The organism is Herbaspirillum sp. YR522 (genome assembly GCF_000282575.1).
GTDB lineage: Bacteria > Pseudomonadota > Gammaproteobacteria > Burkholderiales > Burkholderiaceae_D > Herbaspirillum.
In genome coordinates, this window is sequence record NZ_AKJA01000105.1 from 1 (window position 1) to 56,205 (window position 56,205).

Here is a 56,205-nt window from a genome sequence, read left to right on the forward strand (position 1 = left end):
ACATGGCGGCGGCCGCCGCCATCAGCCCCAGTCGCCTGCACGAATGGTTCCAGGCCGAGACAAGCACCTCGCCCCGGGCGTGGCTGGCCGAAGTGCGGGTCCGTCATGCCTGCGACCTGCTGCGCCAGAGCACGCTGCCGCTGGCCGAGCTGGCCATGCGTTGCGGCTACACCGACCAGAGTGCGTTGACCCATGCCATGCGTCGGCTGCGCGCGACCACTCCCGGCGCCTATCGCCGCCAGCACGCGCAGGATGAACGACCAAAACAACCGTAGTCCGGCCCAAGATCGCTGCGCCCAACTGCGGCATACTTCGGGTCTCACTGATTCCTGAAGCCAACCATGCGTTCGACCACCCTGGTTCGCGGCGTGCTGTTCGGGGCCCTCGCCGGCGCCGCCTGGGGCCTGGTCTTCCTGGCCCCGGAACTGACCCGTGAATTCTCCCCCTGGCAATTGTCTGCCGGACGTTACCTTGCCTACGGGGTGTTTGCCGCAGTGCTGGTCGCGCCTCGCCTGGGCACGTTGGTGCGCCAGTTGCGCTGGCCCGAATGGCGTGCCCTGGTGTGGCTGAGCCTGCTTGGCAATGTGGTCTATTACGTGTTCCTGGCCAGCGCGGTGCAACTGGGGGGCATGGCGATGACCTCGCTGGTGATCGGCTTCCTGCCGGTGGCGGTGACCATCATCGGCAGCCGCGGCAGCGGTGCGGTACGGTTGTCGACGTTGTTGCCTTCGCTGCTGCTGGGACTGGGCGGCATCGGCTGCGTGGCCTGGCAGTCGCTGTCGGGTGCGCACGCCGGCGGCAGCCACCAGCTGACCGGCTTTGCCTGTGCACTGGGCGCGCTGGTGTCGTGGACCACCTATGCGGTCGGCAACAGCCGCTGGCTGGCGCGATTGCACGCCATCTCGGCGCACGACTGGAGCCTGTTGACCGGGCTGGTGACGGGGCTGCTGTCGCTGTTCATCGCCGTGCCTGCCTTCACGATCCTGCTGCAGCCGCACGACGGCGGCCAATGGACACGGTTCATCGCCGTGTCGGCCGGCGTGGCGCTCATCGCCTCGCTGTTCGGCAATGCCTGCTGGAACAACGCCAGCCGCCTGCTGCCGCTGACCATGATCGGCCAGATGATTTTGTTCGAGACACTGTTCGCGCTGCTATACGGCTTCCTGTGGGAGCAACGCCTGCCCACCTGGCTGGAAACCATCGCCATGGTGCTGGTGACGGCCAGCGTGTTGCTGTGCGTGTCGGCCCATCGGGTGGTCGATGAGGGCGGCGGGCATTGAGTCAGTCGCGCTGCGCGAGCTTCCTGAGCACATGCGCGGCGGCCACCAGGCCGAACGAGGCCGTCACCACCATGGCCGAACCGTAGCCGGCGCAATTGAGGCCGGTGACCCCGGCTGGCGCGGCCTCGTCGGTCACGTCGTTGCCGATATCCAGGTCGTCGGCGGCAGGCAGGTCGCAGGCCTCGGCCTCGGGCGCGCTGACCGGCTCGGTCGAGAACACCGCATCGATGTGGAACTTGTTACGGGTTCCGCGCGGAAAACCGTGCTGCGCGCGCAGTCGCTTGCGCACCTTGGCCAGCAGCGGCTCCTGTTCGGTGCGGCACAGGTCGCGCACTTCGATCATGGTGGGATCGACCTGGCCGCCGGCGCTGCCGATGGTCACCAACGGTACGCCATGCTGGCGGCACCAGGCAATCAAGGCGACCTTGGCCGGCACGTTGTCGATGGCGTCGACCACGTAGTCGAAACGACCGCCGCCGATCATCTGCTCGACATTGTCGGGTGTGATGAAGTCTTCCACTTCGCTCACCTGGCAGGTCGGGTTGATCTGCATGATGCGTTCGTGCAGCGCCGTGACCTTGGCTTTTCCCAGCGTGTCGCTGAGCGCATGGATCTGGCGGTTGACGTTGGACTCGGCCAGGTTGTCCAGGTCGATCATGGTGATATGGCCGATGGCGCTGCGTACCAGCGCCTCGACGATCCACGAACCGACGCCGCCGACCCCGACCACGCAGACCCGGGCGCTGGCAAAGCGCTGCAATGCCGCCGCGCCATACAGGCGGGCAACGCCGCCGAAGCGGCGTTCGTAGTCGATGTCGTGGGTGCTGGCGGGATTGGCGGATGAATTAGTCATGATGATGGCAAGCGATAACGATGATGCGCGATGTCAAACGCAACGGGCCGCAACAATGACGTTGCGGCCCGTTGCCGACGAACGATGGCGTCCCGGATCAGACCACGGCGCCGCCGTTCTCGTCCTTGGCCTTGACCGGCTTGATCAGGTCTTCGCGCTTCACGCCCAGCCACATGGCCAGCGCGGCGGCGACGAACACCGACGAATAGATACCGAACAGGATACCGATGGTCAGCGCCAGCGCGAAGTAGTGCAGCGTGGGACCGCCGAAGAAGAACATCGCCAGCACCATCATTTCGGTGCTGGCGTGGGTGATGATGGTGCGCGACATGGTGCTGGTGATGGCGTGGTTCAGCACTTCCGGCGGCGACATCTTGCCGAAGCGGCGATCACGGAAGGCTTCGCGCACGCGGTCGAACACCACCACCGATTCGTTGACCGAGTAACCCAGCACGGCCAGGATCGCGGCCAGCACCGTGAGCGAGAATTCCCACTGGAAGAACGCGAAGAAACCGAGAATGATCACCACGTCGTGCAGGTTGGCGATCACCGCCGCCACCGCGAACTTCCACTCGAAGCGGAACGCCAGGTAGACGATGATGCCCAGCACCACCATGGCCAGCGCCATCAGGCCGTCATGCGCCAGCTCGTCGCCGACCTGGGGGCCGACGAATTCGACGCGCTGCAGGCGCACCTCGGGGTCGTCGACCTTCAATGCGGCAGTCACCTTCTCGCTTTGCTGGCTGGCGTTCACACCCGGTTGCGCCGGCAGGCGGATCATCACGTCCTGGGCGGTACCGAAGCTTTGCACCAGCGTGTCGCGGTAACCCAGGCCTTCGATCGACTTGCGGATCTTCTCCAGGTCGGCCGGCTTGCTGTAGGCCATTTCCATGACCGTGCCGCCGGTGAATTCGATCGAGAAGTGCAATCCCTTGCTCAGCAGGAAGAACACCGCAGCGACGAAGGTCAGCGCCGAGACCACGTTGAAGATCAACGCATGGCGCATGAAGGGAATGTCTTTTTTGATGCGGAAAAATTCCATCACTATCCTTTCGGTGCAGGCCGCCGCGACTGGTCGGGCGGCCTGCTATATCACTGGCTGAAGGTTGGACTCACTTGGCGTCGCGCTTGGCAGCGGCGCGGCCGGAGGTGCCGAGGGCCTCGCCTTCGGGCTTCCAGATCTGGCCGATGGCCAGGCTGGAGAGCTTCTTCTTGCGACCGTACCAGAGGTTGACCACGCCGCGCGAGAAGAACACGGCCGAGAACATCGACGTCAGGATACCCAGGCAGTGCACCACCGCGAAGCCGCGAATGGCGCCCGAACCGAAGATCAACAGCGCCAGGCCGGCGATCAGGGTGGTGACGTTGGAGTCGAGGATGGTGGCCCAGGCACGGTCGAAACCGGTGGCAATCGCCGCTTGCGGCGAGTTGCCCGCGCGCAGCTCTTCACGGATACGTTCGTTGATCAGCACGTTGGAGTCGATCGCCATGCCCAGCGCCAGCGCAATGGCGGCGATACCCGGCAGGGTCAGCGTGATCTGCAGCGTCGACAGCAGCGCCACCAGCAGCAGCACGTTGACCGACAGCGCCAGGGCGCTGAAGAAACCGAACAGCTGGTAATAGATCACCATGAATACGGTCATCGCCAGGAAACCGTACAGTACCGAGTCGAAACCCTTCTTGATGTTGTCGGCGCCCAGTTGCGGTCCGATGGTGCGCTCTTCGATGATTTCCATCGGTGCCGCCAGCGAGCCGGCGCGCAGCAGCAGTGCCAGGTCACCCGAGGCCTCGGGCGAACCCATGCCGGTGATCTGGAAGCGCGAACCCAGTTCGGAGCGGATGGTGGCCACCGTCAGGACTTCCCCCTTGCCCTTCTCGAACAGCACGATGGCCATGTTCTTGCCCACGCGCTCGCGGGTGGCTTCGCGCATCTTGCGACCACCGTCGCCGTTGAGATCGATGCTCACGGCCGGCTGGTGGTTCTCGTCGAAGCTGGCCGAGGCGTTCGAGATGTAGTCGCCGGTCAGCACCGGTTCCTTGTTCAGGACCACGGGCGCACCCTTGCCGATCTTGAACAGCTCGGAACCAAACGGGATGGCGGCGGTTTCCTCGGTGCCGCGCACCACGCTCTCGTCGACCATGCGCACTTCCAGCGTGGCGGTGCGGCCGATGATGTCCTTGGCACGCGAGACGTCCTGCACGCCCGGCAGCTCGACCACGATGCGGTCGGCGCCCTGGCGCTGGATCAGCGGCTCGGCCACGCCCAGCTCGTTGACCCGCTTGGACAGGGTGCTGATGTTCTGCTTGACGCCTTCTTCCTGGGTCTGCTTGAGCGCTTCGGCACGCAAGGTCGCCACCAGCTTGAGGTCGTCACCGCTGCCGGCGTCGGCCAGCGCCAGCTCTTGCAGCTCGCCCAGCGCCGAGCGCGCCTTGTCGCGGGTATCGGCGTCACGGAACGAGATCTGGATGGCGTCGCCGGCACGGTTGATGCCGTTGTGACGGATGTTCTTGTCGCGCAACAGGCTGCGCACGCTGGACTGCAAGCCCTGGATGCGCTTGTTGAGCACGGCCTTGATGTCGACCTGCATCAAAAAGTGCACCCCGCCGCGCAAGTCCAGGCCCAGGTACATCGGGAACGCATGCAGGCTTTGCAGCCATTGCGGTGTATTGGGCAGCAAGTTGAAGGCGACCAGGTAGGTGGGGTCGGAAGGATCGCTGTTGAGCTCCTTCTCGAGCAGTGCCTTGGCCTTGAACTGGATGTCGGTGGTGGCAAAGCGCGCCCGCACCGACGGCTGTGCGCCGCTGTTGTCGAATGCCACGCTCTCTGCGGCCAGGTTGCCCCGGGTCAGGATCTGGTCGACACGACCTGCCACCACCGACTCGACCTTCATGGTCGACTTGGCGCTGCTGATCTGCACGGCCGGCGATTCGCCGAAGAAGTTCGGCACCGTATATATCGCGCCAAACAACAGGGCCACGACGATTAATACGTATTTCCAGAGAGAGTAACGATTCATGGTGTTGTGCTTCTAGCTGCGGACGGCGTGCCCCCGGGTGGCGCACAAACCATCACATTCATAACAACATGGGCGCATCAGCGATGCGCCCATCGAGACCGTTGCCGGAACTTACAGGCCCTTGATGGTGCCCTTTGGCAGCAGCGTGGTGACGGCGCCCTTTTGCACGATGATTTCGTTGCCTTCGGAGACTTCGATGGTGATGTAGCCATCGGCAACCTTGGTGATGCGGCCCAGCACGCCACCCGAGGTGACCACTTCGTCGCCCTTGGCCAGTGCATCCATCATGGCCTTCTGTTCTTTTTGACGCTTCATTTGCGGGCGGATCATCAGGAAGTACAGCACCACGAACATCAGGATGATCGGCAGGAAGCTGGTCAGGTTGCCCAGCATGCCGCCGGGTGCTGCAGCTGCCGTTTGTGCGAATGCGTCGGAAATAAACACGTAAGGCTCCAAAGGTTGATTAAAAAATAGCCCTGCATTCTAGCACTCTGCAGGCACCACTCCCCCAAATCGGGACGTCTTGCCGAAGATCAAGTCCGGTTTGCCGAGCTTGCAGGGAATTAGCCGGGGGTTGGCGGCGGTGGGCTGGGAGCGCTGGCCGGGGCCGGTTGTTGCCGGGCGGCACCGGCGATCGGGAGGGCGACCGGCGAACGGGTCGCGGTGAGGACGGGCGCCGGCCGGCTGGCGGCCGGACCGGCACGCCGTCCCCCTGCGCCCCGGGGTCCGGCGTACGGCAGGTGGTCAGTCGACCACGACCTTGCGCGGGCGTGCCGGGTCCGGCAGGCCGCAGGCCAGGAACTGCCCGCGACCGACGGCACCGCAGGCCTGCCCATCGCTGCAGACGATCTCGCCCCGCGAGAGCGTGATCACGGGCCAGCCGGTGACCTGCATGCCCTCGTAGGGGGTGTAGTCGACGTCGTGGTGCAGCATGTCGTTGCGGATGGTGACCTGCTTGTGCGGGTCCCAGATCGCGATGTCGGCATCGCTGCCGATGGCAATGGTGCCCTTGCGCGGATACAGCCCGTACATCTTGGCCGGATCGGTGGCGGTGAGCGCCACGAAACGGTTCAGGTCGATCCGCCCGCGCCCCACCCCTTCCGAGAACAGCAGCGGCAGGCGCGTCTCCAGCCCCGGCGTGCCGTTGGGGATATAACGGAACGGCACTTCCTGGCCGCCCGGCTTCTTGCCCTCGGGGTCGTCGTAGCGGAACGGCGCATGGTCCGACGAGAAGACGGTAAACAAGCCGCTGGCCAGCCCGTCCCATACATATTGCTGGTTGGCCTTGTCCCGCGGCGGCGGGCTGCACACGCACTTGGCGCCGTGGTAGCCCGGCTGGTCCAGGTCATCGGCGCTCAGCACCAGGTATTGCGGGCAGGTCTCGGCATAGATACGCAGGCCCTGTCCATGGGCCCAGCGAATCTGCTCGATGGCTTCCTTGCCCGAGACATGCACGATCAGGATCGGCACGTCCACCAGCTCGGACAAGGCGATGGCGCGGTGCGTGGCTTCGCGCTCGACCAGCATCGGGCGCGAGCTGGCGTGGTACTTGGGGGCGGTCAGCCCGGCCTGCTCCAGCTGCTCGGTCAGCCAGCCGATGCAGTCGGCGTTCTCGGCATGCACCATCACCATTGCCCCCTCGCGCCGCGCCACGGCCAGCAGCTCCAGTATCTGGCGGTCGTTGAGCTTGAGGTCGTCGTAGGTCATGTAGATCTTGAACGAGGTATAGCCTTCGCGCACCAGTTGCGGCAGCTCATGCTTCAAGACCTGTTCGGTGGGGTCGCTGACGATCATGTGGAAGGCATAGTCGATCACCGCCTTGCCTGCCGCGCGGCGATGATAATCGTCGACCGCCGCGCGCAGCGACTGCCCCTTGGCCTGCGCGGCGAACGGAATCACGGTGGTGGTGCCGCCGCAGGCGGCCGAGACGGTGCCGCTGCGGAAGTCGTCGGCCATGCGCAGGCCCTCTTCCATCGGCTGGTCGAGATGGCAATGCGCATCCACCCCGCCCGGCAGCACCAGCTTGCCGGCGGCGTCGATCTCGGTGCGCCCGGGTCCCAGGTCGCACCCCAGCATGGCCACCTTGCCGTCCCGGATGCCGACATCGCATTGCATGATGTCGGCCGCGGTGGCCACGGTGCCGTTGCGGATGACCAAGTCGAATTGTTCCATGATGGCCACTCAGTTGACGTCGCGAAACAGCGAGCCCCAACCGCGGATGCGCGATGGATCGGCGCCGGCTTGCCTGAGCGACTTCCAGACCACGGTCGAGATGGTGTCGTAGATCGGGATGCCCACTTCCCTCTCCAGCTCTTCGACCAGCGGCGCGCCGCGCAGGTTGGTGCAGAAGATGGTGATGGCCTGCGGCTTGTCGCGCGCGACCTCGCGCACCATGGCCCGCAACTGGTCGGCCCCGACTTCGGAAAACGAGAAATTATCCTGCTGGCGCAGATGGCGTTCGGACACGCATTCGTAGCCGGCGCCGCCGTAGTTCTTGATGATGGCGGCCTGCACCTCGTCCAGGTAGGGCGTGACCAGGCCGAAGCGCTTGACGCCGGTGATGTCGAAGATTTCGTTGAGGGCCAGCACCGAGGTGCAGGCGGCGATGCCGGTGGCATCGGTGATACGGCGGCACAGGCGTTCGTCGGCATCGAAGCCGAGCCAGCCCGAGGAGGTGCCGTTCCAGCCGATGCTGCCGACCTTGGCGTGCGACAGCAATTCGGCCGCGCGCAGGATCTCGCTATCGTCGAACTGCGACAGGGCCTGGTTCGACAGCGCGATCTCGGTCACCCGGAAGCGCCCGAAATGCGCGCTGGCCTCGGCGATATCGGCGATCATCGCCGTCGTTACCGGCTCCAGCGTGGTATTGGAGGATGGCGTGAGCATGCCCAGCAGGGTACGTCGTGTCATGGTTTTCCTTTCAGGCGGCCAGCTTGGCGGCGTCGGCGTGGGCCAGCGCCGATTCTTCGCGGATCAGGCCCAGCACATGGCGCTTGGCCTGGTTGAATTCGTGGGTGGTGGTGTCGCGCGGGCGCGGCAAGTCGATATCGATCAGCTCACGCATGCGGCCCGGGCGATGCGTCATCACCGCTACCTTGGTGGCCAGGATCAGCGCCTCGTCGACGCTGTGGGTGACGAACACGATGGTGCCTTCGTAGCGCTGCCACAATGCCACCAGTTCTTCCTGCATTTCCATCTTGGTCTGGGCGTCCAGGGCCGCGAAGGGCTCATCCATCAGGATCACCGACGGATTCTGCAACAAGGCCCGGGCGATCCCGACCCGTTGCGCCATGCCGCCCGAGAGCTCGCCGGGGAAATGGTTCTCGAAGCCCTTGAGCTTGACGGTCTCGATGAAGGGCTGGGCCGCCGCCCGGCGCTCGGCCGCGCTCTTGCCCTGCAGCTTGAGCGAGAAAGCCACGTTGTCCCATACCGGCAGCCAGGGCATCAGGTTGGCCTGCTGGAACACCATGCCGCGATCGGCGCCGGGGCCGGCGATAGGCCGGCCGTCGACCTTGACCTGGCCGCTGGTGGGAAACTCGAAGCCGGCGATCATGTTGAGCAGCGTCGACTTGCCGCAGCCCGAAGGGCCCAGCAGGCACAGGAATTCCTTCTTCTCCAGTTTCAGGCTGACGTGGTCGATGGCCAGCATGTCGGCGCCACCCTTGCGGTCCTTGAACACCTTGACGATATTGTCGAGTTCGATGAATGCCATGGTCGTTTCCTTTTTCAAGCCCTGCCCTGCACGGTCGATACCTGCTGCCAGCGCAGCATCGAATTCATGATGCGCTTCAAGATCCAGTCCGCCAGGAAACCCAGCAGGCCGATGCTGATCATGGCCGCGATGACCAGGTCATAGCGCAGGAAGTAATAAGAATCCCATAAGGCATACCCGAGACCACTCTTGACCGCCACCATCTCGGCCGTGACGGTGAGCATCCAGGCGCTGCCGATACCGATGCGCAAGCCGGCGAAGATGCTCGGCATGGCCGCCGGCAGGATCACGAAGCGCAGCAGCTGGCCCTGCCTGGCGCCGGCCATGGCCGCTGCCCGCAGCAGGTTGCGATCGGCATTCTTGACGCCATGCACGGTGTTCATCAGGATCGGGAAGAAGGCGCCCAGGAACACCAGGAAGATGGCCGGCTTGTTGGCAATGCCGAACCAGATGATGGCCAGCGGGATCCACGACACCGGCGGGATCGGTCGCAGCATCTGCACCGTGGGTTCGATCGCCCGTTCGACCCAGCGCCACCAGCCGATGGCCACGCCCAGCGCAATGCCCGAGATGGCCGCGATCAGGTAGCCGGCAGTGACCCGCATGCTGCTGGCCATGGCGTCGAAGATCCATTTTCCGCTGCTGTCCTGGGCTGCTTCGTTGATGCCGAATATCCAGTCCATCCAGGTCACCAGCACCCGCGACGGCGCCGGCAGCAGCGCCGCCGGAATCACGCCGGACCGGGAGAAGACCTCCCAGCACAGCAACAGCAGACCCGGCACCGCAAAGCGCCACTTCGCTTGCGACAGGGAACGCATCAATCCATTCATGGCAACTCCTTGGTCGGGTTCAATAGCCCAGTTCGGACTTGGGCTTGCCGGTGACGCTGATCAGGAAGCTATAGTCCAGGTTCTTCTCCGCCTGCGGTGCGACATCGCCCGAGACGTACTTGAGGTCTTTCATCATGCCGGCGATGGCGCGGGTCTGGGTGCGGTACATGCGATAGTCGGGATAGGCGTTCTTGAGCGCTTCATTGGCGACCTTCGGGTCCAGCCCGGTGGCCTTGACGATGCTGCCCACCCAGGCCTGCTTGTCCTTCTGCAGGTTGTCGACCAGGCGCACCACCGCGGCCACGGTCTCCTTGACCTCGGCCGGATGCTCCTTGATCACGTCCGAGCGGGTCACGATCAGGTTGGTCAGGCGCCCGGCGGCCTGGTCATACGGGTAGGCGAAGTGCTGGCCCACGCCGCTCATGCGGATCTGCGAGGCAAACGGCTCGACCGAGCAGATCAGCTCGACCTCGCCACGCGACAGCGCTGCGGCGTGGTCGGACGGGTTGGGAATGTTGACGAACTGCACGTCCCTGGATGGATCGATGCCGTGTCCGGCCAGCTCGCCCCGCATGTGCAGGTCCTGCGCGTTGCCGCGCGAGGCCGCGATGCGGAAAGGCTTGCCCTGCGCCTTGTATTGCGCAACCAGGTTCTTCAGGCCGGCCCAGTCGTCGGCGGCCAGCTTGATATCGCGCCCCAGCAGCATCTCCGAGCCACCATTGACCTGCCCCGACACGGCCACCAGGTCGAAGCCCTTGTCCAGGCCGCTGACGTAGGCCAGGTAGGTCACCTGGGCAATATCGACGCTTTTCGATACCAGCGCGGTCAGCGCATCGCTGCCGGCGGTGAAGTTGATGCCCTCGATGTCGACGTTCTGGGCCAGCGCCGGCACCAGCGACATCGACAGGCAGTGCGCACACTTGGCATAGGCCAGCTTGATGCGGGGCTTGGACTGCGCTGCGGCAGGACCGGCCGCCAGCACGCTACCGAACAGCACGGCGGCCAGCGCGACGCGGGTCAAGGAAAGACCGAAGGGGGACTTGCGCACTTGCTTTTGCATCATTTTTCTCCCGAGATGAACAAATCGAAAAACGGATTGTGACAATTTAGATTTTTATTGCCACGATTAATGCAATAGCTGTGCCAGGTTGTGGATGCCGATGGCTGTCACGGCGGATTCCCTGAATGACAGGCTTTTCCAGCGCCATGCGGATGGAGGACGGTGCCCGGTTGCGTGCGGGAACAAGAGGAAGATGCACCAGCATGAGACGAATATGAGGTGCACCGCGCCAAATGGCCCCACATGAGTGCAACATTTTTATTTCTAATTGCGAATACTTCGTTGACATATTGTGACAATCAATCGTCACAATTTTCGGCTATGATGCGCAGTGATTGCATGCCGCCCTCTATAACCAGTGATTCTCGCCAAGACATGACCACCTCTACCGCCCCCGACGCCGCCGCCCGCAGGAAACGCAGCGTCAAGCCGGACAACAGCCCCTTGCCCGGCCAGGCGATCAATACCCGCCCGATGGCCGGCGACGCTATCTACGAGCGCATCCTGAGCGCGATCATGGAGCACCGGCTCACGCCCGGCACCAAGCTGGTGGAAGAAAAGCTGGCCAGCATCTTCGGCGTGAACCGCACGCGGGTGCGTGAAGTGCTGGCGCGCTTGTCGCACGAAGGCCTGCTGACCACCATTCCCAATCGCGGCGCCTTTGTCGCCAGCCCGACCCCGGACGAAGCGCGCGCCATCTTCGCGGCGCGCCGCATCCTGGAGCCGGCGCTGCTGCGCCACCTGTGCGAGCACACCAGCCCGGCGCACATCGAGCAGTTGCGCGCTCATGTGGCACAGGAAGCCGAGGCCCGCGAGCGGGGCGAGCGGCGTGCCATCATCCGGCTGTCGGGCGAATTCCACATCCGCATCGCCGACCTGGTCGAGAACCCCGTGATGAGCAAGATGATGCGCGAGCTGGCTTCGTTGACGTGCCTGATCATCGTGCTGTACGACTCGCCCACGGTGCCGGCCTGCACCCATGACGACCACGGCACCATCATCGACGCCATCGAGCAGGGCCGCACCGAAGAGGCGGTGGCAGCCATGATCGGCCACCTGCATCACATCGAGCAGGTGCTCGACATGAGCACGCCGCCGGGCGAAGAAGAAGACCTGGAAGAAATGCTGGGCATGGACTGACCCGGGGCTGACCGGTTTGCCGTGCTGCGGATGGCGGCAAAATGTGCCACAGTGCAAAGCGCGCGTATCGCAACGACGCGCCTATAAAAGCACAGGAGACCATGCATGCTGCCGACCACGCCGCAGGGCTATGAAGAGATCGTGTCCGCATTTCGCTGGGACATTCCCGCACACTACAACATCGGCGTCGATGTCTGCGACAAGTGGGCCGCGCAGCAGCCCGGGCGATTGGCCCTGGTCCATGTTGACCAGCACGGCTGCGCGCAGCACTACAGCTTTGGACGGATCAAGACCCTGTCGGACCGCATGGCCAACCTGCTGCGCGCGCATGGCGCCGGCGTGGGCGCGCGGGTGGCGGTGTTGCTGCCGCAATCGCCCGAAGCGGCGTTCTCGCATGTGGCCGCCTACAAGGCCGGATGCATTGCCATCCCGCTGTTTTCGCTGTTCGGTACCGAGGCGCTGCAGTACCGCCTGCAGGACAGCGCCACCACAGTGGTGGTCACCAATGCGGATGGCGCGGCCAAGCTGGCGCAGATCCGCCATACGCTGCCGCAATTGCGCGCGGTGCTGTGCAGCGATGGCGCAGCGCCCGGCGCGCTCGACCTGCATGCCGAGCTGGCGCTCCACAGCGACCGCTTTACTGCCGTCGACACCCGCGCCGACGACCCGGCACTGATCATCTATACCTCCGGCACCACCGGCCAACCCAAGGGTGCGCTGCATGCGCACCGGGTACTGCTGGGTCACCTGCCAGGCGTGGAAATGTCGCACAACCTGTTTCCGATGGCCGGCGACCGCATCTGGACCCCGGCCGACTGGGCCTGGATCGGCGGCTTGCTGGACGTCTTGCTGCCGGCATGGCATCACGGCGTGGCGGTGGTGGCGCATCGCTTTGCCAAGTTCAGCGGCGAGGCCGCCTTCCAGTTGCTGCAGGACCAGCAGGTACGCAATTGCTTTTTGCCGCCCACGGCATTGAAGATGATGCGTACCGTCCCCGCGCCGCGGGAGCGCTGGCAGCTGGCGCTGCGATCGGTGGCCAGCGGCGGCGAATCACTGGGTGCGGAGCTGCTGGAGTGGGGCCGCCAGACCTTCGGCCTGACCATCAACGAGTTCTACGGGCAGACCGAGTGCAACATGACGGTGTCGTCCAATGGGGCGATCATGCCGGTGCGACCGGGCAGCATCGGGCGCGCAGCACCCGGCCATCGGGTCGAGATCGTCGACGACGGCGGCCAGTTGCTGCCGGTCGGCGCGCACGGCAACATCGCCGTGCTGCGCCCGGATCCGGTAATGTTCCTGCAGTACTGGAACAAACCCGAGGCCACCGCCGGCAAGTTTGCCGGCGACTGGCTGCTGACCGGCGACACCGGCAGCAAGGACGCCGACGGCTACATCCGCTTCGTCGGTCGCGATGACGATGTGATCACCTCGGCCGGCTACCGCATCGGCCCCGGTGAAATCGAGGACAACCTGTTGCAGCATCCGGCGGTGAAGATGGCCGCCGTGATCGGCGCGCCGGATGCCGAACGCACCGAGATCGTGGTGGCCATCGTGGTGCTCAACGCCGGCCGGGTCGGCAGCGACGACCTCAAGCGCGAGATCCAGCAGCACGTCAGGACGCGGCTGGCAGCGCATGAATACCCGCGCGAGGTCTATTTCGTGGAGGAACTGCCGATGACCACCACCGGCAAGGTGATCCGGCGCGAATTGCGCGCCATGGTGCAGCAATGGCGCCAGGACGCCGGCCCGGGCAGCAACTGAGGTCGCCGCTTCGAGGCAGGATCAGGCGCCGCGTGCCCGGTCCTGCTTGAACCTGGCCACGAAGGCCTGGAACTGCCCGGCGTCGATGGCGTCGCGCATTTCCTGCATCAGTTCGAGGTAATAGTGCAGGTTGTGCACCGTGTTCATGCGCGCGCCGAGGATTTCGCCGGCGCGATGCAGGTGATGCAGGTAGGCCCGCGAGAAGTTCTTGCAGGCGTAGCACGAACAGCTCTCGTCATAGGGCTTGTCATCGTCCTTGTAGCGGGCGTTCTTGATCTTGATGTCGCCGTAGCGGGTGAAGATCCAGCCGTTGCGCGCATTGCGGGTGGGCATGACGCAATCGAACATGTCGACGCCGTTGGCGACGCCGGCGACCAGGTCTTCCGGCGTGCCCACGCCCATCAGGTAATGCGGCTTGTCGGCCGGCAGCCGCGGGCCGACGTGTTCCAGCACCCGCATCATGTCTTCCTTGGGCTCGCCCACCGACAGGCCGCCGATGGCGATGCCGTCGAAGCCCAGTTGCTCCAGCCCGGCCAGCGATTCGTCGCGCAAGCTCTCGAACATGCCGCCCTGGACGATGCCGAACAGGGCATTCGGATTTTCGCCGCCGTCGAATTCGTCCTTGGAGCGCTTGGCCCAGCGCAGCGACATGCGCATCGACTTGCCGGCTTCTTCACGGGTGGCCGGACGGCCATCGATCTCGTAGGGGGTGCATTCGTCGAACTGCATCACGATGTCCGAATCGAGCACGCGCTGTATCTGCATCGAGATCTCGGGCGACAGGAACAGGCGGTCGCCGTTGATGGGCGACGCAAACTTCACGCCCTCCTCGGTGATCTTGCGCATCTCGCCCAGCGAAAACACCTGGAAGCCGCCGGAGTCGGTCAGGATCGGCTTGTCCCAGCCGATGAACTTGTGCAGGCCACCGAATTTCCTGACCACTTCCAGGCCCGGCCGCAGCCACAGGTGGAAGGTGTTGCCGAGGATGATCTGGGCCTCGATCTCGTTCAACTCGAGCGGCGACATGGCCTTGACCGAACCGTAGGTGCCGACCGGCATGAAGATGGGCGTCTCGACGGTGCCGTGATTGAGTTTGACGCGACCGCGACGAGCCAGGCCGTCGGTCTTGAGCAGGGTGAATTCAAGCATGATTGGTGCAGGTGAGCAGCATGGCGTCGCCGTAGCTGAAGAAACGATAATGCTGGGCGATCGCGTGCGCATAGGCGGCGCGAATGTTGTCGTAGCCGGCGAAGGCCGACACCAGCATCAACAGGGTGGATTTAGGCAAATGGAAATTGGTCACCAGGCGGTCGACCGTCCTGAAACGGTAGCCGGGCGTGATGAACAGGCGGGTGTCGGCGCTGCCGGCTTCGAGCTGGGCGCCCTGGGAAGCCGATTCCAGCGCCCGCATGCTGGTGGTGCCGACCGCTACCACCCGTGCGCCGGCGGCCTTGGTGGCGCGCACCGCGTCCACCGTGGCTTGGCCGATGGTGTACCACTCGCTGTGCATGTTGTGCTGCGACAGGTCTTCCACGCGCACCGGCTGGAAGGTGCCGGCGCCGACATGCAGGGTGACGAAGGCATGGCGCACGCCACGCGCGGCCAGCGCCGCCAGCAGCGCCTGGTCGAAATGCAGGCCGGCGGTAGGCGCGGCCACCGCCCCGGGCGTCTTGGCGTAGACGGTCTGGTAACGCGTCTCGTCGAACGAATCGGCTTCGTGTTCGATATAGGGCGGCAGCGGCAGGCTGCCGTACTGTTCCAGTAGTGCGAATACATCGGACGGGAAGTGCAGCGTGAAGAATTCGCCGCAGCGCTCGCCGACGGTGACATCGAAGGCATCGGCCAGGCGGATGCGGGTGCCGGCCGGGGGCGACTTGGAAGCGCGGACCTGGGCATGCACCGTACGCGTGTCGAGCACCCGCTCGACCAGCGCCTCGATCTTGCCGCCGGTTTCCTTGACGCCGAAGAAGCGCGCCTTGAGCACGCGCGTGTCATTGAATACCAGCAGGTCGCCCGGCGCCAGCAGGGAGACGATATCGCCGAAGTGGCGGTCGGTCAGTTGCGCGCCAGCGACTTCCAGCAGGCGCGAGCCGCTGCGCTCGGGCAGCGGGGTCTGCGCGATCAGCTCGGGGGGGAGGACAAAGTCGAAATCGGAAAGGGAATACATGAAGAAAACCTGCAAGAACCACACGTAAGCGGCCGGCATCGGGGTGCCTCATGGGCATGGCCAGCCGACCAAACCCGCTATTTTACGCTGTCCTGCACGCTGCCTGCGGTTTTGCGATGGCTGGCCGTCCTTGCCCGTGGCCATCGTCGGCGGCGCACCAGGCCGGACTGGCGGCCGGCACGCTGCGCTTGCACCGGGCGCCGTCGGCAAGCGAGCGGCGCCGCCCCAGAAAGTCGCGATACACTGTAATTAATCACAGTACAATAGCGACATCCTGTTGACCTGCCCACAGGCGCCGCGGCGCGCCTGCTTTCCGCCCTCACATGCCCGTCACCGCAAAACAGCCTCCCGGCAAGACGCCGACCAAGAAAAAAAGCGCCAAGGGGACGGCAGCCCAGCCCGAGAACAAGCTGGTCAAGCTGGGCCTGCACAACGACATGGACCTGGCGCTGCATCTGCCGCTGCGCTACGAAGACGAAACCACCTTGATGAGCATCGCCGAGGCTTCGCTGCATGGCCTGCAGACGGTCCAGGTCGAAGGCGTGGTGACGGCCTGCGATGTGCAGTTTCGCCCGCGCCGCCAGCTGGTGGTCACCATCGGCGACGACAGCGGCCAGCTGGTGATGCGCTTTCTCAACTTCTACGGCAGCCAGACCAAGCAGCTGGCCGAAGGCACCCGGGTGCGGGTGCGCGGCGAACTGCGGCATGGCTTCTTCGGCGCCGAGATGGTCCATCCGTCGTACAAGGTGGTCAACCTCGATGCGCCCCTGCCCGAGGTGCTGACCCCGGTCTATCCGGCCGGCGAGGGCCTGTCGCAGGCGTTCCTGCGCCGCGCCATCGCCAATGCGCTGGGCCGGCTCGACTGGAGCGACACGCTGCCGGCGTCGATGCTGGACACCTTGCAGCTGGCGCCCTTCGAGGCTTCGGTGCGGCTGCTTCACAATCCTCCGCCGGAGGTCGACGAACATGCGCTGATGGAGCGCTCGCATCCGGCCTGGGTGCGCATGAAGTTCGACGAACTGCTGGCCCAGCAACTGTCGCTCAAGCGGGCACAGGCGGCGCGCCGCGCCAAGAGCGCGCGGGCGCTGCCGGTCACCGGCCATGTCACCCAGGAACTGACGCGGGTGCTGCCGTTTCGCTTGACCGCTGCCCAGGCACGGGTGCTCGACGAGATCCGCGCCGACCTGCGCGCGACCTATCCGATGCAACGCCTGCTGCAGGGCGACGTGGGCAGCGGCAAGACCGTGGTGGCGGCGCTGGCTGCGGCCCAGGCCATCGACAGCGGTTGCCAGGCGGTCTTGATGGCGCCCACCGAAATCCTGGCCGAACAGCATTTCCGCAAGATCGCAGCCTGGATGGAGCCGCTCGACATCGGCGTGGCATGGCTGTCGGGCAGCCAGAAGAAGAAGGAAAAGAGCGAGGCCCTGCAGCATATCGAATCGGGCGCGGCGCGGCTGGTGGTGGGCACCCATGCCCTGATCCAGGACACGGTGCAGTTCCAGAACCTGGGCCTGGTGATCGTCGACGAGCAGCATCGCTTCGGCGTCGGGCAGCGCCTGGCACTGCGCAACAAGAGCATCGTGCCCGGTGCCCAGTCCGATGCCCTGGTGCCGCACCAGCTGATGATGTCGGCTACCCCGATACCGCGCACGCTGGCCATGACCTATTACGCCGACCTCGAAGTGTCGGTGATCGACGAGCTGCCGCCGGGGCGCTCGCCCATCGTCACGCGCGTGATCGACCAGAACCGCCGCGACGAAGTCATCGAACGGGTCCATGCGGCCGCCCTCGAGGGCAAGCAGATCTACTGGGTCTGCCCGCTGATCGAAGAATCCGAGGCGCTGCAGCTGCAGACTGCCACCGACACCCATGCCACGCTGTCGGCGGCCCTGCCCGGCCTGACCATCGGCCTGGTGCATGGACGCATGAAACCGGTCGACAAGCAGGTGGTCATGGAAGGCTTCAGCCGTGGCGCCGTGCATGTGCTGGTGGCCACCACCGTCATCGAGGTCGGGGTGGACGTACCCAATGCATCGCTGATGGTGATCGAGCACGCCGAGCGCTTCGGGCTGTCCCAGTTGCACCAACTGCGTGGCCGGGTCGGGCGCGGATCGGCTGCCAGCGTCTGCCTGCTGCTCTACCAGGGGCCGCTGGGGGGTACCGCCAAGCAACGGCTGGCGACCATGCGCGAGACCACCGACGGCTTCGAGATCGCCCGCCGCGACCTCGACATCCGCGGCCCCGGTGAGTTTCTGGGCGCGCGCCAGTCGGGCGAGGCCATGCTGCGCTTCGCCGACCTGGCCACCGACCAATGGCTGGTGGAAAAAGCCCGGGATACCGCCCAGGCCCTGCTCGACAACGCCCCCGATATCGTCGACCGCCACCTGACCCGCTGGCTCGGCGGACGCGAGGATTACCTGAAAGTGTAGGCCCGCTGCGGACTGGCGCGCGGTGCGCAGGATGTCAACTGGCACGCCAGATCGTGCGCTGCGTGCCCTCTGTCGCAATGATCAAGAAAAAACTGGCACGTAACCTCATGCGTTAATCAACGGAATGTTCGCGGAACGTCGATTGACTCCGTTGTTTTCGCACGCCAACCTACGTGATCGGCGAGATTCCTTTTATTTTTCCCCATCTTTACATCGATCTGGAACTCGCCATTGTTGCAAAGCAACGCAGCGTCGACGCGGGAGGCGGAGGATAACCGCAGCGCCGATGGCCATAAGAATCGCAGTTCAGATAACGAGGAACCTTCCATGCTAGTGTCGAGCCACGACCCATTCCAACCGGCGCGCCGGCCACTGTGTCCGCGCTGCCAGCGCGCCCAGTCGGCGTGTATCTGCCACTGGATCTCGCCCATCAACCATGCCTTCGACGTGCTGATCCTGCAGCATCCGGGCGAATCCAACAACGCCAAGAACAGCGCCCGCCTGTTGCACCTGAGCCTGCCACACAGCCGCCTGGCCGTCGGCGAGATCTTCGAACCGACCGAGCTCAAGACGCTGTTGTTCGGCCCCTCGCTGCTGCCGTCCGAATTTACCGAAGGCGACAGTGCCGGCGCCGAACCCGAGATGCATCCGATCCTGCTCTATACCGAAGACGCCGGCACCCCGGCCAGCTCCCGCTTCGATGCCCGCACCATGCTGATCGACGAGGTCCATCCGGTCGAACGGCTGCGCCTGGTGATTCTCGATGGCACCTGGCGCAAGAGCCGCAAGATGTTCTACGAAAACCCGCTGTTGCAGGCGCTGCCCAGGCTGGCCCTGGTCGATACGCCACTGTCGCAGTACATCATTCGCAAGGCACACAAGCCCGAGCAGCTGTCGACCCTGGAGGCGGCCGGCTACGCGTTGATGCAGCTGGAACGCAACAGCGAGAAATATCATCCGCTGCTCAATGCCTTCGATGGCTTCATCCTGCAACAGGGCTATCTGCGTATCCATGCACAGGCGGCGCGACGCACATGATGTTGGCCGGCAGGCAGAGCGCGCGTGCCGCTTTGGTGTGCGGTGCGCCAATGGGCATATAATTGCGAGATCCTGAAAATTGACGATTGCCTTCATGGCGCGCAATCCACGCTCAATCCCACCCGCGACCACCAATAGACATGAGTTCAGAATTCCAGCAATTGGCAGATAAAGTCAGCCAGCTCGCCCGGCTGGCACAAGGCCTGCGCGACGAAAACGCAGAACTTCGGCGCAACGTCAAATCGCTTGCCGAGCAGAACGCAGAATTGAACCTGCGCGTCGACCAGGCCTACGATCGTGTCTCGGCCATCCTGTCCACATTGCCCGTGGCCGAAGTCGATGAGCTCGACGACGCCTCCGCCGAACAGGAGACCGCATGACCATCCAGATCCAGGCCACCATCATGGGCCAGTCGTATACCCTGGCCTGCCGTGAAGGCGAACAGGCGGCGCTGCATCATGCGGTCAGCTACCTCGACCAGAAGATGCGCGTCATCCGCGACGCCGGCCGCATCAAGGGCACCGACCGCATCGCCGTCATGGCCGCGCTCGGGATTGCCGCCGAGTTGCTGTCGACCCAGCATGGCGAAGGTCCGTTTGCCGGCCTGACGCTGGCCGAATGGAAGCAGCAGATCAGCAATATCAATGAAGTGCTGGACCAGGCTCTTGCGCCACAGGAAAAGCTGTTCTGAACTGCCACTTGCCTTGCCCGACGGCCGTCTTCGGACGGCCGTTTTCGTTGACGGTCGACGTTGGCAAGACGACAAATCGTCCCAGCCGTCGGGACACGATGCCGCCGTGCCTGGCCCTGGCTCGGGCGCAATGACATCCGGTTACAAATCAGGGATTATTTTTATAACTAAACCTTGGTATGGCGACTCGAATGAGTTAGACTTTGTACTCCTGCCGTGTTCGCGATTGCCATATATTCCTTGAACCATTTACGAGCATAGGTTGTGGGACCGTTCGATGGGCGTGAGCGTCGCTAGACCGATGAACCCGAAATTGAACTACTGCAGCCAACTTGAACCTGTAAGGTTCAGGATGCCGGCACAGCGGCACAGGCGGGGCTTAATTCCCCATGGAAAACGGCTGCTTACGCAGCCGTTTCTATTTCCTGCCTTGCATTCCCGACCGACCTTCTGCTGCGCGGCCATCGTGGCGCTCACTGCTCACGCTTGCGCGTCTTGCGCTCGCTGCCCACCTCGGCAATCGCGTCCTCGAACTCGGTCACGTCCTCGAAGCTCTTGTAGACCGATGCGAAGCGGATATAGGCGATCTTGTCCAGGCGCTTCAACTCCCGCATCACCAGTTCGCCGATCTGACCCGACATCACCTCGCGCGCCCCGCTCTGCAACAGTTTTTCCTGGATGCTCTGCAGTGCCGCGTCCAACGCCTCGGCCGACACCGGTCGCTTGCGCAACGCCAGCATCAGGCTGCCACGCAGCTTGCCTGCATCGAAGTCGGTGCGACTGCCGTTCTTCTTGACGATCACCGGCAAGGTCAGCTCGATCCGCTCGTAGGTCGTGAAGCGCTTGTCGCACGCATCGCAGCGACGACGACGCCGGATAGAGCTGCCATCCTCGGCCACGCGGGTGTCGAGTACCGGGGTATCTTCGTGATTACAGAATGGGCACTTCATGGCGGCAATGAGACCAATCGTTGAATGTTGCTGAAAAGCCGGATAAGACGACGGCGTCCTGGGCGGACGCCGTCTCTTGCCGTCTGATGCGACCCTGTGCCAGGGCCGCGGGCCAGGATCAGCCGTAGACCGGGAAAGCGTCGGTCAGCTTCTTGACCTCTACCTTGACCCGTTCGATGGTCGCGGCGTCATGCGGATTGTCCAGCACATCGGCGATCAGGTTACCGACCTTCTCTGCTTCGGCTTCCTTGAAACCGCGGGTGGTCATGGCCGGGCTGCCCAGGCGGATGCCCGATGTCACGAACGGCTTCTGCGGATCGTTGGGAATACCGTTCTTGTTGCAGGTGATGTGGGCGGTACCCAGGATCGCCTCGGCTTCCTTGCCGGTCAGGTTCTTCGGCTGCAGGTCGACCAGCATCACGTGCGACTCGGTACCACCCGAGACGATACGCAGGCCGCGCTTGATCAGGGTCTTGGCCAGCACATCGGCGTTCTTGACCACCTGTTGCTGGTAAGCCTTGAATTCAGGCGACGCCGCTTCCTTGAATGCCACGGCCTTGGCGGCGATGACGTGCATCAGCGGACCACCCTGTATGCCGGGGAAGATCGCCGAATTGATGGCCTTCTCGTGCTCGGCCTTCATGAGGATCACGCCGCCGCGTGGGCCACGCAGCGACTTGTGGGTGGTCGAGGTGACGAAATCGGCGTGCGGCACCGGGTTCGGATAGACACCTGCGGCGATCAGGCCGGCGTAGTGCGCCATGTCGACCATGAAATAAGCGCCCACTTCCTTGGCGATCCGTGCGAAACGCTCGAAATCGATGCGCAGCGAATAGGCCGATGCGCCGGCGATGATCAGCTTGGGCTTCTTTTCGCGCGCCAGGGCTTCCATGGCTTCGTAGTCGATCTCTTCTTTCTCGTTGAGGCCGTAAGACACCACGTTGAACCACTTGCCCGACATGTTGAGCGCCATGCCATGGGTCAGGTGACCACCTTCGGCCAGCGACATCCCCATGATGGTGTCGCCCGGCTTGAGCATGGCGAAGAACACGCCCTGGTTGGCCTGCGAACCCGAGTTGGGCTGCACGTTGGCGGCTTCGGCACCGAACAGCGCCTTGAGACGATCGATTGCCAGTTGCTCGGCGACATCGACGAATTCACAGCCGCCGTAGTAGCGCTTGCCCGGATAGCCCTCGGCATACTTGTTGGTCAGCTGCGAACCCTGTGCTTCCATCACGGCCGGCGAAGTGTAGTTCTCGGAAGCGATCAGCTCGATATGCTCTTGCTGGCGGGTGTTTTCCTTCTGGATGGCGGCCCACAGGTCCGGATCGGCCTTGGCCAGGGTCAGGTTCTTGTCAAACATGGTTTCTCCAATTGATGAGATGCGACCGAAAATCGCGCAGTCACCGGACGCGCCGGTCGGACGGTCGATTTTCAAAATCGAATGAGGGCCAAAACTTAGGGGAATGACGGGCAGCCTCAGTCGTACTATCCATTCGGCTACCCAGGCGCACGGCTGATGAAAAATCTCACGCTTCCCGATGGATACCCATCTTGACCGGACTGATCCGGTCTTTCGCCAGTCACGTGAGACGAAATGGTGAACGCATTGTATTAAAACGGCGCGATTTGGGCAAGATTCTCGCTGCAAGCGGCAACGAAGCGAAGGGCCGCGCCAGGAGGCGCTTTCGGCTACAATTTCGTCTTTCGCCCGCGCCACCCGGTGCAGGCGCACCGGATATAGAACACAGGAGAATTGCAGATGGTCGTCTTGATTACAGGAGCAACCGCGGGATTCGGCGCCGCCATGGCTCGCAAGTTTGTCGCCAACGGCCACCTGGTGATCGCCGCCGGCCGCCGCAAGGAGCGCCTCGACGACCTGGTGGCCGAACTGGGCGCCGAGCGCGTGTTGCCGCTGGTGCTGGACGTGACCGACAAGCAATCGATCCAGTCCGGCCTGGGCAGCCTGGCCGGCCAATGGCAGCAGGTCGACGTGCTGATCAACAACGCCGGCCTCGCGCTGGGCCTGGGCCCGGCCCACGAAGTGGCCCTGTCGGACTGGGAAACTATGATCGACACCAACGTAAAGGGCCTGGTCACGGTGACCCACGCGCTGCTGCCGGCAATGGTCGCGCGCGGCACAGGCACCATCATCAACCTGGGTTCGGTGGCGGGCGCGTATCCATATCCGGGCGGCAACGTCTACGGCGCCACCAAGGCCTTCGTCGACCAGTTCACCCTGAACCTGCGCGCCGACCTGGTGGGCACCGGCGTGCGCGCCACCAACCTGGCGCCCGGCCTGTGCGGCGGCACCGAGTTCTCCAACGTGCGCTTCAAGGGCGACGATTCGGCCGCCTCCAAGGTCTACGAAGGCACCACCCCGCTGACTGCCGATGACATCGCCGAGGCCGCGTTCTGGGTGGCCACCATGCCGGCCCATGTCAACATCAACTATATGGAGTTGATGCCGACCTGCCAGGGTTTCAGCCCCTTCAACATCAAGCGCAAGCAGTGATTAACCCAGCTCGAGATTGAGGTAGAATGGCGCTTTCGCCGCAACTGGCACGGCCAGGGCGAAGGCGTCACGCAGGCGGCGTCCAGGCAATCGTGCAACATTTCATGACAGCAACCCTCCGTGCAGCTGCCCCTTCCCGATCTCCAATAACAACAAGCATATGAGTGCTGTGCGCAGTCTTTTCGACTGGAAGGTCCGAGTCTATTACGAAGATACCGACGCCGGTGGCGTCGTGTTCTACGCCAACTACCTCAAGTTCTTCGAGCGCGCCCGCACCGAATGGCTGCGCTCGCTGGGGTTCGGCCAACACCGGCTGGCGGCCGACCTGGGCGCGCTGTTCGTGGTCAAGAACACCGCCGTCGACTACCTCGCCCCGGCACGGCTGGATGATGAACTCAAGCTCACGGTCGCGGTCGAAAAATTCCGAAATGCCTCCATTGCGTTCGTTCAGGAGGCCTGGCGCCAGCCGTCGGGCAATGGCGCCGGCGAGCACGGCGAACCGCTGCTGCTGGCCCGCAGCCAGATCACCGTGGTCTGCATCGACGCCGCCACGTTCCGCCCGCAGGCGATCCCCGGGCAGTTGCTGGCAGCGATCAAGGCACAGTCATGATGTCCTACGTGCTCAGGCGCCGGTGGCTGCTTGCCAAGGTTTTCTTGACATGCGCCAATGGCGCGATCGACTAAATTGTTTTAAAACCACCTTTCCTTTGACTTGCAGGCTGCAGCCCTCCACATGAACGTCACACAAGACTTGTCCTTCATTTCCTTGGTCGCCAACGCGTCCATCCTGGTGCAACTGGTCATGCTGCTGCTGTTGTCAGCCTCGATCATCAGCTGGACCTATATCTTCCGCAAGATGTTCGCCATTCGCAGCGCACGGGTGCAGACCGAGGAATTCGAACGGGTCTTCTGGTCCGGCGGCAACCTTGCGGCGCTCTACCAGGACGCCCTGTCCAACCGCCGCAAGGCCGGTGCCGGGGGCGGCGCGCTGGAACGCATCTTCCAGGCCGGCATGGGCGAATTCAACAAGGCCAAGGCCTCGGTCGCCGCGCGCGGCGGCGCGGTCGAATCGACGCTGCTGCTCGACGGCGCCCGGCGCGCCATGCGTGCGGCCTACCAGCGCGAGATGGATGCGCTCGAATCGCACCTGGCCTTCCTGGCATCGGTCGGTTCGGTCTCGCCCTATGTCGGCCTGTTCGGCACGGTGTGGGGCATCATGAACGCCTTCCGTGGACTGGCCAACGTGCAGCAGGCCACGCTGTCGGCGGTGGCGCCCGGTATCGCCGAGGCGCTGATCGCCACCGCCATCGGCCTGTTCGCAGCGATTCCGGCGGTGGTGGCGTATAACCGCTATTCGCACGACATCGACCGCCTGGCGATCCGCTTCGAGAGCTTCATCGAAGAATTCTCCAACATCCTGCAACGTCAGGCGCGCTGAACGATGGCCGGCTCATCGATGCGCGGTGGTCGTCCCCGCAAGTTCAAGTCCGAGATCAACGTCGTGCCCTATATCGACGTGATGCTGGTGCTGCTGATCATCTTCATGGTCGCCGCCCCGGTCACCAACCCGAGCGTGATCAACCTGCCCACGGCCGGCAAGTCGACCCAGCCGCCGGCCGACTATATCGAGATCGCCCTCAAGCCCAATACCCAGGCCACGATCCGCGTCAGCGGACCCAAGAGCGGCGGCAAGAAGGCCGAGACCGTTACCGGCAAGGTCGACCTGGCCGAGCGGCTGCAGGCATTGCACGCCGACAATCCCGAGCTGGCAGTGATGATCTCGGCCGACAAGGAAATCAAGTACGACGAGGTGGTGCAGGTCATTTCGGAAGCCAAGAAACAAGGGATCGTACGGGTCGGCCTGGCCACCAAGTAACCATGAGCGAGAACGCCCCGTACCATATTCCCAAGGCCCCGGGCCGCTGGCGCGCCATCATGCTGGCGCTGGTGATGCACGTCGCCCTGTTCCTGTTCTTCTGGATCGGCATCCGCTGGCAGAACGAAGTGCCATTGACGGTCGAGGCCGAGATCTGGGACCCGGTGCCCAAGGAAGCCGCACCGTTGCCGGTGCCGCCGCAGCCTGAACCGCAGCCGGTGGTGGAGCCGCCCAGGCCGCAACCCGAACCGCAGCCCGAACCCAAGCCGGCCCCGCCCAAGGTAGTGGACGAGCCCAAGGTCGACAAGCCCGACATCGCGCTCGAAAAAGAGAAGAAGCGCAAGGAAGAGCTCGAGAGAAAGGCCGAGGAACGCAAGGCCGAAAAGGAACGCGAGAAGAAGGAACAGGCCGAGAAGGAAAAAGCCGCCAAGGAAAAGGCCGAGAAAGAAAAAGCGGAACGCGAGAAGAAAGAAAAGCTCGAAGCAGACAAGCTGAAGAAAGCCAAGGAAGAAAAACAGAAGGAAGACGAAGCAAAGAAGAAGGCCGACGCCGAGAAGCAGGCGGTCGAGAAGAAAAAGCAGGCAGCCGACGCCAAGGCCGCGGAAGCACGACGCCAGGAAGACTTGAAGCGCATGATGGGCCAGGCCACCAGCAGCAGCGGTGGCACCGGTACGGCGGAGAAATCGCAGGGGCCCAAGGGCAACCCCGATTACGCCAACAAGCTGCGCGCCAAGATCCGCTCCAACACGGTATTTGACGTGCCGGGCGACCTGAGCGGAAACCCCGCCGTGGAGTACACTGTCGAACTGTTCCCGGACGGCACCGTACGCAGCGTGCGCAACACCAGGCAGTCAGGCGTGCCGGGCTTCGACGATGCAGTGCGCCAGGCCATCATGAAGTCGCAGCCCTACCCGGCCGACAAGGATGGCAAGGTACCGTCCAGCTTCTCCTTCACTCATAAACCGAAAGATCAGTAAACGATGAGAAATGTCCGTTACCTGACCAGCATTGCAATGGCCGCCGTGGGGCTGGCCTTTGCACCTGCTTCGCAAGCCCAGTTGCGCTTCGAGATCACCGGCGTGGGCGCGACCCAGATCCCGATCGCCATCGCCGCCTTCCCGGGCGAGGAATCGGCGCAGCAGAAGATCACCGCCATCGTCAAGGCCGACCTGGCCCGCAGCGGCATCTTCAAGCTGATCGACAACAGCGACGCCCTGTCGGACTCCTCGGCCATCAACTACGGCGACTGGCAAAAGCGCGGCGCCAATGCGCTGGCCGTGGGCAGCGTCCAGAGCCTGGCCGACGGCCGCTTCGATGTGCGCTATCGCCTGTTCGACACGGTACAGTCGAGCCAGCTGTCGGCGCTGTCGTTCGGCAGCCAGCCGCAGCTCATGCGCCTGACCGCGCACAAGATCGCCGATGACATCTACCAGAAGCTGACCGGCATCCCGGGCATCTTCTCGACCCGCATTGCCTATGTCACCAAGTCCGGCAGCGAATATCGCCTGGAAGTGGCGGACGCCGATGGCGAAGGCAGCCAGGTGGCGTTGCGCTCGAACGAACCGATCATCTCGCCGTCCTGGTCGCCCGACGGCACCAAGGTGGCCTATGTCTCGTTCGAGATGAAGAAGCCGGTGGTCTACATCCAGAACCTGGTCACCCGCCAGCGCTCGGTCGTGGCCAACTTCAAGGGCAGCAACTCGGCCCCGTCGTGGTCGCCGGACGGCTCGCGCCTGGCCGTGGCACTGACCCGTGACGGCTATACCCAGGTCTACATCATCAACGCCGACGGCACCGGCCTGCGCCGCCTGACCAACACGGCCGGCATCGACACCGAGCCGCGTTTCTCGGCCGATGGCGGCAGCGTCTTCTTCACCAGTGACCGCAGCGGCGGCCCGCAGATCTACAAGGTCAGCGTCGACGGCGGCAACGCCCAGCGCGTGACCTTCAACGGCACCTACAACATCAGCCCCCGCGTCTCGCCCGATGGCAAGACGCTGGCATTCATTGCACGTCGCGATGGTCGCTTCCAGCTCTATGCGCTGGACCTGACCAACGGCCAGGAGCAACGTCTGTCCGACACCGATCGCGACCAATCGCCCAGTTTTGCCCCCAACGGCAAATACATCATGTACGCGACGGAATCTGGTCGTCGCGGATCCCTGGCCATCGTTTCTGTAGATGGCCGTTTCAAGCAGCGTCTCACGACGCAGGTCGGTGATATCAGGGAGCCGACCTGGGGTCCGTTCATGAAATAAACTTTCTAACAGTCATTACGACATTCATCACGACAGGAGTAATCCAAAATGCGCACTATCAGCACCTTCGCCCTCATCGTCTCCAGCGCTGTCCTGCTGGCCGCTTGCTCGTCCACCAAACTGGATGACAAGAACGCACCGGTTGAAAGCCGCGCCGGCGCCGGCAATGGCGCCGACACCCGTACCGTTGGCACCGTCAATGCCGGTTCGACCGACCCACTGAACGACCCGCAAGGCGTCCTGGCCAAGCGTAGCGTGTACTTCGACTACGACAGCTACAGCATCAAGGACGAGTACCGCACCGTGGTCGAAAACCACGCCAAGTACCTGGTCGCCAACAAGGGCCGCAAGGTCATCGTGCAAGGCAACACCGATGATCGCGGTGGCGCCGAATACAACCTGGCCCTGGGCCAGAAGCGTGCCGAAGCCGTGCGCAAGGCACTGGTCCTGCTGGGCGTGTCCGACGCACAGGTCGAAGCAGTTTCGTTCGGCAAGGAAAAGCCGAAGGCACTGGGTCAGGATGAAGCGTCGTACGGCGAAAACCGTCGCGCCGACATCGCTTATCAGTGATCGACATGGGTACCGCTTTCAGATTGAAAACGGTAGCTGTGGCGGCCTTCATGGCCGCCACGGCCTATTTACCGCTCACCGCCCATGCGGGCCTGTTTGACGACGAAGAAGCGCGCAAGGCGATCCTGGACATTCGCTCCAAGATCGAGGCATTGCAGCGCGACGTGGCCAACAAGTCCGACAAGAACAGCGCACTGACACTCTCGGACCGCAACGATAACCTGCAGTCGCAGATTTCGGCACTGCGTGGCCAGATCGAAGTGCTGACCAACGAGATCACCAACGCCCAGCAGCGTCAAAAGGATTTCTACGTCGACCTCGATGCCCGCCTGCGCAAGCTCGAACCGCAGCAGGTCACGGTCGATGGCCAATCGGTTGCCGTGGGCATCCCCGAACAGCAGGCCTATGATGCGGCACTGTCGCAGTTCAAGGGTGGCGACTACAAGGGCGCCGCCAATGCCTTCGGCGACTTCATCAAGCGCTACCCGCAATCGGGCTATGCCGCATCGGCCCAGTATTGGCAGGGCAATTCGCTATATGCCCAGCGCGATTACAAGGGCGCCATCGCGGCCCAGCAGAACGTAGTAAAGAGTTACCCCGACAATCCCAAGGTCGCCGACGCGCTGTTGAACATCGCCAGCTCGCAGGCCGAACTGAAGGACAAGGGCGCCGCCAGGAAGACGCTGGAGCAATTGATTGCCAAGTACCCCGGCACGCCAGCGGCGCAAACCGCCAAGGACCGCATCGCATCACTGAAGTAATCGGCTCCGGCGGTTTTTTGCATAGTGTTATGCATTGCAATTTGACACGCGTAATCGAGTCTGACTATAATAGCGGTCTTTCGGGTCGTTAGCTCAGTTGGTAGAGCAGCGGACTTTTAATCCGTTGGTCGCAGGTTCGAGTCCCGCACGGCCTACCAGAAACAAGGTGTTGAAATCCAGGCACCTACAAGAAAGGGTTACATGTTTTCGCATGTAACCCTTTTTTCATTTTTGCGATCATGTCACCCACAGGACGCCCAGATTCGCCTGCAAGGGGATACATCGGGCACAAAGGCGGCTACCTTACGATGCCAGGCAAGCAATTGCCGACAACGGCCCCGGCGCTGCGCCGCGAACCTCTTGCACGGCCTGGGCAGCCCGATCCAGCTCAGTCAGGGTCATCGGATCCAACGTGATGCCATCGGCACGCTCTTGCCTGCGGCGGCGTTCGGCGTCGCCCGGCAGCTGGACTTCTGCATGTCCCCGCATCAGCCCGGAGCTGCGTACCCAGTCCACGAAAGCCCCGATTTCCGTCCCGGCACTACTGCTGCCGGCCAGTGCCTTGGGGTCGAGCACCACGGCGAACATGTTGTTCCAGATCGCGAAGCGATGCTTGATCGTCTCCGGACGGATGGTGTGTCCGCCGGTGATCGCTCCAGCCAGCAATTCGCACATCACCGCCAGCGCGTAGCCCTTGTGCTCGGCGAACGAGCGCAGCGCGCCGGACGGTCCGCTTTCCGGATACATCACAGAGGGATCGTTGGTCGGCAGGCCCTCGGCATCAAGCAGGCATCCGGGTGGCACCTCCACGCCCTTGTTCTTGGCGACGCGTACCTTGCCCAGCGCGATGTTGCTGGTGGCGAAGTCGAGCACGATGGGTGGTGCGCCTGCTACCGGCAGGCCGATCGTGAAGGGGTTGGTGCCAAAGCGTGCCTGCGTACCGCCGTGCGGTGCCACGATCGGTCGGGTCACCACGTTGACGAAGTGGATCGCGATCAAGCCGGCCTGGCAAGCCTGCTCCGCCCAATGGCCGATGCGGCCAAGATGGTGGGAGTGGCGCAGGCCCATGACGCACACGCCGTGAGTCCTTGCGCGCTCGATCGCCAGTGCCATCGAGGCCGCACCAAGCGCCTGCCCCATGCCGCCGTTGCCATCAAGACTGAGCATGGTGCCGCAATCCTGCAACACCACGGGCTGCTGGTTCAGGCGGATTTCGCCTTGCTGCCAGGATTTGACGTAAAGCGGCACCATGCCGACGCCGTGCGAGTCGTGCCCGCTCAGGTTGGCGGCGACCAAATGATCGGCGATCAATGTTGCTTCGCGCTCGTCGGAGCCGATGGCGCGCCACAGATCGCACAACCAGCTGTGCATTGCCTGCGGAGAAATCTTATATGTACTCATGTCAGTCTTCATTTCGATAAATAATAAAAATACCCCTGATGCCGGCGCTCCTGCATAACGTCATTCTTGCGATCATGCGTGCCGTGTCATGGCAGTGCGCCGCACAAGGCATCGGCCAATTTGACCAGCATGGCATCGCAGCGCTCCAGCTGTTCCAGCGTGACGTACTCGTCCGGCTTGTGGCCCTGGTCCATGCTGCCCGGACCGCACACCACGGTCGGTATGCCCGCCTCGGTATACAGACCGCCCTCGGTGCCAAAGGCCACCGTGCCGAAATCGTCCGATCCCGCAATCGCGGCCAGCAAACGGGCGGCATCGCTGTCGCGCGCCGTCGCCAGCCCGGGGTAGGCGTTGAGCTCCTGCAGCCGGATGTCGGTATCTCCCTGTACCGCGCGCATGCGCGGCAGCAGTTCAGCGGTGGCGTAATCCTGCAAGCGGCTGACCACCTCGCCTGCGTCGTCGCCTGGGATCGAGCGCACTTCAAAATCGAACTCGCACTCGGCCGGGACGATGTTCAATGCGCGTCCGCCCCTGATCAATCCGGTCTGCACCGTGGAGAACGGCGGATCGAAACGCGCATCGCGGCGTGCCGGATCGGCCAGCGCCTCGCCGATCTCTTCCAGCCGCCCGACCAGCTTGGCCGCGGCATGGATGGCGTTGACCCCGTACGGGGCGTAGGCCGAATGACAGGCGGCGCCCTTGACGTGGCAGCGCATGGCCAGCTTTCCCTTGTGGCCCAGCACCGGCTTCATCCCGGTCGGCTCGCCGATCAGGCACAGCAGGGGGCGGAACGCACGCTTGCGGATCTCGGCCAGCATGGGCCGCACGCCCAGGCAACCCACTTCCTCATCGTAAGAAAACGCCAGGTGGACGGGATGTTGCAAGTCGCGTGCCCGCAACAGCGGCACCGCCGCCAGCACGCAGGCCAGGAAGCCTTTCATGTCGGCCGCACCGCGCCCGTACAGGCGGCCGTTCGCCTCGCTGGCCTGGAACGGATCGACGCTCCAGGCCTGGCCGTCGACCGGAACCACATCGGTATGTCCGGACAGGATCACGCCCGGCCGGTCCGCCGGCCCGATAGTGGCAAACAGGTTGGCCTTGGTGCGTGCCTCGTTGTAGTACACCTCGCACTCGACGCCGAGCTCCTCGAGGTAAGAGGCCACGAAGGAGATCAGCGCCAGGTTGGAGTCGCCGCTGACGGTGGCGAAGCCGATCAGCTTGGCCGCCAATGCACGGCTCGATGTTTCACTCATCACCGGGCACTCCATAATTGGGTGCCGCCAGCGGATCGCGCGCGCGCGTGACGTAATCCTGCATCTGCGGCTCATAGCGCTTCCACAGCGCCTCCAGTTCCGCGATGGGATCGCCTTCGGTCCAGTCGACGCGCAAGTCGACCAACGGCCACACCTCGGTGCCGGCGATCTTGAGCGCGGCCGAATGAACCGGCCCGGCCTCGCCGCCGGCCTTGAGCGCAATATGCATCGCATGCAGCAAGCGTTGCGCGAGGCTGCCGCCCGACTGCTCGAAGGCCCACACCATGGCCTCGATCACCTTACGGTCGGCCAGCAGGTTGCCAGCCCCCACGCACTGATCGCCGGCGATGGCATTGTTCAGGCCAAGGGCCTCCTTGCCGGTGAACAGGGCTGTCCGCCCCTGCCTGTCGATCACCGTCACCTGCCGGTACGCGCTGAATTCGCGGCGCGCCAGCGCCTGCTGCAAGGCCGCTTCCGGCGCCAGGTTGCGCGACTCCAGCAGATCCAGGATCTCCGGCCCCAGGGCCGGCAGGGTGACGTTCTGCGTGGCCACCGCGCCGACACCAGCGCGTACCCAGGGACATCGCGCGCCAACCGAGATGCTGGACGAACTGATCGCGATGCCGAGCTGCCCGGTGTCACGGCAGCGTCCGACGATGGAGAAGGTCATGTGCTGCTCCTCAGGCCGGTGCCGGCGTCCAGTTGTCGGGGATGACGGCGATCACGTCGATCTCCATCAGCCATTGCGGCTGGCCGAGGGCGCTGATGCACAAGCCGGTGGAAATCGGATACACGCCCTTGAGCCACTTGCCCACTTCCTGGTAGACCGGCTCGCGATAGCGCGGATCGATGATGTAGGTGGTGGTCTTGACGATGTGGGTCAGGTCGCTGCCGGCTTCTTCCAGCAGCTGCTTCACGTTCTTCATGGCCTGCTCGGCCTGGGCCTGCGGATCGCCGAGGCCGACCAGGTTGCCCTCGAAGTCGGTACCGATCTGGCCGCGCACATACACCGTATTGCCGGCGCGCACCGCCTGGCACAGGTCATTGTCGAGCGACTGGTTGGGATAGGTGTCCTTGGTGTTGAACATGCGGATGCGTTGATGGGTCGGCATCATTTCACTCCTGCGAGCTGGTTGCTGGAACACGCCGCTGCCGGCGCGCTGCTGTCGGTCCTTCCCGCATCCACCGGCCGGCCCTGGCGGGCGCGCAGCGATGCGTCGTAGTCGAGGTACTTGCGCTGGTTCACGATGTGGTCCACCACATGCTTGGCGTCGTGCCACACGCCCCAGATGAACGAGGAACCGCGCCGCGACAACCACGGCAGGCCCAGGAAGTAGATCCCCGGCTCCTTGGCCACGCCGCGCTGGTGCTGCGGCTTGCCCTGGTCGTTGAAGGCATCCACCTCCAGCCATCCGTAATCGACCGCGTAGCCGGTAGCCCAGATGATGGTCTTGATATCGGCCGCAGCCAGGTCCAGCGATGCGATCGGATTGGTGACGCATTCCGGGTCGGGCAGGATGCGGCGCGCTTGTGGATCGTCCGGCAGGTCGATGCCGTTGCGCTCGGCATAGGCATCGGCGGCATCGAGCATCGCCATCAGGCTCTGATCGCCGCGCGCCAGGTTGGCGGCCAGGTCATCGGCGAAGCTGACGACGCCGTCCTTGAACGACCTGGTCAGCCCTACCAGCTGCATGCCGCGATGGGCCAGCTTGCGGAAGTCGATCGCCTGGCCGCCGTGGGCGCCGCTCACCGCGATCGTTACGTGCTCGCGCCCGGGAACCGCGATTTCCTTTTCCCACTCGCCGAGCACGCCCAGCCACCAGCAGAAATCGCGGCCGCGATAAGCCCGCGGCGGACGGTCGTGCGCGCCCACGGACAGATAGACGCCACGGCCGGCGCGCTGCAGCTCATCGGCGATCTGCACGCCGGAGGAACCCGCGCCGACCACCAGCACGGCGCCCGCGGGCAATTGCGCCGGATTCTTGTAATGGGCCGAATGCAGTTGCAGCGGGCTGTCGCCCTTGGGCGCGATCGACGGGATCACAGGCCGCTGGAACGCGCCGGTGGCCACCACCACGCGCCGTGCATGAAAGTCGCCGGCCGAGGTCCGCACCAGAAAACCGGGCTGGCCCTCGCGGCGTTGCACGCGCTTGACGTCGACACCGGTGCGGATCGGCGCATTGAAGCGCTTGGCATAGGCGACGAAGTAATCGGCCACCGCTTCCTTGCCGGGGAAGCCATCCGGATCGATGTCGAACTCCATGCCCGGGAAGCGGTCATGCCAGGCCGGCCCGTTGGCCACCAGGGAATCCCAGCGGCAGGAGCGCCACCGCTCGGCGATCCGGTCGCGTTCCAGCACCACGTGCGGAACGTTCTGCCTGCTCAGATGCTCGCTCGCGGCGACACCTGCCTGGCCCGCGCCGATCACCAGCGTATCAATTGACTCTATGTGCGCAGACATGGCTGCCTCCTTTAAAAAATATCCCCGAAACATCCCGCACGCATCACCGATCGGATACGCCGGAATCTGTCCTTCCCAAATCGCAGGCGCGCAAAGGCCCCTGCCGCTACCAAAGCAATTTCTTATGTAAGATACGATTTCAATTCATTCAGGCTATGCGCAGCGCCTGCATCGCAGGCCCGCCGCATCGCCGCCACCGCCGGGACCGACATGAATCCACTGCACTACTCGCTGCGCCAGCTGCGCTATTTCGTGGTGACCGCGGAAGAACTGTCCTTCACCGCCGCGGCCAAGCGCCTGCATATCTCGCAGCCGTCGATCTCGACCGCGCTGGCCGACCTCGAAGCCGCGTTCGGCGTGCAGCTGTTCATCCGCCACCACGCCAGCGGGCTGTCGCTGACCCAGTCCGGGCGCGACCTGCTGGGCAGTGCGCGCAACCTGCTCAAGAGCGCCGAGGAGCTGCAGCTGGCCGCCACCGAACTGGACGAAGGCATGTCCGGCTCGATCTCGCTGGGTTGCATGGTGTCGCTGGCGCCGCCGCTCATGCCCGGCATCATCAGCCGCTTCGTCGCCGAGCACGCCGCGATCTCGTTCCAGACTACCGAAGCCCACCAGGACACCCTACTGGAAGGCCTGCACGACGGCTCGCTGGACATCGCCCTGACATACAACCTCGATATCGACGACGACATCAGCTTCACGCCGCTGGTCTCATTGCCGCCCTATGCCATTCTTCCCAAGACCCACCGCCTGGCCGGTGCGCGCCGGGTGTCGTTGGCGCAGTTGCTCGGCGAACCCTACGTGATGCTCGACCTGCCGCACAGCCGTGAGTACTTCTCTTCCCTGTTCGACGCCGTCGGCGAGCGCCCGGTGACCGCATTCCGCTCCTCGCAACCCGAGGTGGTGCGCGGTATGGTCGCCAGCGGCCTGGGCTTCAGCATCCTCAATTTTCCGCTGAAGTCCACCCGCACCGTCGGTGGCGAGGAATTCGTCGTCAAGCGCTTCAAGGAGGACGTCAAGGCGACCACCCTGGGCATCGCGCAATCGGCTGCGATGAAACCGCGCCAGGTGGTACACCGTTTCGCCGCCTTCTGCGAAACCTACATCCGCAAGCTGCGCATCGGCTGAGCGGCTCGAGCGGCTGCGGCCTCACATGCCCGTCAATAGCCCAGCTCGGAACGCACCTCGTTGTTCAACGGCAGCCCGCCGTTGAGCCGCCGCACGTTGTCGATGATCTGCGCCGCGACGACGTCGGCATCCGAGATCGCCGCGACGTGCGGCGTCACGATGATCTTGTCGTGCGACCACAGCGGGTCATCCACCGGCAGCGGCTCCACCGGGAACACATCCAGCAAGGCCCCGCCCAACACCCCCTGGTCCAGCGCGTCGACCAGATCGCCGGCACGCAGCTGCTCGCCGCGCCCGACATGGATCAGGTAGGCGCCCGGCGCCAGCTTGCGGTACAGATCGCGCGACAGGATATGCCGCGTCGTCGACGTCAGCGGCAGCAGGCACACCAGCACACTGGTGCCATCCAGGAAGGCAGCCAGCTCATCCTCGCCGTAGCCCGTCACGCCATCGATCTCGCTGCGGCGACGCGACCACCCGCGCACCGTGAAGCCCATCGGCGCGAGCAAGCCGGCAACGGTCTTGCCCATCAGGCCCATGCCCATGATGCCGACCACGGTCTTGGCGGCGTTCCCTGTCGGCACGCGTGCCCAGACCTTTGCTTTCTGCTGGGCGCGCATGACGTCGAATTCGCGATACGCATTGAGCACACCCCAGACCACGTACTGCGCCATGCTCTGCGCCTGCTCGACGTCGACGATGCGGCAGATTCGCGCCCAGTGCCGCTGCGCCGAGGCAATGATGTGATCGGCCCCGGCGCCGACACTGTGGATCAGCCGCAGGCCCGGCATGGCGTCGTAGCTGCCGACCGCCGGCGCCCAGCTCACGGCCACTTCGGCCGACGCCGCGGCGGGATCGCCAAGGGCACAGATGTCGAACTCGGGAGCGATCCTCTTGATGGCCTGTGCATATTTCACTGCGGCTCTGTCGGTATATACGATGGTTGTCATATGTCGTTCGGTCTTCCAGAAAAGATCTGTTGCGTCCTCAGGACATCGCCGCCTCGGTGAACGCGGCCTTGCCCGGCATCGCGCCGCCGCGCAAGGTGCCGCCACGGCTGTCGCCCCATTGCGTCGCATGTCCCGGCGGCAGGGCGCGGCTGAACGCGGTGGCCAGCCAGATCCGGGTCAGCACGCGGCGCGCGCCGCTGGAGACGTCATCCACGAAGGCGGTGCGTCCGTGGTAGGTCACATGCTGGTTCATGAACTGCATCTCGCCGGCGGCGAACGGCAGCTGCAGGTGCAGTTCTTCCGCGACTTCGTTGAGCAGGTCCAAGGCCTCGTTCTGCGCGGCGGTGAGACGCGGCACGGTCGGCACTTCCTGGGCCTGCTCGATGTAGGTGCGCGAATACTGGCTGGTGAACTTGCCATCCGGTCCGCGCGCAAACACCGGCATCGCAAACACATTATCCGAACGCTCGCCTTCCTCGTCGGTGGGACGCATGCGCCAGTACGGCTGATACAGCTCGCGCAGCAGGTCCGGACGGCGACGGCCGATCTCGTTGTGGATCGCCACGCTGGAGGCGATCTTGGAATGGCCGCCGTCGATGCCGTTGCTGCTGCACATCAGGCACAGCAAATCGACCTTGTCGGTGTGAAAACGCAATGCGCCGCGCGAGCGGGCGATGGTGCGGGCGGTCTTCACCGGGCCGGGGCCACCATAGGTCAAGTCCTTGCCACCGGTGGTGTCCTGCACGTAGCCGACGATTTCGCCGGCCGCGGTCTGGTAGACCGGCGTGCCGAGATTGGCGCACAGGCCCCAGAAGATGCGCTTCTGGTCGTCCTCGTCGATCTCGTCGACCGGCAGGCCGCCGAGGCGCACCATCCCGCGCCCGTCTTCCAGCTGCGCCGCCATCCAGGCCAGTACTTGCTTCAACTCGTGGATATTGAATCGCTCCGCGTGAAAACCTTCGATCGCCCCGCCCGCGCTGCGCTGTTGGCGCGCCGCGCGCACCAGGGCATCGATCTCGGTGCGGGTCAGCTGGCGGCGCCAGGCGCCGTCGGCCAGCATCTCCTTGCCGTTCCAGCAGCAAGGGCCGGCAATGGGCTGCAGCATCGATTGGTCGAACTTCCATTCCATCCTGCTTGCCTCGTTCATGTTGTCCTCCTCTTGTCCGGTTCCTGTTCTCAACGCCGCCACGGGGCTGGATTCCCGCCCCCTGCCGCGTGCTGTTACAGCGGGTGGTACTGGCGGTTGTAGTAGATCAGGCAGCTGTCCATGTCGTTGTCTTCGATCCGCGCGACTTCGCAGACCAGGATGTCGTGGGTGCCCACCGTCACCCGGTCGGTGATCCGGCAATCGAGCCACAGCGCCGCGCCCTGCAGGGCCGGTGCGCAACCGTCGCGCTCTATCCACTGGCCGTGCGTGAACCGCTCGGCCATGGTCGACTTGCCGGAGAACACCGACGACATGAGCTGCTGGTTGGCGCTCAGGGTATTGATGCACACCACGCCGTTGCCGACGGTGGCGGCATGGGCCGACGACGCGCGGTTCAGGCAGACCAGCACCGTCGGCGGCGTATCGGTCACGCTGCAGACGGCGGAGGCCGAGAAGCCGGCGCGGCCATGCGGACCGTCGGTGGTCACTACGTGAACCGCCGCGCCCAGTTGCGCCATGGCATCCCGGAAGTCCTGTTGTGTCGCGTTCGTCCTCGCCGACAGGGCCTGGTGAGTGGTGACGTGGGTCTTAGTCAGCATAGGAAGGATCCTCCTTGTCCAGAATCCGCTTCATCTCTTCAAAGTGGGCGATGGAGAAGTCGCGGATGCCTTCCCAGTCCCGTGCGGTCTTTTCCGCGACCTCGTCCGACAGCACATTGAGCCGCTGGTGCGTAGCGTAGGCCACGCACAGGATCTGGCAGGCGCGCTCCAGGGTGTACATGTCGTCGAACGCCTCGCCGATGCTGCCCGACGTCACCAGTACACCGTGGTTTCCCATCATCAGCCGCGACTTGCCCTGCAGCAGTGCGACCAGGCGCGCGCCTTCGGCTTCGGTGTCGGCCATGCCGCTGAAATCGCTGTCGACCGCTACGCGGTTGAAGTAGCGTGCGGTGTTCTGCTCGATCGGCTTGATGGTCGGATCGGCCAGGGTCGAAATCGCCGTGGCGTACACCGGATGCAGGTGCATCGCCACCCGGATATGCGGCGCGCGGCGATGCAGCTGTCCGTGGATGGCCCAGGCAGTCGGATCGACCTCTCCGCCCGCCAAGCTGCCCGGGTCGTCGGCATCCAGCAGCAGCAGATCGCTGGCGCGAATGCGCGAGAAGTGCTGCCACTTGCGATTCATCAGGAAGCGCCGGCCATCCTCCGATACCGCCGCGCTGAAATGATTGGCCACGGCTTCGTGCATGCCCAGCCGCGCAAACAGGCGCAAGCTTGCAGCCAGGTCGATACGTAGTTGGTCTTCATCCATTGTCATCTCACCTTATGTCTTGTGGGGCGCCGGCGTTGCGGCGCGCGAACATTCATGCACTCGATCAGGCGGCCCTGGCGCGCGGCCGAACCAGCTGTAGCGCGGCGAACAGCACGATCACCACCGCCGTCACCACGGTCGATGCCGCCGCCAGCGTCGGGCTGACCTGCAGCAGGATGTCGTCCCACAGCTGCTTGGGCAGGGTGGATTTGATACCGCCCCCCATGAACAGCGCGATCGTCAGTTCTTCGAACGAGGTCAGGAAGCCGATCACGAACGCCGCCGCCAGGCCGTTGCGGATCGACGGCAGCGTGATGCGCATCAGCACCTGGAAGCGGTTGGCGCCGAGCGTGGCCGCCGCGTTGTCCAGCGCCCAGTCGTGGCCGCGGAAAGTGGTCAGCAGGATCACGAATACCATTGGCATAGAGATCACGATATGACCCAACGCGATGCCGGTGTTGGTCGCCACCAGCGACACCTGCGCTGCCAGGTAGAACAGCGCCATGGCGATCACGATGGACGGCACGATCATCGGCAGCAGGAACAGCAGGAATACGCCACCGGCGGCGCGGCTGCGTGAGCGCGCCATGCCGAGCGCGGCCAGCGTACCGAGGAAGCAGGTCGCGCAGGCCACCACGAAACCGATGCCGAAGGAGCGCACCGTGGCGTTGATCCACAGCGGCGACTCCAGGTAGGCCTCATACCACTTCAAGCTGAAGCCTTGCGGCGGAAAGGACAGGAACTGGCCGCTGGTGAAGGACATCGGCACGATCGCCAGGATAGGCACCAGTAGCACGGCGATCACCAGGCAGGCGTAGATGGGCAGCAGTCCGGGTTTCAGGATGCGTGCCAGCGAGCGGTCGTAGGCGCTCACCGGCGCGGCGGCCAGCGTCGCCACCGCGTTGACGATGCCCAGGCCGATCTTGCGTAGCAGGCGATGGCGATAGCCGGACTGCCTGTCCTCGCTGCCGGCCAGCGAGGACAGGCCGAAGATCAGGTCATAGATCACGCAGCTCAGCAGCGCGGTCACCACGAGCACCACCGCCAAGGCGCTGCCCAGCTGCCAGTTTTGCAATTCGTTGATTTGCATGATGATCAGTTGGCCCAGCATCATTTCGCGCGGGCTGCCCAGCAGCGACGGCGTGATGAAGAAACCCAGCGCACTGATGAATACCAGCAGGCCGCCGGCGGCCACGCCGCGCATCGACTGCGTGAAGAAAATGCGCCAGAACACGTGGGCCCGGTCGGCGCCCAACGTGGACGCGGCCATGGTCAGGCGGCGATCGATCTGGTTCATCACCGGCAGCATGGTCACTACCGCCAGCGGCAGCAGGGTGTGCGACATGGCGAACACCACTACACCACGGTTGAACAGCAGGTTGGCGACATCGATGCCGATGGCGCGCAAGGCTTGCTCCACTATACCGTCACGCCCGAGCAGGATGAGCCACGAGAAGTTCTTCACCAGCGCGCTGCTCCAGAACGACAGCAGTACGAATAGCGACAGGATCTGCTGCGCCTTCTTCGACAGGCTGGACAGCCAGTAGGCGACCGGGTAGCCGAGCACCAGGCAGATCGCGGTGGTCTGGATGGCGATGGCGAAGGTATTGAGCAGCACGCGCTGGTAGACGCTGGGGCCGAAGAATCGGGCAAACGCTGCAAAGGTGAATTCGCCCTGGCTGTTCATGATGCTCAACAACAAGATCTTGAGCGAGGGGAACAGCAGGAACACCAGCAGGAACAAGCCTCCCGGCAAGGCCAGCCACAACGGACCGGGACGCCAGGAACCGGTCGCGCGGACCGGCGGCCGGGCGGCTTCGGCGGACAGGCTCACGCCTTGCCCCAATGGTTGGACGATGGACACGGCGCCCCCTTATTCGGTAGCGGCAACGGCGTGCCGGTTGAGCGGTCGCTCCAGGCCCAGGTGTTCGCGCAGGGTGGTGCCGGTATAGCGGTCGCGATAGACGCCACGACGCTGCAGCTCCGGCACTACCTTGTCGACGAAGTCATCGATGTCGTCGGGCAGCAGGTGGCAGCTGAGCATGAAGCCGTCCGCCGCACCGCTTTCGATCCACTCCATCATGTGGTCGGTGATCTGGGCCGGCGTGCCGCACACCGTCACCTTGCCGCGTTCGTAGCTGGAATACAGCTGGCGCAAGGTCAGCTTCTGCTCGCGGATCATGCCGGCGATCTGGTTGAAGTAGGCCTGGTGGAAGTTCGCCCTGGCCGGGATCATCTCCACCGGCACCGGCTCATCCAGCGGCAACCCGGTCAGGTCGGCTTCGAGGTCTGCTCCCAACCGCATGCGGCCGACGTCGGGGTGCATCATGCGTTGCAGTTCCTGGTACTTGTCCTGGGCTTCGGCCTGGCTTTCGCCGACCACCACGGACAGCCCGGCGAGGATCTTGAGCGCATCCTCGCTGCGGCCGAACTGCGACAGGCGGCCCTTCAGGTCCTTGTAGAACTTCTGGCCCTGCGCCAGGGTGGGATCGGAAGCGAAGACCACTTCGGCGGTCTCCGCCGCGAACTGCTTGCCGACCTCGGACGAACCAGCCTGGATGATCACCGGCCGGCCCTGCGGCGTGCGACGGATATTGAGCCCGCCGTAGACCTTGAAATACTTGCCGTCATGGTCGGTGATGTGGAATTTCTCCGGATCGAAGTTGATGCACCGCGCCTTGTCGAGCACGAAGGCATCGTCTTCCCAGGTATCCCACAGGCTCTCCACCACCTTGTAGAACTCGCGCGCACGCACGTAGCGGTCGTCGTGCGGTGGCAGCTTGTCGAGGCCGTAGTTGCGCGCGGCATAGTCGTTGGCCGAGGTAACCACGTTCCAGCCGGCGCGACCGGCGCAGAGATGGTCCAGCGAGGCGAACAGGCGCGCGATGTTGTAGGGCTCGTAGAAGCTGGTGGAAGCCGTAGCCCCCAGGCCGATGTGCTGCGTCGAGCCGGCCAGGGCGGACAACAGGGTCAACGGTTCGAAACGGTTCATGTACTCCGGATTGCGGCAATGGATGTTCAGCTGTTCGGTGCGCGCCGCCGGCGTATCGGCGAGGAAGAACAAGTCGAACAGGCCGCGCTCGGCGGTCGACGCCATCTGGCGCCAATAGCCGATATTGGTGGCCGCGTCACGCGGCGCGTCCGACTTCAGCCACGACGCCGGATGCGCGCCGGTGGGATGGGCCAACAACCCGAGGTGGATCTGTTTCTTGCTCATGAACATGCTCCGATAACCGTCTTACCCTGTCCGCCCGGCCTTGCCGGGCCTTCTTGTCGTGTCGGCCCGATCAGGCCTGCAGCAGCCATTCCTGGAAGCGCTCGTTGGCCTTGTCATAGTTCTTTCCCCACCAGGCGTTGTCGCGCCGGCGCAGGCCTTCGAAGTTCTTGGGATAGGTCGTCAGCAGCTCGGCGCGCGACTTCTCGATCAGCTTGAGCGACTCGGTATTGGTGGGACCGTTGCCGGTCAGCGAGCCGTACTCGGCCAGGCGGTCGGCGCGCATGCAGAAGCGCACGAACTGCTGGGCCTGCTTGAGCTTCTTGGTGCCGGCCACGATCGACCAGCCGTCGGCGTTGTAGGTGCCCTGCCAGACGATCCTGGCCGGTGCGCCGGCGGCGATGGCGGCCATGGCGCGCGAGTTCCAGGTGTCGCAGAGATCGACTTCGCCGCTCTGGATCAGCTGGGTATTCTGCGCGCCGTTGGACCACCACACGGCGACCGACTTGCGGATCTTGTCCAGCGAGCGCAGCGCGCGGTCGATGTCCAGCGGATACATGTCCTGGGCCGACACGCCGTCGGCCAGCAGCGCCATTTCCAGGGTACCGATGGGCGCACGGTACATGCCGCGGCGCCCCGGGAAGCGGCCGGTGTCCCAGAAATCGCGCCAGCTGGCGGGGCCGCCCTTGGGGAAGCGGTCGGTGCGGTAGGCCATTACCACGCCATAGACGGAAAAGCCGAACCAGTTCGGCGTCAGCATGCCGGGCAGGATGTTCCTGTCGTCGCCCGGCGCCACGTCCAGCGGCGCCAGGTAGTTCTTGCCGCTGGTCAGGCGCAGCACGTTGTCGGGCGTCACCATCGCCACGTCCCAGATACCCGAGCCGGAATCGACCACCAGCTTGAACTGCGTGGTCGGGTCCGATTCATGGGCCACGTTGATGACGCGGATGCCGGTTTCCTTCTCGAACGGATCGTAGAAGGCCTTGCGCATGGCAGGGCCCAGCGAGCCGCCGTTGTCGGCGACGGTCAACGCCTCGGCGGCGCAAGCGCGCGGGATCCACAGCATCGGCGCGGCGGCCGCCGCGCCCGTGGCGGCGACGGTCTTGATAAATTCGCGACGGCTATCCAAATTCTTATTCATCATTTCAGGTCCCAGTGGTTTGAACGAGCAGGATGGATTAATGAACTACCTCGATGTACGGCAACGGCATTTACTTCTCGAGCAGACGCGCGTTTTCGACGCTCCAGCGCAGGCAAACGCTGTCCCCGACCTGATAGCTGCGGCTGCGGGCAGCCTGGCGCGCGGTCATGACGGTCCCGCTGGCGAGCCTGATGAGCAGGCGGGTTTCCGAACCGGCGTAGATCTGTTCGACCACGTCGCCGCGAACATAACCGCCGTCGCCGACGATCTCGATGTACTCCGGGCGGATGCTCAGGGTGGCCTCCAGCTGGCCGGCGCGCATGCAGTCGGCAGGCCACAGCGGAATGTTGCCGTCGGCAGACGCCAGCCAGCCTTGCGGCATCACGCGGCCCTCGATCTTGTTGGACACGCCGATGAAGTCGGCCACGAAGATGCTCTTCGGATGCTCATAGATTTCCGATGGCGTGCCGATCTGTTCGATGCGCCCGCCGTTCATCAGGCAGACGCGGTCCGACAGCGCCAGCGCTTCGTCCTGGTCGTGCGTCACGAAGATGATGGTGGATCCGGTTTCGCGATGGATACGCTTGATCTCGACCTGCATGCTCTCGCGCAGCTTGCGGTCCAGCGCCGACAGCGACTCGTCCATCAGCACCAGCGAGGGCTGGTAGACCAGGCAGCGCGCCAGCGCCACGCGCTGCTGCTGGCCACCGGACAGTTCGCACGGAAAGCGTTCGGCGAAGCTGCCGAGGCCAACCATCTCCAGCGCGCGCAGTGCCTTGGCGCGGATCGCGGTGCCGTCGACGCGGCGCATCTGCAGCGGAAAGGCGATGTTCTCGAACACCGTCAAGTGCGGGAACAGTGCATAGTTCTGGAACACCACGCCGACATCGCGTTGATGGGCCGGCGCATGCGTCTTGTTCACGCCGTCGATGAACAGCTCGCCGGCACTGGGCTGCGCCAGGCCGCTGATGATCTGTAGCAGCGTGGTCTTGCCGGAGCCGGACGGCCCCAGCAGGGTCAACAGTTCGCCGGCACGTACTTCGAGGTCGATCGGATGCAGCGCGGTCGTGGCGCCATAACGTTTCGACAGGCCTGCGGCAGACATCTTGATCGGGCGAAACGTCGCGGCCGACGTCACCTCGTTCTCCATCGCAAAGGCTATCTTAGCCATGACAGACACTCCCCTTGATCGATTGAAGCTTGCGGATCCACGTATTGATCGCCAGGCCTTGCACGACGATCGATGATTGAATTTACCATCGCCGAATTAAAGCAAAAAAATAATTTATGCATGCATTGCATAACAAATAGCTATGCAGAACGCCGTCTTGCCGCCATCGTTTCCCGACTGCACGGCGAAGAAGCCATAAAGCGCCTCTTGCCGCATTTTTCCGGAAGAAAATGGGCCTTATGAGTGCACGAGAAACACCGGCGCACGCATCGCGTGCATGCCGGCACTTCTTGGGTGCGCACGCGTTTCGTGAAAAAATTTTCTTGCGACAGGGTATCTAGCGGCAAAAACATCGCGCCGATGTCGCCCTTCTACCACTGGCCAGGTAACCGGGTACGCGCGACGGCACACAAGGGCATCTGCCCTGGCCGGCAAGCGTGCGCAAGGTGCCATCAGTTGCTCCCGATGGCGGCCGCCACGCGCAAGCCGAGTGTCAGCAATGCCTGGTCTTGGCCGCACGGCAAGGCCAGCTGCAGGCCGGTCGGCAAGGTGTCGCCATCACTCGAGATCGGCAGCGACAAGGCCGTGAGATCGAGGAAGCTGCCGAGCATGGTCAAACGCAAGGTGGCCAGGTTGGTGTCGGCAAACGCCTCCGGGGACGACTCGACCTGCGCCAGCAGCGGCGCCTCATGTGCGACGCTGGGCATGACCAGCGCGGCGCCGGCCAGCTCATCCTTGAGCGCCGCCATCAGTTGCCAGCGCTGCGCCATCAGCTCGGCGTGCCGCTCCGGCGGGAAACCGTTCGCAGCTTGCAGTCGGGTACGCACACGCGCGTCGATACGCGCAGCATCGGAGGTCTGCAACAAGTTGCGATAGCGCTCCAGCGCCTCAAGCGCGCCGAGCCAGCCGCGGGTGGCGATCAATTCGAAGGTGCTGGAGACGGCTTGCAGCGGACGTGCATCGACGATGGCGCCTGCGCGCTGCAACGCATCGAGCGCACGCTCGGTATTACGCCGCACGCCGGGCGTGACCCGTGCGTCGTCCAGCACATCGCGCGGCGCACGGATGCGGATGCCCTCCAATGCGCCATCACCCGGTGCAACAGCCAGCACATCTACCGGCGACATGCCGCGCAGCACCGGGTCCAGCGCCAGGCAGTCCGCCACGTCCCGGGCGATCGGGCCCAGGCAATCCAACGTTTCCGACAGGCCGGTGACGCCACCGAAGGCGTAGCGCGCCGACGAGCTCTTGAAGCCGACCACGCCGTTGAGCGCGGCCGGCACCCGGATCGATCCGGCCGTGTCGGTGCCCATGGCCAGCGGCACGATGCCCAGGGCCACGGCCAAGGCCGATCCGGACGATGATCCACCCGGTACGCGTGCCGCTCCCGGATGGAGGGTGTTGACCGGCGTGCCGTAATGGGCATTGATGCCAAGTCCGGAGAAGGCGAACTCGCTGAGATTGGTCTTGCCAATGCAGACCAGGCCAGCGCGCGCGGCGCGCGCCACCAGTTGCGCATCGGCGAAGGCCGGCGGCGCATTGCGCCACAGGGCCGAGCCGGCGGTGGTCGGCGTGCCCTGCGCGTCGAACAGGTCCTTCCAGGCGATCGGCACACCGTCGAGTGGTCCGCGCGGCGATCCGGCGCGCCAACGCTCAGTGGCGGCGGCAGCCTCTGCCACGGCGCGTTGCGCCGTCAGGGTAATGAACACGGAAGGCGCATTGGCGGCGCGCGCCAGCGCGCATTGCGCCGCTTCGGTCGGGGTCATCCGCCCTTGAGCGAACAGGCGTCCCAGCGCCAGCGCGGAGCTGGCACCATAAAGAGAGTCATTCATGGAGTCGAAGGAAAAAGGGCCTGCCCCTTGACGGTGGCAGGCCCGGGTTCATGGCGTCATGCCATTACTTGACGATGTCGCGGTTGAAACGCTCGGTCCAGGCGGCGATGTGCTGGTTGACGAATTCTTCACTGGGAATGAACGCGTCTTCCGGCTTGGGCAGCATCGGCGCCAGATAGTCGGAAGGCTTGGCGTTCTTGTTGACCGGGCTCATGTTGAGGTTGCCGGCCAGCGCCTGGTTGGCTTCGCGCTCCAGCAGGAAGTTGATGTACTGCGCCGCCAGGTCTTCCTTGCCGGAGCGCACGATGGTCGCCACATCGAAGTTCATGATGGCCGGCTTCGGGCTCACCACCGCGACCGGACGACCGGCATCGGCCATGCGCTTGGCCTGCGACGGCGGGCCGACCAGCACCGAGACTTCACCCTGCGCCAGCGCCTGGCGGGCCTGGGTATCGGTACCGTAGAACATCACCACGTTGGGCTTGAGCTTGCCCAGCATCTCGAAGCCCTTGTCGGCATCGGTGGCGCTGCCGCCGCCGCTCATCGCCGCGATCATCAGGGCACGGCCCTGGTAGACGCCCATCGCCGGCACCGCCAGCTTGCCGGCAAAGCGCGGCTGCCACAGGTCGGACCAGGTCTTGATCGGCTGCTGCACGAGGTCGGTGCGATAGATGATCGACACCGGATAGCCATAGATGCCCACGTACCTGTCGGTGGCGGTACCCTTGGCCAGCTCGCCCAGGTTGCTCATCCTGGCCGCCGGCAGCGGCGCGAACAGCGCATCGTCGGTCACCGCGCGTTCGGCCACCGAAGCGGTGGTGAACCACACGTCGATGGTGGGCTTGGCCTTCATGGTCTGCAACTTCACCAGCCCCTCGCCCGAACTGGCCTGGGTCACCAGGTTGACCTTGATGCCGGTCTTCTTGGTGAAATCGGCGCTGGACTGCTGCAGCGCGGTTTGCCAGGTGGAGCCCCACATCATCACGTTGATGGACTTTTCCTGCGCCTGCGCGGGCGCGGAAATGACGAGGCCGAGGGCGGCGGCCGCAAAGGCGGAGCGAAGCAAGCGAAAAGTTGGATTTGTCATGGCTGTGGAGGTGGCAGATGGTGGGCCGGTAAATCAGACTAAGGACGGCGACGCTTGCCCGGCTTTTGCAGGCGTGCCTTGCTGTGTTCAAGGTGGTTGCGAGCCAGGCGTTCGGCCCGCTTGGCGTCGTGCGCGCGCAGCGCCTCGACGATTTCCTGGTGATGCTTGAGCGCGGTCTGGGTGTCGCGCTGGGTGTACCGCATCAGCTTGACTTCATCGATGAAGAACTCGCGGAAGCCTTCGACCATCTGGATCAGGCGCTGCGAACGGGCCGCCTTCAGTATCAGCGTGTGGAAGCGGTCGTTGAGCTCGGCGCGCTCGGCCAGGGCATCCAGCGGCAGCGCCTTGCTGTCTTCCAGCACCTGGTCGAGCGCCTGCAGCTCGGCATCGGTGATGCGCTCGGCGGCCAGGCGCGCGGCCGTGCCTTCCAGCGCCTCGCGTATCACAAAGATGTCGCCCTGCTCTTCGGCGGTATCGACGACCTCGACGCCGCCATAGGTCATCGGCGTCACCAGCAGGTCGCTCACCAGGCGCGAGATCGCTTCGCGCACCGGGGTGCGGCTGACCTGCAGGCGCGCCGCCACTTCCAGCTCCACCAGCCGCGTGCGCGCTGGAATCTCGCCACTCAGGATGGCCGTGCGCAGGCGGCGGTAGATCTGGTCCGCCATGCGGGCCACCGGCACGCCCCTGGGGACGAACCAGGGGGTATTGGCGTCGACCATGGCGGCCAGGTCCTTGGCGGAATCAGCGGAAGCGGTGGCAGGTACTTGAGGCGTACGGTTCATTGGGTTGTCTCGCGTTGTTGTGGTAGCGGCTGATGAAAACAGAATCGGCTTAGCAGAATCCATGCCAGCATTCATTGCTGCATGCAATAACAGTGTTGATAAGGCCGTAGAAAGCGCGAAATTGTCTCATGCATCAGGTCCGCTACCCGCACCGGCCCTGGCCGGGCGCGGGCAGCCCTGGTATCGGTGGTCTTGATCAGTCGCTGAAGTGGGTCGGCTCCGGCGGCGAAAGACGGCGCACCAATGCATTCCATTCGAGGCTGATGGACGATGTCGACGGATCGGCGTGGTGCTTCTCGACGCTGCGTTCGTACTGGCGCGCGGTGTGCTCGGCCACTTCTTGCGACACTTCGGTGACCGGCAGGCCGGTGGCCGAAATCGCCATCTGCGCCTGGCAGGACATGTCCAGGTTGCGCATCAGGATGAAGGCGTCCGCGATGGTCTGGCCGAGGGTGAGCATGCCGTGGTTGCGCAGCACCAGCACGCGCGCGGTCGGGCCGAGGTCGGCGATCAGGCGCTCGCGCTCGTCGGTATCCAGCGCGATGCCTTCATAGTCGTGGTAGGCCACGCGGTTGTGGAACTGGAACGACCATTGGTTGGTCGGCAGCACGCCGCAGGCCAGCGACGACACCGCCACGCCGGCCACGGTATGCAGGTGAACCACGCAGCCCGCGTCGGAACGTGCCATGTGCACCGCGCTGTGCACGACGAAGCCGGCGGCATTGACCGAATGCCTGGTCGGCTGCAGGATGCGACCCTCGGTGTCGATCTTCACCAGCGAGGATGCGGTGACGTCGCGGAACAGCACGCCGTGCGGATTGAGCAGGAACTGGTCGTGCGTGCCCGGCACCCTGGCCGAGATGTGAGTCCAGATGCTGTCTTCCATGCCCAGCAGGGCAACCAGGCGATAGGCGGCTGCCAGGTCTTCCCGCACCTTGCGCTCCTGCGGGGAGATCGATGCCATGTAGGCGGCGGCATCGCCGGCGGCGGCCGTTGCGGTAATTGAGTTGGAGAGATCGCTCACGATAGTTTCCTTGATGACGTTGGTGGGGTTCAGGGCCGTGCAATAGCAGGTGCAACAGGGGCGGGCAGCACCGGAACGGTTTGCGCGAATGCATCGCGCGCCAGCACCGGCGCCATGACCTGTGCCAGGACGGGGCAGCGCGTACGCCATTCCAGTTCGGCCAAGCGCAGGTCGAGATAGGCCAGCGCACAGCCGGCGGCGAGTATTGCGAGATCGAAACGGCCGGCCCAGGCGGCCGCTTCGTGTTCGAGCATGTCGAGCGCGGCGGTGATCTTGGCGCTCTGCGCCTCTACCCAGCCGCTCCAGCGATGGGCTTCGGGACGCGGTCCGATTTCGTAGCGCACCAGCAAGGCTGCATCGAGCAGGCCATCGGCCAGCGCCTGGTTGCGCAGAATTACCCAGCGTGCATCGCCTTGCGCTGGCAGCAAGGCATTGCCCGGCACCAGGCTGCACAGGTAGTCGGCGATGACGCGCGAATCGAACAGCGCCGTTGCGTTATCGGTGACCAGTACCGGCACCTTGCCCAGCGGGTTGTAGCGGGTGATGCGCTCGTCGCGCTGCAACGGGTTGGCCGCGCTGGGGAGGCGCTCGACGCGGTCGTTCAGGCCAAGTTCATGGATCAGGATGGTGATCTTGCGCACGAACGGCGAAGAGGTGGAATACAGCAATTTCATCGTGAAGCCTCCGTTGTCGATGCCGGCGCGGCAGGCGCCAGGACGTAGTCTTGCGGTGCAGAGGCGCGGCTGACGTAGCCGTCCTGCAGCGGTTCATACAGTTGCCACAGCGCGCGCAGCGCCTGCAGCGGACGGTCTTGCCCATCCACGCGCAGGTCGACCACCGGCCACTTCAGGGCATGCGCCACCTGCACCCCGGCCGAGCGCAGCTCCCGCTCCTCGCCGCCGGCCGCCAGCCCCTGCTCCAGTGCGCGCAGCAGGCGCTCGGCCAGCGGCAGGTCGGCGCTGGCGGCAAAGCCGGCGATCATCGCCTGCGGCACGCCGCTGTCGGCCAGCATGTTGCCGGCGGCGGCGCAGTCGACGCCCAGCGCATAGGCATGTGTGGGCAGCGCCCGGGCGCCGGTGAAATGGGCGGTACGGCCCTGGGTGTCCAGCACCAGCAGCTGGCGATAGGCAGACTGCGGGTCGGCGCGCACCAGCATGTCCAGCACTGCGGCCGCGGGCAGGCCGTGCTCCAGCAAGTCCAGGCCCAGCACGCCCAGGCCCGGATCGGTCAGGTTCTGCGTGGCCACCACGCCGGCACCGGCGCGGGTCCAGGCGCAGCGGCTGGCCACGCACAGGCTCGATGAGGTGACCGCCATGCCCAGCATGCCGGTGCGGGCGCAGCGCGCGATGATGGAGAAGGTCATGCCAGCACCTCCGCATGCGCCGGCGCAGCCGCGCCGATGCAGCGATAGGCGCGGTCGACATACAGCAGGCCGTCGCGTGGCGCCATATGGATGGCGCCGACCTCGCCGATCAATACCGCATGCGTGGCGTGATGGACGTCGCGCGCCAGGCTGCAGTCCAGCGACGCCAGCGCCTGCCGCAGCACCGGCGCGCCGCTGGCGGCGGTCTCCCAGTCGGCGCAGGCGAAGCGATCCGCGCGCCATTTCGGGATGCGACCGGCAAAGCTGTCGGCCACGTGGCTCTGGTCGGCGCCCAGCAGGTTGACGCAGAACGAGGCATTGCGCCGGATGATGTCCAGCACCGGGCTCTTCTCGTGGATGCACACCAGTACCGAGGGTGGATCGGCCGACAGCGAACACACCGCGCTGACGGTGACGCCCGCACGTCCACCCGGGCCGTCGGTGGTTACCACCGCCACCGAGGCGGCGGTGTGGCGCATGGCGTCGAGAAACAGCGCCCGGGCATCGATGGCGGCATCGGCCGTTGGCAGGGAGATGGTTGTCATGGTCATTCGATGCGGAACATGCGGTTGAGTCCCACCAGCCGTCCGGCCAGCAGCACCAGTGCGGTCGACAGCGCGATCAGCACCACTGCCATGGCGGCCACGGTAGGATCGTCGAAGTCGCGGATGTAGCTGTAGCCCTCGACCGGCAGCGTGCTCATGTCGGCCGTGGTCAGGAAGACCGATATCGAGAAATTGTCGATCGCCTCCACGAACACGAAGGTGCCGCCGGCCAGCAGGCCCGGGCGCAGCTGCGGCAACACCACGCGCCAGAACACCGACCAGTCGCCCGCGCCCAGGTTGCGCGCCACGTCTTCCAGCTCCGGCCGCAGGCCGTGCATGTTGGCCACCAGGGTGCGCACCGCGAACGGCAGGCTGAAGCAGGTCATCGCGATCACCAGGCCGGTGAAGCCGGGACCGATGCCAATGTTGCTCAGGTAGATCAGGAAGGCGATGCCAGTCACCACGCCGGGAATCAGCAGGGGCGACATCAGCAAGGCATTGATCAGCTCGCGCCCACGGAACTTGCAGCGCACCAGCGCATAGGCGGTCGGCACGGCAATCGCCAGGCTCAGCGGCGTCACGATGGCGCCCATGCCGGTGCTGACCCGGGCCGCCGACATGAAGCGCTCGTTGGCGAAGAAGTTGCCGAACCAGCGCAGCGACAGCCCGGCCATCGGCCAGCTGAAGTAGCTGCCTTCGTTGAAGGCGTAGATCACGATGAAGATCACCGGCGCCAGCAGGAACACGCCGGTGGCCAGCGCCAGCGCCAGCACCGCCGGCGAGTAGAGCTTGTAGTTGCCGTGCATCAGTCGCTCCTTTTCATTCCGGGCGTAAAGGCCCGCTGCGCCGCCGAGAACGCCCAGACGAAGAACAGGGCGACGGCCAGGAATACCGTCGCGGTCGCTGCGGCGAAGGGAAAGTCGTAAGAGGCGAAGATGTACTCATAGATGGCGTTGGCCACCATGCGCACCCGCCCGCCGCCCAGCACCATCGGGAACAGGAAGGAGCTCAGCGCCATCGCGAAGGTCAGCGAACTGGCCGCGATGATGCCGGGCACCGCCAGCGGCAGCGTCACGTGGACGAAGGCGCGCCAGCGCGTGGCGCCGAGGTTGATGGCGGACTCTTCCAGCGCGCGCGGCACGTTCTTCAGCGGCCCCATCATGGTCAGCACGAAGAACGGCAGCACGAAGTGCAGCAGCGCGATGAACACGCCGGTCTCGTTGTAGACCAGCTGCAGCGGCTTGGCGATGACGCCCAGCTGCTTGAGCAGCGCATTGATCAGGCCGTTGTTGCCGAGAATGATGAGCCAGGCATAGGCGCGCGTGACCGAACCGGACAGGAAGGTCACCGCCATCGCGCCCAGCAGTACGCCGCGCAGGAGACCGGATTCGGCGCGCACGATCACGTAGGCCACCGGGTAACCCAGCACCAGCGAGGCCAGCGTCAGCTCCGCCGACAGCCACAGCGTCTTGCCCAGCACCGCCAGGTCGGAAGCGGAACTGAAATAGCGTGCGTAGTTGGCCAGGCTGGGCTCACCGCCGTAGGTGGCCTGCCCCGGCACCTGGTGCAGCAGGCTGGTGTAGAGGAAGGCCGCGTAGGCGCTGAAAAAGAATGCCATCACCACGAAGGCGGGCGCGAAGTTCCAGGGCGATGCGCGGTGCTGGAGCGCGTCCTTGTCGTTACCCATGTCAGGCCTCCAGCAGCACGCAGTCGCAGGCGGCGGCGCTGAGCTCCACTTGCTGGCCGGCTTCGAACAGCACGTCGTCCTGGCGGCGCGGGCGCTCCACCATGACCTTTCCCAGGCCCGGCACGCTGACCTCGTAGCTCACGCCATGCCCCAGGTTGACGCAGAACGCCACCTGGCCGGGCATGTGCAAGGCGCCGGTGGCGGCGCCGTTCGCCGCGCCGCCGGCGACATCGATGGCCATCGCGCCCGGGCGCACCGCCACGGCGGCCGCCTGCCCGGCACTACGCGCACCGGCCAGGTTGACCGTGCCCGCGCCCGGCAGGCCGATGTCGATGCGGCCCTCGGCGACCGACTGCACCGTACCCTTGAATACATTGGCGCTGCCGATGAAGGTGGCAACGAATTCGGACCGCGGGCGGTCGTAGATGTCCAGCGGGCGGCCGAACTGCTCCAGCTTACCGTCCTTCATCACCGCCACGTAGTCGGAGATGGTCATCGCCTCGGCCTGGTCGTGGGTAACGCAGACCGTGGTGACGCCGACGCTCTTCTGCAGCTTGCGCAGCTCGACCTGCATCTCCTCGCGCAGGCTCTTGTCGAGCGCGCCGAAGGGCTCATCCAACAGCAGGATCTTGGGATCGGTGACCAGTGCGCGGGCCAGCGCGGCGCGCTGCTGCTGGCCGCCGGATAGCTGCGCCGGATAACGGTCGGCCAGGTGCGCCAGGCGCACCATCTCCAGCGCCTGCATGGCGCGTTCGCGGGCGGCCGCCTGTTTCACCTTGCGCATCTTCAGGCCGAACATCACATTCTCGACGATGCGCATGTGCGGAAACAGTGCATAGCTCTGGAACACCATGGCGGTCTCGCGCTGGAACGGCGGCACGTTGGCGACATTGCTGCCGCCGATCTGCACCTGCCCGCTGGTGGCGCTGGCAAACCCGGCGATGATGCGCAGCAGCGTCGACTTGCCGCAACCGCTGGGTCCCAGCAGCGTCAACAAGGCGCCCGGCGGCACGGACAGGGAGATGTCATCGAGCGCGGTGAAAGCCCCGTAGTGCTTGCGCACCTGGTCGATGACCAGGCCGACGCCGGTCGGCGCGTGGAGTGGTTCTGTCATGGAAATGCCCGTCTGTGGATTCAATGGATCAGCGATAAGTTAGGTGGCACCGTTCAAACGGCCACGCCGGCCAGGCGTGCGGCGCGCTGCATGGAACCCTTGCGGTCGAAGCTGCTGTAGAGCGACATCGCCTGCACCATCGGCGGGCTCTCGGCAAACATGGCGTAGGCGCACATGCGGCCGGCGAAGCTGCTGGCGGTCAGCTCGGCGACCAGGTTGAGCACCTTGAGACGATTCTCGGCAGTCACATCGCCGATGCGAAAATATTTCTGTACGTCCGGACCGGTCAGCGGGCTGCGCAGCGAGCGCTCGTCGGGTTGCATCACGGCAGTGCCGCCTGCCAGGTCACGCAAGATCTGCACCATCTCGTAGAAGTTGGATGACGCATAGACGCGGCCGGCATTCTGGATGCTCAGGTTGGGCATGATCATGCCGCTCTCGCTGACCTGGTGCTCGGCCTCGGAGGCGAAGATGAAGGCACGGATGGTTTCGCGGTAGCCCATCAGCGCGGCGATCTTTTCGCGGATGGCGGGAATCGCACCAAGACGGGTATGCTCGGTCACCAGCAGTGCGGCGCCCACCAGGGTGTCGGCCTTGGCATAGGCGCGGTTCAGGAAGCCCTGCGCGGCCCAGTTGTGCAAATCCTGGCGGATCAGCGCGGCCAGTTCCGGCTTGCGCGAGAAGATCACGTTTTCCCACGGCACGAAAACATCGTCGAACACGATCAGGGTGTCCAGCTCGTCGAACTGCGACGACAGCGGCTTATCGAAACCGTTGGCGCCGCTGAAGTGCGGCGCGCGGCAGATATGGCGCAGGTTGGGCGAATTCAGCGGCACGATGCAGGCCACGGCATAGTCGGTATTTTCCGGGATCCAGGCGCCGACGGTCGGCTTGACGAAGGCCGCGTGCGCATAGCAGGCGCCGGTCTCGAACTTGGCGCCGCGGATGATGATGCCGTCTTCGCGCTCTTCCACCACGCGGGTGTACATGTCAGGATCGTCCTGCTGGTAGGGCTGCTTGCTGCGGTCGCCCTTGGGGTCGGTGTTGCCGGAGGTCAGGAACCAGTTGCTGACCTGCAGCTTCTTGAGCCAGCGCACCGCGTTCTCGTAGTAGCGGGTGTCGTACTTGTCGAGCAGCGCCTTGCGGTCCTTCATGACGAACAGCGGCGTGACGGTCTCGTCGCCGAAGCGGTCGATCACAGGGCTCACTTCGTTGAGGATCGCGGCGGTCATCTCGCGGCGGTTGCGCAGGTCCTCGATGGTTTCGGGCAGCTTGTAGACGCGGCTGGCGACTTCGCCGTCCTCGTTGATGTAGCCGAACACGTCCTTGTAGCGCTCGTCGTGCTGCAGGTCGTAGAGCGCGGCCATCGCATCGACCATGGGCTTGATCGCCGGATGGGTGGTGACGTCCTCGACGCGTTCGCCGTTGATGAAGACTTGTCGGCCGTCCTTCAGGGATTCGCGATATTGATTGCCGGTGAGCAGTGCCATGTCAGTTGCCTTGAGAAAGAAGTGAAGGAAGTTGCTGGATCAGGCCGCAGAACAATGCGCCGCGGTCGACCAGGCTTTGGAGTTCGATGATTTCCTGCCGGCTGCAGATGTCGTGGCAGACCGGACCGAGGCCATCCAGGGTAGGAATGCCCTGGGCGGCGGTGAAGTTGCCGTCCGAACCGCCGCCGGCCGGCGGCGCCTCGAAGATCGCCAGCGACAGTTCGTCGGCCACCGATTTCGCCAGCGCCACCAGCGTGCGGTTGCGTTCACTGGTAAAGGCGGGCCGCGTCAGGCGGCCGGTGAGTTCGACCGCTACGCGGTCATCGCGCCGGTCGGCGGCAATGCGCTCGATCGATGCCCGCAGCGCGGCGGCCTGGGCATCGGTACGGGCGCGCAGGTCGATATCCATGCGCGCCTCGCCCGGCACCACCTGGCGCGCGGTGCCGCCCTGCAGCACGCCGACGTTGACGATGGCGCCGTTGTCCGGATCGGAGAGTCCGTCGAGTTCGACCACCTTGCCCGCGAGTTCACGCAGAGCGCTGGCCCCCTTGGCGTAGTTGCTGGCGCAATGTGCGCTACAACCGTGCGCCTTCATGAAGAAGGCACCCAGCGCGCCGCGCGCACTGATCACGCCGCCGCCCGGGCGACCGGGCTCCAGCACCAGCACCACGTCGGCGTCGCGCGCTTGTTGCTCGATCAGCGCACGGCTGTGGGTGCTGCCCAACTCTTCGTCGGGGACCAGGATGAAGCGAATTGATTCCAGCGCATCGAAACCACCGGCGATCAGCGTGCGCAATGCGAACAACGCCATTACCAGGCCGCCCTTCATGTCGCCGACGCCCGGCCCAGTGGCGCGCGCTTCATCCAGACGCGCATAAGGCCAGTCGGCCACGGTGCCGGCCGGCCAGACCGTGTCGCAATGCCCCAGGATCACCAGCCGGCCGCGGCCGCCCATGCGATGTGTCGCCACCACCAGGTCGGCCCGCTCGGGTACCGGCAACTGTTCAATGGCGAAGCCCATGTCGGCCAGCAAACCCGACAAGCGCGCGCTCACGCGGCTGACGCCCTCGATGTCGTAGGAACCGCTGTCGATGTTGACCAGCTCCTCAAGCAGCACCAGCATCGCCGGCAATTGCTCCTGAAGAATGACTTGCGCCTGCAGCACAGGCTGCGGCGAGAGAGAAGAAGAATTC

The 56,205-nt window shown here is 64.6% G+C and carries 56 protein-coding genes, 1 tRNA gene, 1 other RNA gene and 1 riboswitch (1 of these 59 only partly in view); of the genes, 20 read left to right on the top strand and 38 right to left on the bottom strand.

From position 1 onward, the window contains the following. Both PMI40_RS13835 and PMI40_RS13840 read left to right on the top strand, forming a co-directional pair. On the top strand, positions 1–275 hold a 275-nt coding region (locus PMI40_RS13835; protein WP_008116422.1), incomplete at its 5' end, for a helix-turn-helix transcriptional regulator. A gap of 66 nt (positions 276–341) precedes the next feature. Beyond that, complete coding sequence (locus PMI40_RS13840; protein ID WP_008116424.1) at positions 342–1,280, top strand: DMT family transporter; 939 nt, start codon at positions 342–344, stop codon at positions 1,278–1,280. A 1-nt stretch (position 1,281) separates the two neighbouring features. Here the strand turns inward: PMI40_RS13840 and PMI40_RS13845 are convergent, their stop codons facing one another. From PMI40_RS13845 to PMI40_RS13885, 9 genes are all read right to left on the bottom strand, one after another. Next, a complete protein-coding gene (locus PMI40_RS13845; protein WP_008116425.1) occupies positions 1,282–2,133 on the bottom strand; it encodes a ThiF family adenylyltransferase in 852 nt (283 codons plus the stop codon). A 97-nt stretch (positions 2,134–2,230) separates the two neighbouring features. Further along, positions 2,231–3,175, bottom strand: coding sequence for a protein translocase subunit SecF (gene secF, locus PMI40_RS13850; protein ID WP_008116426.1), 945 nt, complete (start codon positions 3,173–3,175; stop codon positions 2,231–2,233). A gap of 70 nt (positions 3,176–3,245) precedes the next feature. Next, a complete protein-coding gene (gene secD, locus PMI40_RS13855; RefSeq protein ID WP_008116429.1) occupies positions 3,246–5,150 on the bottom strand; it encodes a protein translocase subunit SecD in 1,905 nt (634 codons plus the stop codon). A 111-nt stretch (positions 5,151–5,261) separates the two neighbouring features. Then, positions 5,262–5,594: a preprotein translocase subunit YajC gene (gene yajC / locus PMI40_RS13860; RefSeq protein WP_040502067.1), complete on the bottom strand. Its 333-nt coding sequence runs from the start codon at positions 5,592–5,594 to the stop codon at positions 5,262–5,264. Between the two features lie 300 nt (positions 5,595–5,894). Next, positions 5,895–7,322: a dihydropyrimidinase gene (hydA, locus tag PMI40_RS13865; RefSeq protein ID WP_008116433.1), complete on the bottom strand. Its 1,428-nt coding sequence runs from the start codon at positions 7,320–7,322 to the stop codon at positions 5,895–5,897. A 9-nt stretch (positions 7,323–7,331) separates the two neighbouring features. Beyond that, on the bottom strand, positions 7,332–8,060 hold the full coding sequence (locus tag PMI40_RS13870) for an aspartate/glutamate racemase family protein (protein WP_008116435.1): 729 nt from the start codon (positions 8,058–8,060) through the stop codon (positions 7,332–7,334). 10 nt (positions 8,061–8,070) lie between these two features. Beyond that, positions 8,071–8,862, bottom strand: a complete 792-nt coding sequence (locus tag PMI40_RS13875; RefSeq protein ID WP_008116439.1) for an ABC transporter ATP-binding protein — start codon at positions 8,860–8,862, stop codon at positions 8,071–8,073. 14 nt (positions 8,863–8,876) lie between these two features. After that, a complete protein-coding gene (locus tag PMI40_RS13880; protein WP_008116440.1) occupies positions 8,877–9,692 on the bottom strand; it encodes an ABC transporter permease in 816 nt (271 codons plus the stop codon). Between the two features lie 19 nt (positions 9,693–9,711). Beyond that, the gene (locus tag PMI40_RS13885) at positions 9,712–10,752 is read right to left on the bottom strand and encodes an ABC transporter substrate-binding protein (RefSeq protein ID WP_008116443.1); all 1,041 of its coding nucleotides are present in this window, start codon (positions 10,750–10,752) and stop codon (positions 9,712–9,714) included. Between the two features lie 375 nt (positions 10,753–11,127). Between PMI40_RS13885 and PMI40_RS13890 the strand changes: the two genes are divergently transcribed. Both PMI40_RS13890 and PMI40_RS13895 read left to right on the top strand, forming a co-directional pair. Beyond that, complete coding sequence (locus PMI40_RS13890; protein WP_008116445.1) at positions 11,128–11,892, top strand: GntR family transcriptional regulator; 765 nt, start codon at positions 11,128–11,130, stop codon at positions 11,890–11,892. A gap of 105 nt (positions 11,893–11,997) precedes the next feature. Continuing rightward, positions 11,998–13,653 (top strand): acyl-CoA synthetase, encoded by a 1,656-nt coding sequence (locus tag PMI40_RS13895; RefSeq protein WP_008116446.1) that lies wholly within the window; start codon positions 11,998–12,000, stop codon positions 13,651–13,653. 21 nt (positions 13,654–13,674) lie between these two features. Here the strand turns inward: PMI40_RS13895 and tgt are convergent, their stop codons facing one another. Continuing rightward, positions 13,675–14,802, bottom strand: coding sequence for a tRNA guanosine(34) transglycosylase Tgt (tgt, locus tag PMI40_RS13900; RefSeq protein ID WP_008116448.1), 1,128 nt, complete (start codon positions 14,800–14,802; stop codon positions 13,675–13,677). After that, positions 14,795–15,820: a tRNA preQ1(34) S-adenosylmethionine ribosyltransferase-isomerase QueA gene (gene queA / locus PMI40_RS13905; protein ID WP_040502070.1), complete on the bottom strand. Its 1,026-nt coding sequence runs from the start codon at positions 15,818–15,820 to the stop codon at positions 14,795–14,797. Before queA ends, tgt begins: the two co-directional genes overlap by 8 nt. Before the next feature lie 323 nt (positions 15,821–16,143). Between queA and recG the strand changes: the two genes are divergently transcribed. The 5 genes from recG to ssrS all read left to right on the top strand — a co-directional run bounded on the left by recG (position 16,144) and on the right by ssrS (position 20,361). Next, a complete protein-coding gene (gene recG / locus PMI40_RS13910) occupies positions 16,144–18,249 on the top strand; it encodes an ATP-dependent DNA helicase RecG (protein WP_008116451.1) in 2,106 nt (701 codons plus the stop codon). Positions 18,250–18,576: 327 nt separating this feature from the next. After that, the gene (locus tag PMI40_RS13915; protein ID WP_008116453.1) at positions 18,577–19,287 is read left to right on the top strand and encodes a tRNA-uridine aminocarboxypropyltransferase; all 711 of its coding nucleotides are present in this window, start codon (positions 18,577–18,579) and stop codon (positions 19,285–19,287) included. A gap of 140 nt (positions 19,288–19,427) precedes the next feature. Next, the gene (locus tag PMI40_RS13920; protein ID WP_008116455.1) at positions 19,428–19,667 is read left to right on the top strand and encodes a hypothetical protein; all 240 of its coding nucleotides are present in this window, start codon (positions 19,428–19,430) and stop codon (positions 19,665–19,667) included. Further along, on the top strand, positions 19,664–19,978 hold the full coding sequence (locus tag PMI40_RS13925; RefSeq protein ID WP_008116457.1) for a cell division protein ZapA: 315 nt from the start codon (positions 19,664–19,666) through the stop codon (positions 19,976–19,978). Before PMI40_RS13920 ends, PMI40_RS13925 begins: the two co-directional genes overlap by 4 nt. Before the next feature lie 205 nt (positions 19,979–20,183). Beyond that, positions 20,184–20,361: non-coding RNA, 6S RNA (ssrS, locus tag PMI40_RS23295), on the top strand. Between the two features lie 90 nt (positions 20,362–20,451). On the opposite strand, the gene nrdR is transcribed toward ssrS, so the two are convergent. Both nrdR and glyA read right to left on the bottom strand, forming a co-directional pair. Then, a complete protein-coding gene (gene nrdR, locus PMI40_RS13930) occupies positions 20,452–20,928 on the bottom strand; it encodes a transcriptional regulator NrdR (protein ID WP_008116459.1) in 477 nt (158 codons plus the stop codon). A 118-nt stretch (positions 20,929–21,046) separates the two neighbouring features. Then, positions 21,047–22,291: a serine hydroxymethyltransferase gene (gene glyA, locus PMI40_RS13935; protein WP_008116461.1), complete on the bottom strand. Its 1,245-nt coding sequence runs from the start codon at positions 22,289–22,291 to the stop codon at positions 21,047–21,049. A gap of 132 nt (positions 22,292–22,423) precedes the next feature. Then, positions 22,424–22,525: riboswitch (ZMP/ZTP riboswitch) on the bottom strand. A 165-nt stretch (positions 22,526–22,690) separates the two neighbouring features. Here glyA and PMI40_RS13940 point away from each other — a divergent pair. From PMI40_RS13940 to PMI40_RS13980, 9 genes are all read left to right on the top strand, one after another. Continuing rightward, positions 22,691–23,443: an SDR family oxidoreductase gene (locus tag PMI40_RS13940; protein ID WP_008116464.1), complete on the top strand. Its 753-nt coding sequence runs from the start codon at positions 22,691–22,693 to the stop codon at positions 23,441–23,443. Between the two features lie 160 nt (positions 23,444–23,603). Continuing rightward, on the top strand, positions 23,604–24,053 hold the full coding sequence (gene ybgC, locus PMI40_RS13945) for a tol-pal system-associated acyl-CoA thioesterase (RefSeq protein WP_008116466.1): 450 nt from the start codon (positions 23,604–23,606) through the stop codon (positions 24,051–24,053). A 123-nt stretch (positions 24,054–24,176) separates the two neighbouring features. After that, on the top strand, positions 24,177–24,881 hold the full coding sequence (gene tolQ / locus PMI40_RS13950) for a protein TolQ (protein WP_008116469.1): 705 nt from the start codon (positions 24,177–24,179) through the stop codon (positions 24,879–24,881). A 3-nt stretch (positions 24,882–24,884) separates the two neighbouring features. Beyond that, entirely contained in the window at positions 24,885–25,319 is a 435-nt protein-coding gene (locus PMI40_RS13955) for a biopolymer transporter ExbD (protein ID WP_008116471.1), read from the top strand. A gap of 2 nt (positions 25,320–25,321) precedes the next feature. Continuing rightward, entirely contained in the window at positions 25,322–26,296 is a 975-nt protein-coding gene (tolA, locus tag PMI40_RS13960; protein WP_008116473.1) for a cell envelope integrity protein TolA, read from the top strand. A 3-nt stretch (positions 26,297–26,299) separates the two neighbouring features. Then, a complete protein-coding gene (tolB, locus tag PMI40_RS13965) occupies positions 26,300–27,577 on the top strand; it encodes a Tol-Pal system beta propeller repeat protein TolB (RefSeq protein ID WP_008116475.1) in 1,278 nt (425 codons plus the stop codon). A gap of 48 nt (positions 27,578–27,625) precedes the next feature. Continuing rightward, entirely contained in the window at positions 27,626–28,147 is a 522-nt protein-coding gene (pal, locus tag PMI40_RS13970; protein WP_008116477.1) for a peptidoglycan-associated lipoprotein Pal, read from the top strand. A 5-nt stretch (positions 28,148–28,152) separates the two neighbouring features. Continuing rightward, entirely contained in the window at positions 28,153–28,908 is a 756-nt protein-coding gene (gene ybgF, locus PMI40_RS13975; RefSeq protein ID WP_008116479.1) for a tol-pal system protein YbgF, read from the top strand. 82 nt (positions 28,909–28,990) lie between these two features. Then, a tRNA-Lys gene (locus PMI40_RS13980) sits at positions 28,991–29,066 on the top strand. Positions 29,067–29,211: 145 nt separating this feature from the next. Here the strand turns inward: PMI40_RS13980 and PMI40_RS13985 are convergent. The 5 genes from PMI40_RS13985 to PMI40_RS14005 form a co-directional block, all read right to left on the bottom strand. Then, on the bottom strand, positions 29,212–30,309 hold the full coding sequence (locus PMI40_RS13985) for a malate/lactate/ureidoglycolate dehydrogenase (RefSeq protein ID WP_008116481.1): 1,098 nt from the start codon (positions 30,307–30,309) through the stop codon (positions 29,212–29,214). 86 nt (positions 30,310–30,395) lie between these two features. After that, entirely contained in the window at positions 30,396–31,562 is a 1,167-nt protein-coding gene (argE, locus tag PMI40_RS13990) for an acetylornithine deacetylase (RefSeq protein WP_008116483.1), read from the bottom strand. After that, positions 31,555–32,232, bottom strand: coding sequence for a DUF1028 domain-containing protein (locus tag PMI40_RS13995; RefSeq protein ID WP_008116486.1), 678 nt, complete (start codon positions 32,230–32,232; stop codon positions 31,555–31,557). The genes argE and PMI40_RS13995 overlap by 8 nt, the downstream gene beginning before the upstream one ends. A gap of 10 nt (positions 32,233–32,242) precedes the next feature. After that, on the bottom strand, positions 32,243–32,674 hold the full coding sequence (locus PMI40_RS14000; RefSeq protein ID WP_008116488.1) for a RidA family protein: 432 nt from the start codon (positions 32,672–32,674) through the stop codon (positions 32,243–32,245). Next, positions 32,674–34,023, bottom strand: coding sequence for an NAD(P)/FAD-dependent oxidoreductase (locus PMI40_RS14005; protein ID WP_008116489.1), 1,350 nt, complete (start codon positions 34,021–34,023; stop codon positions 32,674–32,676). Before PMI40_RS14005 ends, PMI40_RS14000 begins: the two co-directional genes overlap by 1 nt. A 210-nt stretch (positions 34,024–34,233) precedes the next feature. Between PMI40_RS14005 and PMI40_RS14010 the strand changes: the two genes are divergently transcribed. Beyond that, on the top strand, positions 34,234–35,151 hold the full coding sequence (locus tag PMI40_RS14010) for a LysR family transcriptional regulator (RefSeq protein ID WP_008116490.1): 918 nt from the start codon (positions 34,234–34,236) through the stop codon (positions 35,149–35,151). 32 nt (positions 35,152–35,183) lie between these two features. On the opposite strand, the gene PMI40_RS14015 is transcribed toward PMI40_RS14010, so the two are convergent. From PMI40_RS14015 to PMI40_RS14050, 8 genes are all read right to left on the bottom strand, one after another. Further along, the gene (locus PMI40_RS14015; protein ID WP_008116493.1) at positions 35,184–36,101 is read right to left on the bottom strand and encodes a glyoxylate/hydroxypyruvate reductase A; all 918 of its coding nucleotides are present in this window, start codon (positions 36,099–36,101) and stop codon (positions 35,184–35,186) included. A 37-nt stretch (positions 36,102–36,138) separates the two neighbouring features. Beyond that, positions 36,139–37,248 (bottom strand): TauD/TfdA family dioxygenase, encoded by a 1,110-nt coding sequence (locus tag PMI40_RS14020; protein WP_008116495.1) that lies wholly within the window; start codon positions 37,246–37,248, stop codon positions 36,139–36,141. Positions 37,249–37,322: 74 nt separating this feature from the next. After that, positions 37,323–37,847 carry a flavin reductase gene (locus tag PMI40_RS14025; protein ID WP_008116497.1) on the bottom strand — a complete coding sequence of 175 codons (525 nt, stop codon included), beginning with the start codon at positions 37,845–37,847 and terminating at the stop codon, positions 37,323–37,325. Further along, complete coding sequence (locus PMI40_RS14030; RefSeq protein ID WP_008116500.1) at positions 37,837–38,559, bottom strand: class II aldolase and adducin N-terminal domain-containing protein; 723 nt, start codon at positions 38,557–38,559, stop codon at positions 37,837–37,839. The genes PMI40_RS14025 and PMI40_RS14030 overlap by 11 nt, the downstream gene beginning before the upstream one ends. A gap of 64 nt (positions 38,560–38,623) precedes the next feature. After that, the gene (locus PMI40_RS14035; RefSeq protein WP_008116504.1) at positions 38,624–40,423 is read right to left on the bottom strand and encodes an ABC transporter permease subunit; all 1,800 of its coding nucleotides are present in this window, start codon (positions 40,421–40,423) and stop codon (positions 38,624–38,626) included. 9 nt (positions 40,424–40,432) lie between these two features. Next, complete coding sequence (locus PMI40_RS14040; protein WP_008116506.1) at positions 40,433–41,776, bottom strand: LLM class flavin-dependent oxidoreductase; 1,344 nt, start codon at positions 41,774–41,776, stop codon at positions 40,433–40,435. A 70-nt stretch (positions 41,777–41,846) separates the two neighbouring features. Next, positions 41,847–42,914 carry an ABC transporter substrate-binding protein gene (locus PMI40_RS14045; RefSeq protein ID WP_040502073.1) on the bottom strand — a complete coding sequence of 356 codons (1,068 nt, stop codon included), beginning with the start codon at positions 42,912–42,914 and terminating at the stop codon, positions 41,847–41,849. Positions 42,915–42,984: 70 nt separating this feature from the next. After that, positions 42,985–44,085, bottom strand: a complete 1,101-nt coding sequence (locus PMI40_RS14050) for an ABC transporter ATP-binding protein (RefSeq protein ID WP_008116510.1) — start codon at positions 44,083–44,085, stop codon at positions 42,985–42,987. A gap of 72 nt (positions 44,086–44,157) precedes the next feature. On the opposite strand from PMI40_RS14050, the gene PMI40_RS23975 reads away from it, so the two are divergent. Continuing rightward, positions 44,158–44,328, top strand: coding sequence for a hypothetical protein (locus tag PMI40_RS23975; RefSeq protein WP_157221545.1), 171 nt, complete (start codon positions 44,158–44,160; stop codon positions 44,326–44,328). A gap of 209 nt (positions 44,329–44,537) precedes the next feature. Here the strand turns inward: PMI40_RS23975 and PMI40_RS14055 are convergent, their stop codons facing one another. The 12 genes from PMI40_RS14055 to PMI40_RS14110 all read right to left on the bottom strand — a co-directional run. Further along, entirely contained in the window at positions 44,538–45,917 is a 1,380-nt protein-coding gene (locus PMI40_RS14055) for an amidase family protein (RefSeq protein WP_008116512.1), read from the bottom strand. A gap of 64 nt (positions 45,918–45,981) precedes the next feature. Continuing rightward, on the bottom strand, positions 45,982–46,983 hold the full coding sequence (locus tag PMI40_RS14060) for a PotD/PotF family extracellular solute-binding protein (RefSeq protein ID WP_040502062.1): 1,002 nt from the start codon (positions 46,981–46,983) through the stop codon (positions 45,982–45,984). A 59-nt stretch (positions 46,984–47,042) separates the two neighbouring features. Then, positions 47,043–47,789, bottom strand: coding sequence for a GntR family transcriptional regulator (locus tag PMI40_RS14065; RefSeq protein ID WP_040502063.1), 747 nt, complete (start codon positions 47,787–47,789; stop codon positions 47,043–47,045). A 196-nt stretch (positions 47,790–47,985) separates the two neighbouring features. Continuing rightward, complete coding sequence (locus tag PMI40_RS14070; protein ID WP_255348140.1) at positions 47,986–48,792, bottom strand: class II aldolase/adducin family protein; 807 nt, start codon at positions 48,790–48,792, stop codon at positions 47,986–47,988. A gap of 50 nt (positions 48,793–48,842) precedes the next feature. Then, positions 48,843–49,487, bottom strand: coding sequence for a glutathione S-transferase N-terminal domain-containing protein (locus PMI40_RS14075; RefSeq protein ID WP_008116521.1), 645 nt, complete (start codon positions 49,485–49,487; stop codon positions 48,843–48,845). Further along, positions 49,484–50,176, bottom strand: a complete 693-nt coding sequence (locus tag PMI40_RS14080; RefSeq protein ID WP_008116524.1) for a DUF1028 domain-containing protein — start codon at positions 50,174–50,176, stop codon at positions 49,484–49,486. The genes PMI40_RS14075 and PMI40_RS14080 overlap by 4 nt, the downstream gene beginning before the upstream one ends. Continuing rightward, the gene (locus PMI40_RS14085) at positions 50,173–50,721 is read right to left on the bottom strand and encodes a flavin reductase (RefSeq protein ID WP_040502075.1); all 549 of its coding nucleotides are present in this window, start codon (positions 50,719–50,721) and stop codon (positions 50,173–50,175) included. Before PMI40_RS14085 ends, PMI40_RS14080 begins: the two co-directional genes overlap by 4 nt. A gap of 2 nt (positions 50,722–50,723) precedes the next feature. Then, positions 50,724–51,527, bottom strand: a complete 804-nt coding sequence (locus tag PMI40_RS14090) for an ABC transporter permease (RefSeq protein WP_008116528.1) — start codon at positions 51,525–51,527, stop codon at positions 50,724–50,726. Beyond that, positions 51,527–52,408, bottom strand: coding sequence for an ABC transporter permease (locus PMI40_RS14095; protein WP_008116530.1), 882 nt, complete (start codon positions 52,406–52,408; stop codon positions 51,527–51,529). Before PMI40_RS14095 ends, PMI40_RS14090 begins: the two co-directional genes overlap by 1 nt. A gap of 1 nt (position 52,409) precedes the next feature. Beyond that, positions 52,410–53,522: an ABC transporter ATP-binding protein gene (locus tag PMI40_RS14100; RefSeq protein WP_008116532.1), complete on the bottom strand. Its 1,113-nt coding sequence runs from the start codon at positions 53,520–53,522 to the stop codon at positions 52,410–52,412. A gap of 53 nt (positions 53,523–53,575) precedes the next feature. Beyond that, entirely contained in the window at positions 53,576–55,012 is a 1,437-nt protein-coding gene (locus PMI40_RS14105) for a 4-hydroxyphenylacetate 3-hydroxylase family protein (RefSeq protein ID WP_008116535.1), read from the bottom strand. A gap of 1 nt (position 55,013) precedes the next feature. Then, positions 55,014–56,205, bottom strand: the 3' portion of a protein-coding gene (locus tag PMI40_RS14110) for a M20 family metallopeptidase (RefSeq protein ID WP_008116537.1). It continues 8 nt past the right edge of the window; 1,192 of the gene's 1,200 nt are visible here — the last part of the coding sequence; the start codon falls outside the window, past its right edge; the stop codon is at positions 55,014–55,016.

Excerpts from the sequence above, each read along its gene's own strand:
- PMI40_RS13885 (WP_008116443.1), bottom strand. The coding sequence starts at position 10,752 with ATGCAAAAGCAAGTGCGCAAGTCCCCCTTCGGTCTTTCCTTGACCCGC.
- PMI40_RS14045 (WP_040502073.1), bottom strand. The coding sequence starts at position 42,914 with ATGAATAAGAATTTGGATAGCCGTCGCGAATTTATCAAGACCGTCGCC.
- tolB (WP_008116475.1), top strand. The coding sequence starts at position 26,300 with ATGAGAAATGTCCGTTACCTGACCAGCATTGCAATGGCCGCCGTGGGG.
- PMI40_RS14075 (WP_008116521.1), bottom strand. The coding sequence starts at position 49,487 with ATGAAATTGCTGTATTCCACCTCTTCGCCGTTCGTGCGCAAGATCACC.
- PMI40_RS14055 (WP_008116512.1), bottom strand. The coding sequence starts at position 45,917 with ATGAATGACTCTCTTTATGGTGCCAGCTCCGCGCTGGCGCTGGGACGC.
- PMI40_RS14090 (WP_008116528.1), bottom strand. The coding sequence starts at position 51,527 with ATGCACGGCAACTACAAGCTCTACTCGCCGGCGGTGCTGGCGCTGGCG.
- PMI40_RS13940 (WP_008116464.1), top strand. The coding sequence starts at position 22,691 with ATGGTCGTCTTGATTACAGGAGCAACCGCGGGATTCGGCGCCGCCATG.
- PMI40_RS14080 (WP_008116524.1), bottom strand. The coding sequence starts at position 50,176 with ATGACCTTCTCCATCATCGCGCGCTGCGCCCGCACCGGCATGCTGGGC.
- PMI40_RS13995 (WP_008116486.1), bottom strand. The coding sequence starts at position 32,232 with ATGACCTTCTCCATCGTCGGACGCTGCCGTGACACCGGGCAGCTCGGC.
- PMI40_RS14085 (WP_040502075.1), bottom strand. The coding sequence starts at position 50,721 with ATGACAACCATCTCCCTGCCAACGGCCGATGCCGCCATCGATGCCCGG.
- PMI40_RS14030 (WP_008116500.1), bottom strand. The coding sequence starts at position 38,559 with ATGGATGAAGACCAACTACGTATCGACCTGGCTGCAAGCTTGCGCCTG.
- PMI40_RS14000 (WP_008116488.1), bottom strand. The coding sequence starts at position 32,674 with ATGCCGACCCATCAACGCATCCGCATGTTCAACACCAAGGACACCTAT.
- queA (WP_040502070.1), bottom strand. The coding sequence starts at position 15,820 with ATGTATTCCCTTTCCGATTTCGACTTTGTCCTCCCCCCCGAGCTGATC.
- argE (WP_008116483.1), bottom strand. The coding sequence starts at position 31,562 with ATGAGTGAAACATCGAGCCGTGCATTGGCGGCCAAGCTGATCGGCTTC.
- PMI40_RS13875 (WP_008116439.1), bottom strand. The coding sequence starts at position 8,862 with ATGGCATTCATCGAACTCGACAATATCGTCAAGGTGTTCAAGGACCGC.
- PMI40_RS13890 (WP_008116445.1), top strand. The coding sequence starts at position 11,128 with ATGACCACCTCTACCGCCCCCGACGCCGCCGCCCGCAGGAAACGCAGC.
- PMI40_RS14050 (WP_008116510.1), bottom strand. The coding sequence starts at position 44,085 with ATGGCTAAGATAGCCTTTGCGATGGAGAACGAGGTGACGTCGGCCGCG.
- PMI40_RS14095 (WP_008116530.1), bottom strand. The coding sequence starts at position 52,408 with ATGGGTAACGACAAGGACGCGCTCCAGCACCGCGCATCGCCCTGGAAC.
- PMI40_RS14105 (WP_008116535.1), bottom strand. The coding sequence starts at position 55,012 with ATGGCACTGCTCACCGGCAATCAATATCGCGAATCCCTGAAGGACGGC.
- ybgC (WP_008116466.1), top strand. The coding sequence starts at position 23,604 with ATGAGTGCTGTGCGCAGTCTTTTCGACTGGAAGGTCCGAGTCTATTAC.
- PMI40_RS14100 (WP_008116532.1), bottom strand. The coding sequence starts at position 53,522 with ATGACAGAACCACTCCACGCGCCGACCGGCGTCGGCCTGGTCATCGAC.
- PMI40_RS14010 (WP_008116490.1), top strand. The coding sequence starts at position 34,234 with ATGAATCCACTGCACTACTCGCTGCGCCAGCTGCGCTATTTCGTGGTG.
- PMI40_RS13955 (WP_008116471.1), top strand. The coding sequence starts at position 24,885 with ATGGCCGGCTCATCGATGCGCGGTGGTCGTCCCCGCAAGTTCAAGTCC.
- PMI40_RS13985 (WP_008116481.1), bottom strand. The coding sequence starts at position 30,309 with ATGAGTACATATAAGATTTCTCCGCAGGCAATGCACAGCTGGTTGTGC.
- PMI40_RS14020 (WP_008116495.1), bottom strand. The coding sequence starts at position 37,248 with ATGAACGAGGCAAGCAGGATGGAATGGAAGTTCGACCAATCGATGCTG.
- PMI40_RS14065 (WP_040502063.1), bottom strand. The coding sequence starts at position 47,789 with ATGAACCGTACGCCTCAAGTACCTGCCACCGCTTCCGCTGATTCCGCC.
- glyA (WP_008116461.1), bottom strand. The coding sequence starts at position 22,291 with ATGTTTGACAAGAACCTGACCCTGGCCAAGGCCGATCCGGACCTGTGG.
- tolA (WP_008116473.1), top strand. The coding sequence starts at position 25,322 with ATGAGCGAGAACGCCCCGTACCATATTCCCAAGGCCCCGGGCCGCTGG.
- secF (WP_008116426.1), bottom strand. The coding sequence starts at position 3,175 with ATGGAATTTTTCCGCATCAAAAAAGACATTCCCTTCATGCGCCATGCG.
- PMI40_RS13870 (WP_008116435.1), bottom strand. The coding sequence starts at position 8,060 with ATGACACGACGTACCCTGCTGGGCATGCTCACGCCATCCTCCAATACC.
- PMI40_RS13845 (WP_008116425.1), bottom strand. The coding sequence starts at position 2,133 with ATGACTAATTCATCCGCCAATCCCGCCAGCACCCACGACATCGACTAC.
- secD (WP_008116429.1), bottom strand. The coding sequence starts at position 5,150 with ATGAATCGTTACTCTCTCTGGAAATACGTATTAATCGTCGTGGCCCTG.
- PMI40_RS14025 (WP_008116497.1), bottom strand. The coding sequence starts at position 37,847 with ATGCTGACTAAGACCCACGTCACCACTCACCAGGCCCTGTCGGCGAGG.
- PMI40_RS13925 (WP_008116457.1), top strand. The coding sequence starts at position 19,664 with ATGACCATCCAGATCCAGGCCACCATCATGGGCCAGTCGTATACCCTG.
- PMI40_RS13920 (WP_008116455.1), top strand. The coding sequence starts at position 19,428 with ATGAGTTCAGAATTCCAGCAATTGGCAGATAAAGTCAGCCAGCTCGCC.
- recG (WP_008116451.1), top strand. The coding sequence starts at position 16,144 with ATGCCCGTCACCGCAAAACAGCCTCCCGGCAAGACGCCGACCAAGAAA.
- tgt (WP_008116448.1), bottom strand. The coding sequence starts at position 14,802 with ATGCTTGAATTCACCCTGCTCAAGACCGACGGCCTGGCTCGTCGCGGT.
- ybgF (WP_008116479.1), top strand. The coding sequence starts at position 28,153 with ATGGGTACCGCTTTCAGATTGAAAACGGTAGCTGTGGCGGCCTTCATG.
- PMI40_RS13895 (WP_008116446.1), top strand. The coding sequence starts at position 11,998 with ATGCTGCCGACCACGCCGCAGGGCTATGAAGAGATCGTGTCCGCATTT.
- nrdR (WP_008116459.1), bottom strand. The coding sequence starts at position 20,928 with ATGAAGTGCCCATTCTGTAATCACGAAGATACCCCGGTACTCGACACC.
- PMI40_RS14005 (WP_008116489.1), bottom strand. The coding sequence starts at position 34,023 with ATGTCTGCGCACATAGAGTCAATTGATACGCTGGTGATCGGCGCGGGC.
- PMI40_RS14040 (WP_008116506.1), bottom strand. The coding sequence starts at position 41,776 with ATGAGCAAGAAACAGATCCACCTCGGGTTGTTGGCCCATCCCACCGGC.
- PMI40_RS23975 (WP_157221545.1), top strand. The coding sequence starts at position 44,158 with ATGATTGAATTTACCATCGCCGAATTAAAGCAAAAAAATAATTTATGC.
- PMI40_RS14015 (WP_008116493.1), bottom strand. The coding sequence starts at position 36,101 with ATGACAACCATCGTATATACCGACAGAGCCGCAGTGAAATATGCACAG.
- tolQ (WP_008116469.1), top strand. The coding sequence starts at position 24,177 with ATGAACGTCACACAAGACTTGTCCTTCATTTCCTTGGTCGCCAACGCG.
- pal (WP_008116477.1), top strand. The coding sequence starts at position 27,626 with ATGCGCACTATCAGCACCTTCGCCCTCATCGTCTCCAGCGCTGTCCTG.
- PMI40_RS13840 (WP_008116424.1), top strand. The coding sequence starts at position 342 with ATGCGTTCGACCACCCTGGTTCGCGGCGTGCTGTTCGGGGCCCTCGCC.
- PMI40_RS13880 (WP_008116440.1), bottom strand. The coding sequence starts at position 9,692 with ATGAATGGATTGATGCGTTCCCTGTCGCAAGCGAAGTGGCGCTTTGCG.
- hydA (WP_008116433.1), bottom strand. The coding sequence starts at position 7,322 with ATGGAACAATTCGACTTGGTCATCCGCAACGGCACCGTGGCCACCGCG.
- PMI40_RS13915 (WP_008116453.1), top strand. The coding sequence starts at position 18,577 with ATGCTAGTGTCGAGCCACGACCCATTCCAACCGGCGCGCCGGCCACTG.